We start from the raw sequence: 57,671 nt of genomic DNA, 5'->3' as shown, positions 1-57,671 counted from the left end.
GGTGTGGACAGTGGGAACCGCTCCAAGCTGACTCGCAGGTTCCAGGATGCCAAAGCAACGGTGCTTCTGGGCACAAGCAGCTTCTGGGAGGGTGTAGATATCCCGGGAGAGGCGCTAACCTGTCTCGCTATTGTGCGACTGCCTTTCCAGCCACCGAATCATCCGTTGGTGGAAGCCAAGAGTGAGTTGCTTCAGGAGCAGAAGAAAAATCCGTTCATGAAACTATCCGTGCCACAAGCGGTCATTCGTTTCAAGCAGGGATTTGGCCGATTGGTGCGTACAGCAAAGGACCGAGGAATTGTCATTGTTTATGATACACGGGTGATTGAGGCGTATTATGGTAAGTTCTTTTTATATTCATTACCTGGTCCCAAAATGGAGCATATGCTCACGGAGCAGATGGTTCCACGAATTACCGAGTGGTTGGAGAAACCTGCTAATGAACAAGAATAATGGTTGTTTTGTTCGTTATATCATTGCATGACACTATCGTTTGGCGTTAAACTTTATTAGATATTTCCGTATCGGATTAAAGCAGTTACAACTAAGAACTTATAACCTAAATTAAAGGGAGCATTCTGTATAAAATGTCACGTTTATCTTAAAGTTTTTACAGAATGCTCATCTTTTCATCTATTATTTTATCGTGGCCTTGGTAAGGGGGAGCTAGAATGAAATCGGATAAAATCTCGGAAGCCGTGGTACGACGTCTGCCTGTATACTTGCGTTATTTGAGCGAGTTGCATCAGCGTGAGGTAGCTACTGTTTCTTCTCAAGAGCTTGGACAGAGGCTGGATCTGAATCCGGCCCAAATTCGTAAAGATCTGGCTTACTTCGGTGATTTTGGTCGTAAAGGGATCGGGTATGATGTATCCTATTTGATCGAGAAAATTCGTCACATTCTCAAAATCGATCAGCAAATTAATGTAGCTCTTGTAGGCGCGGGTAACCTCGGACAGGCTTTGTCCAACTACAATGCATATCTGAAAGATAACATGAAGATTGTTGCTGTGTTTGATGCATATGGACCGAAGATTGGTAGTCAAATCAACAGTTTGACGGTAAAACCAATGAATGAATTGACGGAAGCGGTTAAAACGGATAACATCCGCATCGGAATTATCACGGTACCGGATACGGAAGCCCAAAATGTAGCGGATCAGCTGATTGAATCCGGAATCGAAGCGATCCTTAATTTTGCACCAACCATTCTAAAAACACCGCCACATATCCGCATTCACCATGCTGATTTTACAACGGATCTGCTTAGTTTGGCCTATTACTTGGAGACTGGAAAGGACGACGAGGAAGATGACAACAAATAGATGGGTAATCCACAACGGCAAATTTGCCGTTAATGAAGGCGCAACCTGGAACGTGGTTCAAGGATACATGGTTGTCGAGAATGACAAGATTGTGCATATTGGTGAGACATTGCCGGATGGAGACAACAACTGTACCAAAGTGGATGGAAAAGGATTGTTCTTCCTGCCGGGTCTGATCAATACGCATGGTCATGCAGCGATGTCATTGCTTAGAGGGCACGGAGATGATCTTGCGTTGCAAGTATGGTTGCAGGAAAAAATGTGGCCGATGGAAGCGAAAATGACTTCAGAAGACGTATACTGGGGAACTTCGCTATCCGTGCTTGAAATGTTGAAAGGCGGAACCACAGCGTTCCTGGACATGTATGATCACATGGATCAAGTTGCCAAAGTGGTGGAACAATCCGGCGTTAGAGCAGCACTGGCACGTGGTGTAATCGGGCTGTGCTCGGAAGAAGAGCAATTGCGGAAGCTGGAGGAGTCGGCTGCGTTTGCACGTGAGTGGAACGGACAGGCAGATGGTCGCATTACAACTGTAATCTCGCCACATGCACCATATACATGCCCTCCTGACTACATAGAGAAGCTTGTACAGGTCGCGAATGACCTAAACCTTCCCCTTCATACACATATGTCGGAAACGCTTCGTGAAGTCGAGCAGAACGTGGCCGATTATGGACTGCGTCCTGTGGCACATCTGGAGAAACTGGGCTTTTTCTCCCGTCCATCCCTGGTTGCACATGCGGTGCATCTGAATGACGAAGAGATTGAGATTCTGGCCCGTCATGATGTGGCTGTATCCCATAACCCGGGTAGTAACCTGAAACTTGCTTCCGGTGTTGCGCGGGTACCTGCATTGCTGAAAGCAGGAGTTACCGTGTCACTCGGAACAGACGGACCGGCAAGCAATAACAACCTGGATATGTTCGAGGAAATGAGACTGGCTGCATTGATCCATAAAGGTGTATCTGGTGACCCGACGGCAGTGCCAGCAGGCGAAGCGTTACTACTTGGAACGTCATACGGTGCCAAATCAATCTTCTTGAACAATACCGGAGCGCTTCAGGTCGGCATGAAGGCAGATTTTATCGCCCTGGACATTGAACAGGCACACTTCTATCCACATACAGACCTGATCTCACATACGATCTACTCGGCTTCTGCCAAAGATGTGGAGCACGTATGGGTGGATGGAAAACAAGTGGTGAAGCACGGCGAATGTCTGACGCTGGATGAAGAGCGCATTTTGCGTGAGTCTCAATTGGCATTTGATGGTCTGCTTGCTCGTTAATTGCAGGACAGAGCATCATAGGGAAAGGAAGTTCGGCTTTTGAAGAAAAAAAAGAAGTGGATATGGATTTCGCTGCTTGCACTGGTTCTGATTCTGTTTGGACTTCAGCGTTATTACGTCCATGTCACGCAGGATCAGCGCAAGGAAGAAGCGCTCGCCATACAGGCAGCACAGGAGCAACTGGGCATTACATCCTATGATGAATTGCGAAAGTACATTTGGGGAGATAAAGAAGGCTCTGACAACATCTACTGGACCCTGATTGGCAAAAACAAGGATAACCAGGATGTTATGGTCTGGGTTAAATTCGATGCAAACAATCAACCTGCTACAGGAGCAAACGCTGTACACAGTGAGCTGCTGCAGAATGGCATGTCCGAAGCGCAGATCCGCAATCGCTTTAGTTCTGAGGTTCCTGCTGGTGAGATTAAACGAATCATGCCCGGAGTTGTGAATGGAATATATGTGTGGCAAGTGTATTATAAAGACGGTACGCATAACCACTATCGCTTTTATCGTTTTAGAAATGGAGAACAGGTGGACCTGGTCTACACACTCCCGAACAGCTAGAACAAATAGATTGACATAGAGAATTAAAGAAATGAAAGAACCGGCAGACGGATATCCGCTGAACCGGTTCTTTGTGTTGCCTGTAAACAGTTTTGATTTAAATAGTTAAAATTAATAATTTATTCATATTTTCGCCTTCGAAATTGTATATACGATGTGATATACTCAGATATGTACTCAAAGTTACATTCAAAACAAATAAACCTGTCGAAAATATCGCAGGAGTCAATGTGCTCATATTCGTATATACCAATAAGCCAGTAGGTTAGGCCAAAATCTGGGAGGGGTAATTCACTTGAAGCTAAAAGTATTGCCTATTGCTTTAACTGCCGTCATTTCAGCCGTTGTGTTGTTTGGAGGTTGGTTTGTGTATCGTCAGGTGGCTGTACAGAGTCCCATTGAAAAGATGGTTACCCAGTACGATGGAGTCAATGACGTTCAATTAACTATTAACCGCAATGACGTACAATTGAAACTGGATCTGCAACCTGATGTTGATTTGGGCAGACTGGTCCAATATATTCACAAAGAAGGACAGACGTTAATTGGAACACGTTCACTAAAGTTGGATGTTGTGGATCATTCCAGTGAAGCACTGGAGAGTTGGTGGGGAGATGCGATGTTTACTGTAGCTCAGGCGATGGAGAACAAGCAGTACACCGAGATTACACCAATGTTGTCAAAGATGGCGACGAATGGAATTAAGGTAAATACAGCGATGGATGACAACAATGTATATGTCAGTCTCAGAGACGGAGATGCCAGCAAGTTTATTATTCTGCCGCGTGTGCCCGGTCAGATAGGAGTGTGGCCTAATGCCTAAGTGGACAAAAGAAGTTGCCATCGGATTTTTTCCCGTATTGATTATTTTCCTTGCTTTTACTGGTGTTAATATTGTTCCGATTCTGATTGCGGCATTACTTGTCGGAGGTTTGCTGTTCATGATGCAAATGCGTGGCGGGATTACAGTAGGCGCTGCACAGGAACGTAAACGGAAGAAAAAAGGACCTTCCAAGCTTACTTTTGAAGAAATTGGCGGACAGGATAGTGCCAAGCAGGAATTGCGTGAAGCGCTTGACTTTCTCATCAAACATGAAGAAATCCGCAAGTTCGGGATTCGCCCTTTAAAAGGGATCTTGCTGACAGGCCCTCCAGGGACAGGGAAAACGCTGATGGCCAAAGCTGCTGCCCATTACACAGATTCCGTCTTTGTAGCAGCTTCGGGTAGTGAGTTCGTGGAAATGTATGTTGGTGTGGGTGCCAGCAGAATTCGGGATTTGTTCAAGGATGCGAGAACCCGTGCCACCAAGGAAAATAAGGAAAATGCCATTATCTTTATCGATGAAATCGATGTCATCGGGGGTAAACGTGAAGGCGGTCAGCAGCGTGAATATGATCAGACCTTGAATCAGCTCCTGACAGAAATGGACGGAATCTATTCTTCCGATACACCAAGAATTCTGGTTATTGCTGCAACGAACCGCAAAGAAATGCTGGATAGCGCCCTGACGCGTCCGGGACGTTTTGACCGTCATATTCAAGTGGATTTGCCTGACAAGAAGGGCAGAAAGCATATTCTGGAACTGCATGCTGTGAATAAACCTCTGATGAAGGAAGTGAATTTGGAGAAGACAGCCGAGGAATCGTATGGTTTTTCTGGTGCACAGCTCGAAAGTGTTATGAATGAAGCAGCAATATACGCCATGCGGGACGGACTGTTAAACATCGAACAGCGGCACTTGTCTCTGGCTATTGATAAAGTCATGATGGGTGAGAAGACAGATCGTGAGTCCAGTGTGGAAGAGAAGAAAAGGGTCGCCATCCATGAATTGGGACATGCCATTATGGCTGAACTCGTGCGTCCAGGCAGTGTTAGTCAGGTGGCGCTCAGTCCACGTGGACAGGCGCTGGGATATGTACGTCATAACCCACAACAAGAACAGTTCCTCTATACGAAGCGCTTTCTGGAAGAGCAGATCATGATTGCACTCGGAGGAGCAGCTGCAGAGGAAATGTACTACGGTGGACGTTCTACAGGGTCACGCAATGACTTTGAACAGGCGACCAATGTCGTACAGACCATGATGGCTTCGGGGCTGACTTCACTCGGGATTGTGAACATGGATATGGTAACAACTGAGGAACTGATGAGAGAGAATAAATTAATTCTGCAAGAACTGATGGAACAGACAAAGCGCTTGCTTGAAGAACAACGGACAATTTTCGACAATTCACTCGACATCTTGATTCGTGAGGAAGTTTTGTCTGGCGAACAATTTCGTTGTCAATTTCGTGACAGTGCCCTTTTACCAGCATAATTTATTTATGCTGGTTATTTTTTTTTACATTTCACTCGTGCTAAGATATTATTATATGTTGGGTCGAAATTTGTAATTTTCGGCGAACAGGGTACAATAGAGAAATAGAGAACCGAAAGGATGGAGCAGAACCATGTTTTTCAAAAAAATAGGAGTTGTCGGCGGCGGTACGATGGGGCAAGGTATTTCCCAAATGCTCGCAGCCAAAGGACTTGATGTGCTTCTCGTGGAGCATACAACACAAAAGCTGGATCATGCATATGACATGATCGAGACCAATCTGGATAAACAACTGGAGAAATGGGCGATTACCAAAGCGGAGAAGAAATTGATTCTTTCCCGTATTACCAAGGTAGCTCATTTAGCTGAACTTGGAACTTGCGACATGGTCATTGAGACAATTTCAGAAGATCTGGATGCGAAAAAAACAGTATTCAGCCAACTGGACCAAGTTTGCCCAAGCAATGTCATTCTGGCAAGTAATACATCCACGCTGAGTTTGACCGAGCTTGCAAGCTCGACCAAATACCCAGAGCGTGTTATTGGTATGCACTTTATTCACCCGGTATCCCGGGTTGATCTTGTAGAGATTATTCGTGGACTGAAAACTTCGGATACAACATTCGAAGAGACTAGACGTTTTGTTGAAGAAGTGGCGGACAAAAAAGGAGTTATGATCTATGAATCACCTGGATTCGTAACTTCCCGTTTGATCTGCCTGCTGATTAACGAAGCGTTGCATGTATTGCAAGAAGGTGTTGCATCTGCTGAAGATATCGATGATGCAATGCGTATCGGATACAACTTCCAACATGGACCACTCGAAATGGCTGACCGTTTCGGATTGGATTCTGTTGAAGCTGCACTCGAAAGAATGTTCCGTGAATTCGGAGAGTTGAAATATCGTCCTTCTACAGTCCTGAAGAAAATGGTGCGAGCAGGACACCTGGGTGCCAAAACAGGTGAAGGATTCTTCAAGTACGACAAGGATGGTGACCGACTGTGAAAGTACTCGTAATTAATGCGGGGAGTTCCTCGCTCAAATATCAACTGTATAATATGACGGACGAATCTGTTCTGGCTAAAGGTCTGGTAGAGCGGATCGGAATGGATTCCTCCATTCTGACACACAAACCGACAGGCCGTGAGGATGTTACAGAAGTTAGCGAGATTCTGGAGCATACAACAGCGATCCGTAAAGTCATTGATATTTTGACTCACAAAGAAAATGGTGTACTGGATTCTGTAAGTGAAATTCAAGCTGTTGGACACCGGGTTGTTCACGGTGGGGAAGCATTTAAAGAATCTGCACTGGTAGATGATGCTGCTAAAGCTGAAATTCGTCGTTTGTTCGACTTGGCTCCACTTCATAACCCTGCAGCAATGATGGGTATTCGTGCGGCTGAAGCCAATATGCCTGGTGTGCCACAGGTTATGGTCTTTGATACAGCGTTCCATCAGACGATGCCTGAAAAAGCTTATCTGTATGCTATTCCGCGTGTACTTTACAAAAAATATAAAGTACGTCGCTACGGCGCACATGGTACTTCCCATGATTTCGTAAGCAAGGCTGCTGCTGAGTATCTGGATCGTCCAGTGGAGGATCTGAAAATCATCACTTGTCACGTGGGTAACGGGGGTAGTGTAACAGCAGTTAAAGGTGGCGTATCCGTGGATACTTCGATGGGTATGACTCCGCTTGAAGGACTGATGATGGGAACTCGTTCTGGTGACCTTGACCCAGCCATCGTACCTTATGTCATGAACAAGGAAGAACTGAGCGTAAGCGAAGTGAACTCCATGTTGAACAAACATAGTGGATTGCTTGCGATCTCCGGAATCAGCAGTGACATGCGTGAGATTACGGAAGGTATGGAGAATGGCGATGCTAATTCTACGCTTGCTTTTGAAATGTACGAATACCGTCTGCGTAAATACATCGGATCATATGCAGCTGCAATGAACGGTGTAGACGTGATCGTCTTTACAGCTGGTGTAGGTGAGAACTCCGTTGTTCTTCGCCAAAAAGTATGTGAGCAGCTCACTTATCTGGGTGTTGAACTGGATGAAGCGTTGAATGCCATTCGTTCTGGCGAACCACGCCGGATCACAACAGCGTATTCCAAAGTGGAAGTTCTCGTTGTGCCAACAAACGAAGAATTGGTAATTGCACGTGATACACATCGAATCGTATTGAATTCTCAGTAATCTAACTGTAAAGTAAATATAGAATGACAAGGAAGTGCAGAGGACAGGCATAAGCCTGCCCGCTGCATTTTCAAATTCAGGAACCAAGGGGAGATATGGGCATGAATACGAATTGTGTAATTCGTAATGTGAACGAGCATGTGGGCCAAACCGTAACAATCGGTGCCTGGATTAACAACAAACGTTCCAGCGGTAAAATTCAGTTTTTGCAGCTACGTGATGGAACCGGATATATCCAAGGGGTTGTTGTAAAAAGTGAAGTTAGTGAAGAGATCTGGAACAATGCCAAGAGTCTGACACAAGAAAGCTCTTTGTATGTTACAGGTATTATTCGTGAGGAACCTCGCAGTGCGTCCGGTTACGAGATGACTGTTACAGGGGTTGAGATCATTCACCTGACTGAAAACTATCCCATTACACCTAAAGAGCACGGTGTTGATTTCTTGATGGATCATCGTCATCTGTGGCTTCGTTCTACGAAGCAACGTGCGGTTATGGTGATTCGTGCAGAGATTATTCGCGCTGTTCAGCAGTTCTTTGATGGTAACGGATTCACACAAGTTGATCCTCCGATTTTGACACCATCGTCTGCGGAAGGAACAACGAACCTGTTCCACATCAAATACTTTGATGAAGATGCTTATCTTACACAAAGTGGTCAATTATATATGGAAGCCGCAGCCATGGCGCTGGGTAAGGTATATTCCTTCGGTCCAACATTCCGCGCAGAGAAGTCCAAAACACGTCGTCACTTGATTGAGTTCTGGATGATTGAGCCGGAAATGGCATTTGTAGATCACGAGGAAAGTCTGCGCGTACAAGAGAAATTTATCGCTCATGTCGTTCAATCCGTGGTGAAAAACTGCCGTGCAGAACTGGAATCTATCGGTCGTGACGTATCCAAACTCGAAGGCATGGTAGCGCCATTCCCACGAATTACGTATGATGAAGCAATTGAATTCCTGCATGGACAAGGCTTTGATATTCCTTGGGGAGAAGACTTTGGTGCACCGCACGAAACAGCAATTGCTGAGAAGTACAATACGCCTGTCTTTATCACGCATTATCCTGCTGGAATCAAGGCATTTTACATGAAACCAGATCCGAATCGTCCAGAAGTTGTTCTCTGTGCGGATATGATTGCACCAGAAGGTTATGGAGAGATTATTGGCGGTTCTCAGCGTATTGATGATCCGGAATTGATGCAACAACGTTTTGAGGAGCACAATCTCTCGGATGAAGCTTACCAATGGTATCTGGATTTGCGTAAATACGGATCGGTTCCTCACTCCGGTTTCGGTCTGGGATTGGAGCGGACGGTAGCATGGATCTGTGGATTGGATCATGTTCGTGAAACAATTGCATTCCCACGTATGCTCTATCGTCTGTACCCTTAATGCTTAACCGAGGAGCGTCTATGGAAGACACCACATCCAAAGCTTGGTTGGATGGAGCAGCTTATGGCATGACTTCGGGTACAGCCCATCTGCCGTATGCCTTGTTACGTTTTTATCACCAGCTTGGCCTATCAGATGCAGAAGTGCTTCTTCTGATTCAACTGCTAGGGTTCCGTCAGGCAGAGTTCAATGAGTTTCCCACGCTTGAAGAGCTTGCGGCGCGCATGGGACTTGCAACTGAAGGCATTGCAAGAATGTTGCAACGTCTGATGAGGGATGGGTATATTGCTATTGACGAGCACCGTGACGAAGAACGGGACATCCAGTACGAGCGATATGATTTACATGGATTATATGCCAAGCTTGCAGCGTGCACTGCCGAAGAAGTAGCCGCATTCCGTGCGGAGCAGCAGAGCAGCAATACAGCACGTCAAGATTCGAACAGTGTTCAAAAAGAAGAGGAAGAACGGAACATGTTCTCCATTTTTGAAAAAGAATTCGGACGTCCTCTCTCCCCAATGGAGTGTGAGACGATATCCAGCTGGTTGGATCAGGACCGTTATCAAGAGGAATTGATTCTAATGGCTCTGAAGGAAGCGGTTTTTGCAGGCAAAGTACATTTCCGGTATATCGATCGAATACTGCTTGAGTGGAGTCGTAATCGTGTCAAGACCGTTCAAGACGCAAAGGCGTACACGCAGCGGTTTCGTAATGGTGGACGTTAATTCAAGTGTAGACAGGACAAGAAACAGGCCAGAAGTCATTCTGTGCCTGTTTTTTTGGGGTTATAGATTGGATGAGTTATCAGTAACATCAACCTTTCAGGCAATGATTTCACTTTGTTTTACAAAAAAATTGATGGATTACGCAGGGGTTAACACACAAGCTGTCGTCTATTGTATTGGAGAGGAGGGGAGAGTTATTGATGAAGCGCGCGTAATCGAACAAATCCGTCAAGGAGATACATCCCAGATGCGTACTCTGATTGATAAGTATAGCCAGCACGTATACCATGTGTCCTATTCCGTACTCAGGAACGATCAGGAAGCACAGGATGCAGCTCAGGAGGCGTTCATACAGATGTATAAGTCTCTCCCCGACTACCGTTCTGAAGGTTTCAAAACGTGGTTAACCCGAATTGCCTTTCACAAAGCGATTGATGCCAAACGCAAGCTGGGCAGACGAACTGCTGAGGATCTGGGTGGAGAAGAAAAAATAATAAACATGCCCGGACGGGATGAAGACGTTCTTACCCGTCTCGTTCGTGAAGAGCGTCAGGATAAACTTCGCGAACGAATTAATCAGTTGCCTGCTCAGCATCGTGACATTATCACTGCGTATTATCTAAGCGAAAAAAATTATGAGCAGATTGCCAGTGATGCACAGGTGGCCGTGAAAACCGTGGAATCCCGCTTGTATCGTGCCCGGCAGTGGATTCGTAAACATTGGAAGGAGGATGAATGGCGTGAGTAAACAGGAGAAGTATACCGCTGAGCAATGGACGGATTATATTGAAGGCCATATAAGTGAAACTCAAGCGAACCAAATGGAACAGCTTCTGATGAAAGACCCGGATGCGATGGACAGTTATCTGGAAGCACTCGGCATCCATGAGGAACTGCCTCCGCTACATGACCCGACAGGGTTTGCGGATTCAGTCATGCATCGGATTGAGGGTATTCAATCCTCCAAGGTACAACGTAAATCCCGTGCTGGACGAAACCGACGCTGGCTTGAACATAAAGTGTTCCATTACGCGGTAGCGGCCTGTTTGACATTGATCTTCCTCTCGTCTGGACTTTTTGACAAGGTAGCACCCTATCACAAGTTCCAGGAAGGCGACCACAGAGGGTCTTTTACGGAGAAATGGACGGAGGCAGCCACATCATGGCTGGATAACTTCAAGCCCAAACCATAAATAGTTTCGCATTGCCTGAAAAGAAAGGATGACGACTGTGCACTCAGATCGTAACAAATTACTCGCATTTCTATTAAACCTGATACCCGGTCTTGGTTTTATGTATTGGGGTCGAGCCGCAAGAGCCGTGATCTATCCATTGCTTTTCTTCGGAACAGCTGTTGGCTCATTCATGATAGCAATGGTCTTTAATGAACAAGATTTAATGATTATCGGTGCACTTTTTGCCGCTTTCTTCTGGGGAATCAGCATGCTGGACATCATCATTGTGCTCCTCCGTGCGCCTTCTGCCCGCGATGCTCATTACAGGGGATACGGAGCACATTACGGACCACAACATCCAGGAGCAGCCTATCAGGGAGTACACATGGGTCAGCAAGGGCCTATGGAGCAGATGAATGAAGAGGAGCTGCATCAGCATCCTGGTGGTGAATATGGTCATCATGAGGGTGCCTATGGTCAACCCATGTATCGAAAAGGCAGTGAGGGTGAACGATTCTTCACCATTTTGCTCTCATTTGTTCCGGGATTGGGCCACCTTCATCTGGGATTGTTGCATCGCGGATTGTCGTTTCTGATGGCGTTCTTTGGTTCATTTGCCATGATGGTTTTTGTGGCTTCGATCACCAATGAATCGGTATTCTTGATGTTCCTACTCATTCTGCCTGTAATATGGGTATACTGCATGTTTGATGCGGTGCAGCATGTCCATCGTAAGCAGGCTGGTGAGGTGTTGCAGGATCGCACATTATTCGAGGAATTGGAAATGGGCAGAGTAGCGGGACGACGTAGCAAAGTGCTTGCGACGCTGCTATCCGCTTTTCCAGGTGCGGGTCATCTCTATCTGGGATTGCAAAAAAGAGGCATGCAATTAATGTTCCTGTTCCTTGCAAGCATCTATGTGCTGGACCTGCTTCATTTATCGGTGTTCCTGTTCATGATTCCGTTGATCTGGTTCTACAGCTTCTTTGACGGGCTACAGTGCTCCAGTCGCTATGGACGCGAGCCTTTGGTTGATCAACCGATCTTCAAGGATTGGGCCCGCCATCAGCGTCTGATAGGATTCGGAATTGCAGCGCTGGGTCTGTATTATCTCGCGATCCGACTTGTCATTCCACAGCTGAATGAGCTGTTCCCAAATGCCTTTATGACGTATGAGATCCGTTCCTATTTGAACACCGTCATCGTATCCTTGCTGCTCATTTTTGGTGGCTTGAAGCTGCTGTTTGGCAAGCAGCGGGGAGCAGCCACGAATCATGCGCTTCATCGGAATGACGAAGAAGCAGAGAGCCTCTTTTTATTCAAGGATCGGGATGATCGACTGTAATGTACTATCCAAGTTGAATGAAAGATTATTTACACTACACTTCGATGACAGAACAACCTTCCAATCGCTGTTATCCCCAAACAAAGAAACACGCCGAGGCTATCTATACCAGCCTGTGGCGTGTTTTTGGTTGTGCCGCTTTGATTTGTAATAAATGATTGCTATTTCATAGCACCCTTCAGCAGAAGTTGACGGTACATCACTTCGAATAGGAATTCGAAAGCTTCCAGATGGCGTTTTGCTTCAAAAGCATCTTTGCCCCACGCATATATGCCGTGATTACGAAGCAAGATTCCTGGCACTTTGGCATCAAGAACATCCGGGACCAATTCAGCAATGGAAGGAATGTCTGCAAAGTTAGGCAGAACAGGTACACGAATCTCCGCATTTTCTTCCCAGATGTTAAAAGCCTTAATTAGTTCGATGCCCTGAATCGGCACTTGACCATCTGCGCCAAAGAATTCGCTAATCAGGTTGTTAAACACGGTATGCACGTGGAATACAGCACCGCAGCCGGTCAAACGATAGATTTCACAGTGAATCAACGTCTCGGCACTGGGTTTCAACGTAGTTGTCTCAATGGCTTTGCCGTGTTTGTCCACAAAAAGGAAGTCTTCCGGTGTGCGCAGAGATTTGTCCTTGCCTGAGGCAGTAACCGCAAAATAAAATTGCTCCGGGTCAAAATCTCCTACACGCATCGACAGATTGCCACTTGTTCCAGGGAACCAGTTACGACTGGCGAACAACGCTTTAATATCAGCCAGTTCTTCAAGGACCTGACGTTTGTGTTCCAATGTAATCTTTTCAAAGCCCATCGTTTACAGCACTCCTTGTGTTTGCTTCTGTTTCATATCTTCGATGATATCGTAAAAGGTAGCGAATGGCACATGGTCCACACCAAGTTCAATACATTTGTCCGTCAAAATGGAGCGGGAATAGACGAGATCGGCGATCTTGGCACCTTCAAAATCCGTCAAACTGTCTCCAATAAGAATTCGATTATACTGTTCTTCCGGGAAGGTACGAATCACGGTTATTTTACACATACCGCACCCATTCTCACAAGGAGGTTGGCAGGGATTCGGCCATTCAATCCGAATGGTTTCACCAGAGAAGTCAGCTCCGTTGCAATAGACATGATCCTTAGGGATATCGAATGGCGCGAGTAAGGGTTCGATAAAGAAGTCCATACCACCGCTGGTCACATTAAATTCGATACCTTCGCTGCGAACATAGTCAAGAAACTCGCTGAATCCTTCACGAATGCCCGCTTGTCCAAGCACAAATTCCACAATCTCATCTTTTTGCGATGCAGGCAACAGAGCGAACATGGCTCCAACACCTTCACGCAGCGAGATGTTCTGCTCAATCGTATCTTTCATAATCGCTTCAATGCCCTCAGGCTTGAAATGTTTCATGATCGCTACGATGTTGTCCGAGAGGGTAATCGTACCATCAAAGTCACAGAAAATGACTGTTTTCTTATCACTTCTCATCGTTCGCCACCCCACAGATCCAGTGCGCTTTTGAGCTCCGGATGCTCAGTTGCATATTGCGCAAGTGGTATGGAGCGCTGAGCTGCCTCAATGGCTTGCAGGAATGCCCGTCCGCCTGCCTCAGTGCCCATTGGATGCCCATGAATACCGCCGCCAGCATTAACGATGACATCTGTGCCAAAGTCGCGCAAAATAAGCGGTACAAGGCCTGGATGGATGCCTGCTGAAGGTACTGGCATACTGGTTCTCACCGGCAGATCAGATGACAACAGCTGCTCGGTGATCGCCATATTTTCTTCCTTCGGCATCGTAACCGATCCATATGGAGAAGGGAAGAGCACCAGATCGGCACCCGCAAGACGCATCAACTGGCCAAGTACAACCGAAGCCGAGATACCGTAATGTGGTGAAGGATACAACGCACCTGCAAGAGCAGGGTGAGCCATAATCGGCACATTAATATCAGGATCACTGCTGAGTTCATGCAGGACATCATAACCGTAAGACAATACGTTGAATAACAATGCATTCGCTCCTGCGCCAATGGCACGTTCAGCCTGCTGCTTCAGACGAGACGTAGGTCCTGTGAGATTGGTTGCATACAGAAGTTTCTTGCCTGTCTCCTGGCGTGCCTGTTCGGCAGCTTTCATACAGACTTCAACTCTTTTTTCGATAGGTGTCAATTTATTCTCGAACAGAATTTCATCGTCCTTGATCAGATCAACGCCACCAAGTGCCTGACGAATAAATTGTTCACGCAGTTCATCTGCGTCCAGTCCAATCACCGATTTGAAGATACTCATTAACAGTGGACGGTCATGTACACCAAGCAGATCACGAACACCATTGAGTCCAAATTTGGGTCCTGGAAATGCACGGAGGAATCCATCCGAGAAACCAAGCTTTGTCAATTTGATCCGTCCATCCATTGAGATCTTGCCAAAGACCGTCACGAGCAGGGCAGGGATATCACGGCTGAAGTTCACATCCGGATATCCGATGGTAATATCGGCGTAACGCTCACCCGCAGCCATGCCTTCAGCTTCATGTACTTCTACGCTGATGACTTCACCGAGATGCTTCTGCATCGCTTCACGCTGGGCTTGTGGCAACTCCGTCCAGCTACCCACGGTCATGCCAATCGCGATGGACTGAGCCTTCTTGCGGAAGTCTGCATGATCATCATGCAGACGATATGTGGCTGTGCACATGTTATTCATTTTAAATCCCCTTCCAAAGCAGCTCCCATCTCCCGTGAGCGCTCTGCACAGCGGTTGACGGCTGCGATTACATTTTCAAAGAAATCTCCTTCGTCCAGCGTCTTCAATGCTGCCTGCGTTGCCCCTCCCGGGGATGTTACATCACTACGAAGCTTCATCGGTTCCAAACCGGTTTGTTGTACCATACGGGACGCGCCCAGCACCGTCTGGACAGTGAGATCACGAGATTGCTGGCTGGATAAGCCACCACGAATACCTGCGGCAATCATGGCCTCCATTAAATAGTATACATAAGCAGGGCCGCTTCCGGAAATCCCTGTGAGCACTTCGAGTTTATCTTCAGGCACGATGGTCACGATACCAACCGCTTCAAACATGGTCATCACCGTACTGCGCTGCTCATCCGTAATCTCCGCAGAGAAGGCAAGCCCGGTTGCACCAAGTCCAATGGTACTGGATGTATTCGGCATGGTTCTGGCAATTGGCTGTTTACGACCAAGCAAGGACTGCATCGTGCGGATTGATAATCCGGCAATGACAGACACGATCAGTTGATCAGGTGATAACAATGGACCGAGTTCGCGCAGCGCTGCGGCAGCATCTTTCGGTTTCATACACAGTACAATGACCGGAGTGGAGGCAAGATGATCCAGAGATTGTGAGGCTGTTCCGGTGTGTACTGCATAACGGGTACTGAGCTCCTCCTGACGTTTCTGGTTGCTGCGGTTCAGCATCGTAATATCCTGAGGACGAACGACTAGGCGGGAGATCAGTCCGCGCACGATGGCCTCAGCCATCGCACCTGCTCCGTGGAAAGTAATCTTTTGTTGTAGTAACGTCTGTTGCTCTTGACTCATATTTATCGTTCCTCCTATATAACTGGTGCTGAAATATTATTGACGAATCTGTCCATTGCCGGTAATCCGATATTTGGTTGATGTGAGTGCTGGCAGTCCCATCGGTCCGCGTGCATGCAGTTTCTGAGTACTGATCCCGATCTCGGCTCCATAGCCGAATTCGTATCCGTCAGTGAAGCGCGTGGATGCATTGTGATAAACGGCTGCTGCATCCACATCATGCATGAAGCGTTCTGCATGGGCTGTATCCCGGGTTACGATACATTCGGAATGTTTGGTTCCGTAATGGGCGATATGCTGCATCGCTTCGTCCAAGTTCTCGACCACACGGATATTCAAAATATAATCGTTATACTCGGTCGCATAATCTTCCTCGGTTGCCTCAACGGCGGAAGGGACAAGACGGCGCACCGTGTCGCAACCTTTCAAGATCACATTGGCCTCACGGAATTGCTCGGCAAGATCAGGCAGATGCTCTTCCGCATAAGCGGCATGCAGCAGTAACGTTTCCATGGAATTACATACCGATGGACGTTGTGCCTTCGCATTAATGGCAATTTCGGCTGCCATGACCGGATCAGCTGATTCATCCACATAGGTATGACAGATGCCTGCCCCGGTTTCAATAACAGGTACGGTTGCATTGGCAACCACATTACGAATGAGGGAGGCTCCGCCGCGTGGAATGATGACGTCCAGCAGTCCGTTCAATTTGAGCATTTCATCCACGGAAGCACGGTCTGCATCCTCAACCAGTTGCAGAGCATCCGCAGGCATGTCTGTCGTTGCCAGTGCCTGATGCAGCACATCCACAATTTTGCGGTTAGAGGAGAGGGCAGAGGAACCGCCGCGCAGAAGCACTGCATTACCTGTTTTGAGACATAGTCCGGCTGCATCCACGGTTACATTAGGACGAGCTTCGTAGATAATACCAATGAGTCCAATTGGCACTCTTGATTTTTCAACATGCAGTCCGTTTGGACGGGTGAATGTCTCCAATACTTCCCCGACTGGATCAGGCAGATCTGCAATCTGACGTAATCCCTCAGCAATGCCAGCAATGCGCTCCTTATTAAGTGCGAGTCGATCCAGCATCGATTCCGGTGTGCCTTGTTCTCTGCCGCGTTCCAGATCTTCGGCATTTGCTGTAATGATGGAATCCGTCTCGGTAATCAATGCATCTGCCATGACACGCAGGGCGTTATTTTTCTGTTCTGTATTCAATCGGTTCAGTTGTGGAACCGTGGCTTGAGCTTTGCTGGCTTTTTCTCTCACTTCACTCATCATAATTCCTCCTCATATATAAAATTGAGTATTTCAACCACTATATAACTTCATGTTTATTTTAATGTAATCCATTCGTCTCTATGAATAACCTCAAGTCTGTGGATACTGGCGAGTTGTTTCATCACTTCGCCACTGGGAAGTCCGGCAATGAGTCGAAGCTGGTCATCATCATAATTGACAATACCGCGACCAAGCAGGGTTTCATCCATTCCGATGACCTCTACAACGTCTCCTGCATGAAACGTTCCCAGTACCCGCTTGACTCCTACAGGCAGAAGACTATGCCCCCCATGGACAAGGGCCTCTTCGGCACCGTCATCCACAACGACGGTTCCCAGTGGAGTAGACATGAAGCCCAGCCACTGCTTTTTACGGGATAGGGAAGCGAGTCGTGTCTCAAAGTAAGTGCCTTTGCCCGTGCCATCAACCGCCTGCTGCATATCTCCAGGTTCTTTCACACTTCCTACAAATACGGGTACGCCTCCACGTGTAGCAACCTTGGCTGCATCAACTTTGGATCGCATTCCGCCTGTGCCAACCGATGATCCTGCGCCTCCGGCAAAAGCGTAGATCTCAGCCGTTATTTCGGGGATACGGTCGTAACGTATGGCAGACGGATCTTTACGCGGGTCAGCGGTGTACAATCCATTGGTATCCGTAAGTATGATCAGATGTTGTGCCTTCACCAGGTTCGCAACCAATGCGGACAACAGATCGTTATCACCAAACTTCAATTCGTCCACCGATACGGTATCATTCTCATTGAAAATCGGAATCACTCGCTGTTTGAGCAGCTCCTCCACGGTCATGCCTGCATTCCCCATACGTTTACGACTGTGAAAGTCTGTACGCGTTAACAGAATTTGTGCCGTAGTAACGCGGTGCGCTGCAAAAGCCTGTTGATATGCCTGCATCAATAATGCCTGCCCAACGGCCGCTGCAGCTTGTTTCTCATGCAACTGTTTAGGCCGCTGAGGGTAACCGATCTCCCGGAATCCGGCAGCTACCGCTCCAGAGGTGACCAGAAGTACTTCATGACCCTGATCAGCCAATGCTGCAATTTCTCCGGCAAAAAAAGTGATCGCACTGCGATCCAGACCGCCTTCTTCCGTGGTAAGCGAGCTGCTTCCAATCTTAACTACAATACGTGAAGTCATGGTTTCACTTCCTTAAACATGATTAATTAGTGCTTCTGGAGCAGGCTTTAGCGGGTACAAAAAAAACTCCCGCCCTTTAGTTAAAAAGGACGAAAGTTTGTTACTTCCGCGGTACCACCTTTATTGATGATCAGATCATCCGGCTTCATGCCCTGTAACAGAAGGCACTGTCCTGTACGTAACAGGCCGCTCAGGGGTAGGTTTCAGAGAAGTGCCGCGGTAAATTCTTTCAGCAGGGTGGAATTTACTCTCTGGGCGCGACTGATATTCTCTTACTGGTCCCGTCATCACGTTTCGTTCAATATTTCTTATAACATACCATGGAAACTTGGCATATGCAAAGGGGTTATGGTCCTGTAAATTACTTGAATAAGTTCAGCTTGCCAATCCGTTCCACAGCTTCGCGTAATCGGTTTTCATCACTTAGCAGTCCTGCGCGCACATAGCCTTCACCATGCGAACCAAAACCAATACCTGGAGCTACGGCCACCTTGGCTTCCCGCAGTAACAAGTCTGCAAATGAAGCAGAGGTATAACCTGCCGGTACAGGTAACCAGCTGAAGAATGAACCTGCCGGTTTAGAAGCTTGCCAGCCAATCGAGGTAAGAGCGTCATAAAACGCATTACGACGAGATTCGTAACGTGAAACCAGCGAAGTGACACATTCCTGAGATCCAGTAAGTGCTTCCGTTGCCGCAGCTTGAATCCCACCGAAAAGACTGACATAGATATGATCCTGAAGCAGATTAATTTTAGAGACAATCTCTGCATTACCTAGCGCGAATCCAACGCGCCATCCAGCCATATTGTACGTTTTGGATAACGTATAGAACTCAATACCCACCTCTTTGGCACCGGGAGCTTGTAGGAAACTTACTGGACGATGCCCGTCGAAACCAATCGCCCCGTACGCAAAGTCGCTGGCAACGACGATTTGATTTCGAATGGCAAATTCAACTGTATCTTCGTAGAACGAAAGAGGTGCCGTTGCCGAAGTTGGATTGTTGGGATAGTTAAGGAACATCAACTTGGCCTTCTCCCGATCTTCGGCTGTAACAGCTTCATAATCCGGCAGGAATGCATTGGACTCCAGCAAAGGCATAAATGACATGTTTGCTTTGGCGAGTGCAACACCGGACCAGTAATCCGGGTAGCCTGGATCGGGAACGAGAACGGTGTCACCGGGGTTAAGCAGGACCTGAGGTAACTGAACCAGTCCTGTTTTGCCCCCGAACAGAATGGCTACTTCAGTCTCGGGATCCAGATCAACGTTGTAATCTTCCTTATAACGTTTGGCGACAGCTTCCTTCAGGAAAGAGTACCCTCTAAAAGGGGAGTATTTATGGTAGAGAGGATTTTCAGCCGACTCTTGCAGTGTTTTCACAATATGGGGTGGTGTAGGTGTATCCGGGTTCCCCTGACCCAGATTGATCACATCATGTCCACTTGCGATTTCACGATTTACATTTTGAACAAGGGTAGCAAAAAATTGGGTTGGTAGCTGTGTCATTACATCAGAAGTTGGTATCGTAAAGGCTGAACGAGCAGTTGTTTGGTCTGAATGGGTCATTATATTTATCACTCCGGTTATTAAATATGCCAATAGTTCTCATTAATTTATCACGCCAATCCCGAGCTGTATAGAGGGAAATCCACTTGATTAGACAGTACATAGGAGCAAAGTACGGAGGATTGTACAAAACTGAAAGTGACCATATCATTTTGTCCATTGAGCTCAGAGAAGCCTTGTTTTATGATAATATCCGATAATGATAATCAATATCATTAAATTATATTGCCAATGCACATGATACAGGGGGAGAAATAGCAATGAAAAAGGGCATATGAAATACGGCAGTACTATTTACGATTACATGGTTATCCATTCTGCTACTGGCTTGTGGAAATCAGGCTACAACACCTGCTGCTGGCGCAGAGGATTCCAAAACAGCCACAGAAACCACAGAGACCACGACTGCGGCGGAAGAGACCAATGAGGGGGAGACCCGGGTATTCAAAGATTGGACTGGGCATGAGGTAGAGGTCCCTGTAAATCCGAAGCGAGTCATCTATCATGGAGAAGTTACCGGGGATTTGCTCGCACTTGGTGTTGTTCCTGTAGGCATACTTCGTCAGGATGGAACTGTATACGATGATCAGGTTGCTCAGGCAGAGGATGTAGGATTTCCGATCAGTGTAGAAAAGGCGCTAGCCTTGAATCCCGATCTGATCATTTTCTCGAACAGTGATGAGGCACAATACGATCAGATCTCAAAAGTTGCACCTACGGTTACATTTGATTCGTTTGGATCAATAGAAGATCGTATGCGTATCCTTGGTGACCTGTTGAACAAAAAGCAAGAAGCCGAGGATTGGATTACGAATCATCAAAAAGCAACAGAAGAGATGTGGAAGCAACTTCATGAGAACGGATTGAAAGAAGGGGAGACTGCTTCGGTATTCACCATGTATCCCGGAAATCGTCTGTTTGTCATGGCGGGTGCAGGATTGCCACAGTTGTTATATGGAAAAGACGGGCTGAAGCCAACTGCGGAAATTCAGAAAATATTGGATCAAGACATGGGATTTGCAGAGATTTCGACTGAGAAATTATCTGAAATTGCCGGTGATCGGATATTTATTCTGGATCCTGTAACCGACGATGCAAAACAATCCACCAAAGAATTACTGGATAGTTCAATCTGGAATAATCTGCCTGCTGTAAAAGAAGGAAACGTGTATCGATTTGATATCGTAAAAGCTTCAAGTGATGCCCTTTCCAGGGAGTGGCTGCTACAAGAGCTGCCAAAACAGATGATCCAATAATTGATGATAAGTTCGTAAGGCGCAATTAACATCTTTGAGTAATGCAGATTTAAAAGTAAAAGGAGCCTTCAACCTTTCGTTGAGCGCTCTTTTTTTGCTGATTAAAGTCATAGCTGGATTATTGACTATCACTCGCTTATAATCAGACCATACAGAATTATTGATAATCATTCTCATTTTAGAAAAACGAGGTGAACCGACATGCAGGCTTTGGATGCCGATGGGGGAGCGTTGTTCTTCTCAGCATTCATGTTTCGGCTGGATCATCTGGTACGAAGAATTGAGCTGCCTGAACAGGTGATGCTGGAAGTTGCTTGCGAGAAACATGCGTTCCTGATCTGCGAGGAAGGGGAGGGGCGTTTATATATTGGAGATGAACAGTATCCGTTTACTACGGGATGTGTTTATCCGCTTTCTCCGGGAGAGGGCTACCAGATTGAACATCGCAATGACTCGGAATTGAAATATTTCGTGATGAACTTTGATGTTATTCATGTGTTGACGGGTGATCCGGAGCTCTATACTCGCCCCGTATTTGTGCATAGAAACCAATTGAATGGCTATCCATATGCTCCGTTAAGTGGGCTGTTGGAACAGATGTATATCATTCGGAACTATAAAACAGACGCCGAATACAGTCATCTGAATGCACAGTTCCAAAAATGGATGGAGATGATCATTACCCGGTACACTTCTCCAAAGACGGAGCAGAGTATGGAAGCAAGGCTACACAGTACAATTCAGTATGTGGACGACCACTATGCTGAAGAAATCACTGTACAGAAACTGGCACGTATTGCGGAGATCAGGCCTGTGCAGTATACGACTCTGTTCAGACAACTCACAGGCCACAAGCCACTCGATTATGTAAATCATGTACGTATTAAACGTGCCAAGGAATGGCTTCGCAAATCGGATGAACCACTTCGGGATATTGCGAGTCGGGTGGGATTTAAGGATGAGTATTATTTCAGCAGGCGTTTTCGCCAAATGACCGGATTATCTCCTCGCCAATATGACAGATCTATTCGGCAGCAGACGTTGGTACAAGATTGGTTGGGGCATGATGTGAATATTCCAGTAAACCCGGAGCGAATTATGTATTACGGAGATTCGGCTGGCGATCTGCTGATGCTGGGCATTCAGATATTGGGAGATCAGACCTATGACGCGGTTGCGCCGGTTAATGTGGAAGCAGCTGTTCAAATGAAGCCAGATTTGATTATTTTTGATAGTAACAACGAACAGCAATATGAACAACTTTCCCGTATTGCACCAACACTCGCATACAATTCACATGCCATGTTGGAAGAGCGAATGCGCAGATTGGGCAATTGGTTTGGCAGACAACCTCAGGCTGAACAATGGCTAACCTCCTATGCGGAGCGTACTGAACATATGTGGGCGAAGATCCATACAGCAATTGAAGCCGGGGAAACGGCATCTGTATTTACATACCACCGGGGTGCACGATTGTTTGTTATGGGCAATATCGGGCTTGCGCCACGACTATATCATCCCATGGGTTTCAGGCCAGTTACCAAAGTGAAGGAAGCACTGGCGGCGGGCAGAGCCTATAAGGAAATTTCGGCTGAAGCAGTGCAACAGTACGCCGGGGATCATGTATTTGTTATGCTGCCTGAGGAAGTCGTGGCAAGACAGGCTACAGAGATGCTGATGAAAAGCCCCAGTTGGAGTGCCCTTCCGGCTGTGCAGAATGGACGGGTGTATCCTGTGGAAGAGTCGACCTGGAATGTGGGTGATGCGCTAACGAGTGATCGATTGCTGACCCTGCTGCCTGAATTGTTGTGTGCAAGTTCATAACAAAAACAGGCTTGCAGTCCTCAGGAGGATCAAGCTATGATAGCAGGTATTACGGTTCAGAGGAGTGCTTGTCATGACAGAAAAACAACAGGGAGAAATGCGTGTAGCCCTGATTCAGGGTGATATTCAGCTCGGAGACCCTGAGGCTAATCATAAACATATGCAGTCGTTGCTTGAACGTGCGGTAGAACAATATCCGGATCTGGGGCTGGCTGTGCTACCTGAGATGTGGAATACCGGATACGCGTTGACGCAAATTCATGAACTCGCTGACCCGGAAGGCCAGAAATCTCGGGAATGGCTGTCTGCTTTTGCTCAGAAACATCAAATTTCCATCGTTGGCGGTTCAATTGCCGAGAAACGGGATGGTCAAATATACAATACAATGTACGCGTATGATCGTGATGGAAAACAGATCACACGATACGATAAATTACATTTGTTCCGTCTGATGGACGAGGAGAAATATTTAAAGCCTGGAGCGGAGCCTGAAATCTTTGAATTACAAAACGGTCTTACAGCGGGTGCTTCAATCTGTTATGATATCCGCTTCCCGGAACTTGCCCGGACACTGGCTTTAAATGGTGCCAAGGCGTTGATTGTACCGGCTGAATGGCCGAAGCCCCGCCTGCACCACTGGCGTACGTTGCTTACGGCAAGAGCGATTGAGAATCAGATGTATGTGATCGCTTGTAACCGTGTGGGTAAAGGGGGAGAGACCGAGTTTTTCGGGCATTCCCTGATCATTGATCCTTGGGGTGAGATTGTCGCAGAAGGTGGCGAAGAGGAAGAGATCGTGACCGGAATTATTCGCCCTTCCTTGGTGGATGAGGTTCGCGGGCGTATTCCCGTATTTGAAGACCGGCGACCTGGTATTTATTTTGGCGAATAATAATAATTGAAATAAAATTCTTCATAAAAGTGTTTATTCTTCCATGACGCGGGTAATGATAACTATCCCGTTACCAAGGAGATGATCAATCAATGGACAACCATGTGAAAGATACGCTCAGGAGACTGGAACAGGATAACACAAGGGAAGATCACTTAAGGGCATTCTTAGAGAATGGAGCAGGAGGCTTATCACCCCCTGATTCAACTGTTCAGGACGAAGGCCGTGTAATGAATCAGCAAAACAGGCTGACAAGCGATCGTAATTTGCGAAAATAAACCGCCAGACATGAAATTTTCTTATGTATGTTTCTACGTTAACATTATAAATTTGCATTAAAGTTTAACAACTTAATAAGCAACATTGTACTCTAACCAGTTACTGTGATTGCGATGTAAGAACTTTATCCTGCGGATGCGGGAAACGAATATATGACAAAAGCTTGGCCCATAAGGGTCAAGCTTTTGTTTGGGTTCAATGTGAAATGTCCTCATACCCATAGGAGTAATTTTCTTAGTCTCCCTTTGACAATTCGGCCACAGTTTGTTGAAACGTATGGATGAATGCTTCGGCTGCCTTCGACAGTACTCTGCCTTGACGATAAGCCACAACAAGTGTTCTGCTAGGAGTTGGCTCAGCAAGCGGGACGTACACAGGCACGAATTCACTGCGCGGCGCACGGGCAATAAAGCGTGGAACCAGTGTAATGCCCATACCAGTGGCGACCAGCGACTGAACAGTTTCAATATTGGTGCTCTCAAACACAACTTGGGGATCAAAACCGGCCTGCTCACAGAGATCAAATGTAAGTTTGCGGAACCCTTGTCCTTTTTTCAATACAACAAAGGGTTCATTCCGAAGCTCTTCAATTCGCACAGGAAGCGGATTCTCCGGATCTGCCCTGCGTGCCAGAGGGTGATTCGGGGGAACCGCCAGATCAATCCGTTCTTCGCCAATGGTTACATAAGACAAGCTTGGTTCTTGTAAAGGAAGAGATAACAGACTTAGATCAGCTTTGCCGCTTGCTGTCAATTTCTCAAGCGTAAGCCCAGAGTCTTCCAACAAGGTGACTTCAATCTCGGGATACGCTTGTTGGAATGCAGGAAGCACATGTGGGAGAAGATGTGAACCCGTGATTGGCATGCTGCCCACAACGACTTTGCCTTTGCGAAGCTGGGAGATGTCTGACATTTCCTGACGTAATAACTCCATGGCATCTACGATCTTCTGAGCTTGCTCAACAAACGTTACACCGGCATGGGTTAACTCTACGGTACTTGTATTACGCTGAAAAAGGAGTACACCCAATTCTTTTTCCAATTTGGATAATTGCTGGCTTAATGAAGGTTGGGCAATATGCAGCTTCTCTGCTGCGCGGGAGAAATTGCGTTCGGCTGCAATTTGCAGCGTATATTGAAGTTGTCTGAATTCCATCGTCATTGGTCATTCCTTTCGTTATGCCACCATTATATCACTACAGATGAAGAAATCATTCTCTTTGGCGGAACTACGGTAAACTTGAATATCAGGAGGGGCTTGTTTATTTTGTATAAAAAGCATTGACAGAGAAGCAACGGAAACGTAGTATAAGACTTATATGATAATGATAATTGTTATCAATTGAAACCTCTGCGATGAGCAGTGGTTTATTTGTCTTTCTCTTATTATAGGTTAAACCTATTACATCTATAGATATTATATCTTGGAACAATGAAGGACAGGGTGATATATTTATGTCATTCAAGAGCTTCACTTTTTAAAGGAAACACGAGGCTCTTCCAAGGACCGAACTTATAATGAGGTGAAAATGATGAGTAAAAAAACGATGTTTGAGAAAATTTGGGAAAATCACGTGATTCATCAAGAAGAAGGCAAACCAAGCATTCTGTATATCGATCTGCATCTGGTGCACGAAGTAACTTCTCCGCAGGCATTTGAAGGTCTTCGTCTCAGTGGACGTAAAGTTCGTCGCCCTGAGTTGACATTTGCAACAATGGACCACAACGTTCCAACGAAAGACCGTTTTAACATTACAGATCCAATCTCCAAACAACAAATTGATACACTTTCGCAAAACTGCCGTGATTTCGGCGTGAAATTGTATGATTTGGACACGGTTGATCAAGGCGTTGTGCACGTTATGGGACCTGAACTGGGTCTGACTCACCCGGGTAAAACGATTGTATGTGGTGACAGTCATACGTCCACACACGGTGCGTTCGGCGCACTGGCATTCGGAATCGGAACAAGTGAAGTTGAGCACGTTATGGCAACACAATGTTTGCAACAAGCAAAAGCCAAAACGATGGAAGTTCGTTTTGTCGGCAAACGTAACCCGGGTGTAACCGCGAAGGATATGATCCTCGCCGTTATCGCCAAATACGGTACAGACTTTGCAACAGGTTATGTTATTGAGTACACTGGCGAATCCATCCGTGAGTTGAGCATGGAAGAGCGTATGACGGTCTGCAACATGTCCATCGAAGGTGGAGCAAGAGCAGGATTGATTGCTCCGGATGAAACAACATTTGAATATCTGCGTGGACGTGAATACGTACCAGCGGGTGCGAAGTTCGATGAAGCTGTAGCAGGCTGGAAGCAGCTTGTAACCGATGAAGGTGCGGAGTTCGACCATGTGGTTGAAATCGATGTGGAAACATTGATTCCGCAAGTAACTTGGGGAACAAGCCCTGGCATGGGAACCGACATTTCCTCGAAAGTTCCTGTTCCGGCTGAATTGCCTACAGAAAACGAACGCAAAGCGGCTGAAAAAGCGCTTGAATATATGGGACTTGAACCGGGAACACCAATCGCCGAGATTCCAATTGATTATGTATTTATCGGTTCTTGCACCAATGGTCGGATCGAAGATCTGCGTGCAGCAGCACAAGTGGCTAAAGGACACACGGTATCCAGTCAGGTTACAGCAATTGTTGTACCAGGTTCAGGACGAGTTAAAATCCAAGCAGAACAAGAAGGTTTGGATAAAATCTTTACGGAAGCCGGATTTGAATGGCGTGATGCGGGATGCAGTATGTGTCTGGCGATGAACCCGGATGTATTGAAGCCAGGCCAACGTTGTGCTTCGACGTCCAACCGTAACTTTGAAGGACGCCAAGGACGCGGAGGACGTACGCATCTGGTATCTCCGGCAATGGCAGCAGCAGCAGCGGTTAAGGGTCACTTTGTTGACGTACGGGACTGGAACTTCAAAACGGAAGCAGCGATCTAAGCTATAACAGACAGAAGGGAGAACGTTTAATATGGAAGAATTCAAAACATTACAAGGCATCGTTGCACCGGTAGACCGGGTCAATGTCGATACAGACGCAATCATTCCGAAACAGTTTCTGAAACGGATTGAACGTACCGGATTTGGACAATTTTTGTTCTACGAATGGCGTTTCGATGAAGAGGGCAACAATAATGCTTCCTTCGAAATGAACAAACCTCGTTATGAAGGGGCATCCATACTGATCTCACGCGCCAATTTTGGCTGTGGATCTTCCCGTGAGCATGCGCCATGGGCAATTATGGACTATGGATTCCGTTGTGTCATCGCTCCATCTTTTGCAGATATCTTCTATAATAACTGCTTTAAGAACGGAATCTTGCCAATCAAGTTGTCAGAAGCGCAAGTTGAAGACTTGTTCCAACGTACAGCGACACATGAAGGCTATGAGATGAATGTAAATCTGGAAAATAAAACGATTACTGATGCATACGGACTGCATATCGATTTTGATCTGGATGAACACCGTCGTCAATTCCTGTTGCAAGGATTGGATGATATCGGTCTGACTCTTCAACATGATGATGAAATCGCTGCTTACGAACAACGCCACGCGGCAAAACTGTTCGGTTAATCGTTAAGTATTGTATAACAGAAAGCTTCTGCTTCGCCAAAGGGACCATGTTCCCATCGGTGAGACAGAAGCTTTTTGTAATTTCAGAAGCCTGATACGAAATCGATACACATTTGTGTAAAAGAAATTATGTTCTTAAATGTGATCTGCTTTTTTATCTTGTTTCCGACTAAATATGACAACGTTGTAACCGGATGATCAGACAATATCTGATAAACTGATTAGTAGATTATGGAAGGTTACATATTGTTATTGATGTTACGCTGCAGAGAATCAGGTCGGATGTTCAAAAGACAAAAAGAATGGTGGATGAGGTATGAAAAAATGGTCGGCAGCAGTCGTTTTTCTTCTGTTCCTGTGTTTACTCCCAGTCATGGCCCATGCAGACACCACTCCCTCGATTGTACTCGACGGTGTAACCATTAACCAGCAGACGGGAGCACCTGCCGAAAATATCGGAAAGACAGTCATGGTTCCGATTCGAATTGTATCCGAGAATCTGGGTTATAAGGTGAAGTGGCAAAAAGCAACCCAGTCAGTCCAGGTTCAAAAAGGAAACAGCATGATTCTAATGACTGCTGGTAAAGATGCAGCTACAGTGAATGGAAACGTGGTGAACTTGGATTCACCTCCACTGATCAAACAGGGAACGACCCTTGTTCCGTTACGCTTTGTCGGGGAAGGCATGGGTCTGCGTGTTGGCTGGGACAATGGAACCAAGACAGTAAGCCTATTTAGTATTCCTCCTGTAGTCGAAACGGAAGGTGACAGTGACCCTGTCGAGGCACCTGTCCCGGATGGTTTGACAGAGCTTCAAGGCATCAGCTTCAGCGGAGATCGCTTGATTGTAGCAACAAACGGTAATATTAGCCCCAAAGTATCCAGTATTGGTGGGCCAGACCGAATTATTGTTGATCTGCCTTCAGCGAAATTCTCTCAGGAATTCATTCAGGGACAAGCCTCTAACCGGGATGGCAGTGGACAGATTCCCGTTACGGATTCATCAATAGTTTCCAAAGTCCGGTATGCCATGTTCAGTAAATCGCCTTCTACCGTGCGTGTCGTTCTGGACCTGAATCAGACGGCTACAGCCAAATGGTCTGTTGGAGATAACAATGTCTTGCTCGTTGACCTGATCGCCACGAGTGGAGGACCGTCAAGTCAACCGGCAGTACCTGCGAATGATGGTAAAACGATTGTGGTCATTGATCCGGGACATGGTGGTCGCCAATCGGGTGCAGTGAGTTTGTCAGGAGCTTATGAGAAGGATTTCAATCTGTCTGTAGGGCTGAAGGTACAGGCCATCCTTCAACAATACATCAATATTCAAACGGTCATTACACGCCAGGATGATACAGAACTTTCGCTCAAACAGCGTGTGGATATTGCTGAATTGAATCAGGCAGATGTTTTTGTGTCCATTCATGGAAACAAATACACTACACCGGTACCAAACGGCATTGAAACGCTCTACAGTCGTAAAGAAAGCAAGACTTTGGCTGACACTCTTCACAAATATGTGTTACCGGTAACAGGACTCAAGGATCGTGGGGTTAAAACGGCTAGTCTGCATGTGACGCGTGAAACAACCATGCCTGCTGTATTACTTGAACTTGGTTTCTTAAGTAACCCTACAGATGAAGCAGTCATGCTCACGGAAGAATACCAGGACAAATGTGCACAGGCAATTGCGGACGGAATTGTTGAATTTTTGGGATTATAAATTGGATTGTGCGCAATTATGAAGGTTAGGGTATTACGTTGTTTAGAGATGTATGCATGATAAATAAGGAAAAAAGAAGACATTAAAATGTAAAAAAAGCTTGATCTGACAACGTTTTTTTTCTGTTATGTTGGAATATATTCGCAACTTTTGAGAGCGAAGGGCGTCTAATAGGTGTCTGGTAATGCCCAAGCGGTCAGTCGGAGTTGGAAAATGACAACATGCGGCAAAAAAATATGAGAATGGTAGGGGTGAAGGATGAAGAAGTTCGGTTTTTTGGTACTGTTATTTGTCTTTGGGCTCGTATTCCCGGGCTATAGTCACGCAGCAACAGACACGAAAATTATCCTAGACGGAAAAGAAATCGTACAGCCATCGGATACAAAAGCGGAAATTATCAACAGCAAGGTGATGGTTCCGATCCGGGTTGTGTCTGAAAATCTTGGGTATAGCGTGGAGTGGAAGCAGCAAACGCAAACGGTGACTATTAGCAAAGACAACACTGCCATGCAGATGATTGTTGGACAGAAGACGGCAACGGTGAACGGCAGTAACGTAAACCTGGATGCCCCGCCACTCGTGAAAAATGGTACTACGCTCGTGCCTCTCCGATTTATTGGTGAGGAAATGGGTCTTAAGGTGGGTTGGAACAATACCACGAAGACGGTAACATTAGTTACCCAGAATTCAGGTTCCGGAAACGGGACAACCACACCTCCGAACTCTGGCAATGAAGGCGGAGGATCGGATCAGGAAGGTCTTGTACTGGTGAACGGCATCAGCTTCAGCGACAACCGCTTCATGATTGCAACAAGCGGAAGTACGAAGCCGAACGTCTTCACGATGACAGGACCAGATCGAATCGTTATAGACTTGCCGAATACCGCATTTGCTGATTCGTTCAGTGAAGGACAGGCTCTAGACAGCAACCAGAATGGACAACTCGTCGTTAGCGGCTATCCGGATGTGTCGAAGATTCGTTACTCGTTATACAGCAACAGCCCATCTACAATTCGTTTTGTAATCGATCTGTCCAGTTCAAAAGGGTACAGTGTGCAAAATGATTCCGGACTGGTTATGATTAACCTCGACAATCAAAGTGGTACACCTGCTCCTCCAGTTGGTAATAATGGCAAAAAAGTTGTCGTTATTGATGCAGGTCACGGAGATCAGGATCCTGGGGCAATCGGTGTAACTGGTAAACGTGAAAAAGACTTCAATCTGGCAATGGCTCTGAAAGTGGAAGCCTTGTTGAAAAAAGAATCCAAAATTGACGTTGTGTTAACGCGCAGCGATGATACATTTTTGGCATTGAAAGAACGTGTGAAGATTGCACAAGACATAAAAGCGGATATCTTCATCTCCATTCATGCTAACAGTGGCCCTACTGCTGCGAACGGTGTAGAGACATTCTATACACGCTCCAACAGTAAAGCACTTGCTACAGTGATGCACAAGTATCTTTTACAGTCTTCCGGACTAAAAGATCGTGGAGTGAAAACGGCAAGTCTCCATGTGACCCGTGAAACGACAATGCCAGCAGTTCTGCTGGAAGGTGGATTCCTTAGCAATAAGAGCGACGAAGCAGCCCTGTTCACGGAGAGTTTTCAGAACAGTGTTGCCAAAGGGATTGTTGCAGGAGTCAAGGAGTATCTGGGAATTCAATAAGGGACAAGCCCTTATGTTGAGGAGGCGGAGTTAGAATGAACAAGAAAATATGGATTGCAGCCTTGCTGGTAACGGTTATGGCAGTTGCTGCTGGATGTGGAAGCAAGCCAACAGCTGCTCCGAATCAGACGCAAGGCGCAGGAACTGAAAACAATGTGACCGAGGTTGAAGGCGAAACAATTACCGAACCGGTAACTGCTGAGCCTGAAGAGAATACAACGCCTACAGAATCCACGGAAGGCAGCTCGGAGGGAACGACTACAACTACTCCGCCTAGCGGAACGTCTACTGAAACACCAGCAACTTACGAAAGTAATGAAAAGAAAACGATCACTGTATTCTATACGGATGAGGAAGAACTGGAGTTGCACAAAGCTTCGGCAGAGATTTCATACGCATCGGATGATGCCAAATATAAGGCTGCCTTTGAATCACTGCAGCAGAGCAAAGACAGCAAACTTGTTCCGCTGTGGTCTAAAGAAATTGAATTGAAGTCTGTTCAGTTCAAGGATGGAGCTCTTACGCTGGATATTCATATGCCAGATACGGCACGTCTTGGAGCAGGTGGAGAATCGTATGCGCTGGATGCTCTAAAACAAACGTTCTTCCAGTTTGATGAAGTGAAATCACTTGATTTACTGGTGGATGGTCAGCAGACCGAGAGTCTGATGGGCCATGTGGATCTTGAACATCCAATGACAAGATCCGAATAGGCTGTACAGCATGCTGTTGTACCGTGAATCCACGGAATATGGGGCGTTTTACATGAGAGAGGGGAATCATAGGTGACTTTTAAATATAACAATCCATCACACTCTAAAAAAGTAGTATCAGCCGTGCTTGCAGGCATGATGGCCCTTAGCGCCGGCGGAGCTGCCATGGCAGCAGAATCAACAGAAACGGGGCAGGGTCAGACTGCTGCGGTAACGAATACGGCTGCACCAACTGGTTTGTTCAGTGACATCAAGGTCGGATACTGGGCCGAGAAACATGTGTACAAACTGGCATATCAAGGCATTCTTCTCGGTAACAACGGCCTGTTCCGTCCAGGAGACGCGGTAACACAGCAAGAAGCTGTAACGATGGCAATCCGTTTTATGAATCAAGAGGGCCAGTTGAATACCGACACGGCTGCGGCATTACCGACAAACATGGAAGTGGGAAATTATTTCAAGCCATATGTTGCGTTGGCACTTCAACTGGGACTGATTGACAAAACGGAAGAATCAACGGTGGATGTATCCAAGACCTCCTGGGGACAAAAGCCTGCTTCACGGGAATGGATTACGAAATTGTTAATCCGTTCATTGGACAAGGATGCTGAAGCAAAGGCACAAAACAATCAATCTACCGGATTTGCTGATAATGCAAGTATCTCCGAAAGTGGTAAAGGTTATGTCAATCTGGCTGTTAGCCTGGATCTGGCCAAAGGTGTTGAAGGCAATAAATTCAATCCAACCGGTTCCGTAACCCGTGCTCAACTCGCTACCTTCTTCAGTCGTGGTGAATCGTTAACGGATACAACGTACCCGAACACATCCACGGGTTATGTGACAGGATTGAAAGAGGGGCAGATCACGCTGGTTGTGGACGGCAAAGCCGTTAACTTCGCAGTGAACAGCAGTACGCCTTACTTTACGAAAGACAGTGAGACTCGTGCTTCCGCCACAGATGTGAAACTATATACGAAAGTTATGGTTGTAGGTTCGGCAGGTGGGGCTTCCTATGTGGAAGTTGTTGATGCTACACCGCAGGTGGAAAGTGTTGAAGGAACATTTGCACGTTCATTGTCTGGTAATAAGATTGGTATCTTTGTGGGCGAGAATTACGAAACGTACAGTTATGATGAGGCAACTGCATTCATCGATCAGAATGGTAATGCAATCAAACTGTCCGATATTACGGCAGATAGTGTCATCGAAGTACAGCGTGAGACGTTCTCGGCTGACAAAAAAACAGTCGCAATCCGTGTGAAATCCGGCATTGTTAACAAGAGTGACAATGGCGTAATTGCTGAAGTATCCACTTCTGGAAAAACGATCAAACTTGTCAATGCAGCGGGTGCTACCGAACAGTTTGCATACAATGACAATCTGCTTATCACATATCAAAACCGTATCATGTCAGTGGCTGATCTCAAAGCTGGCAGCGCCGTGAAATACACCGTAAAGGACAGTGTTCTGCAAACGATCACATTGTCTCAAGGTGTGGAGCAATCTGTGCGTGCAACATTGGTTGAGATCGGTGGCAACCAATCCACGTTAACGTTCAAACGTGAAGGGGGCTCCCTTGAGGCGAAATTGCTGACTGAAAAGCCGGAAGTTATTATTAATGGTATTCAGGATGCGACGCTAAATGATCTAATTACAGATGCAACGAACGGAGATCAGGTGGAACTGTCATTGAACTCTGACGACCAGATAACGCGTATTCAGGTCATTGGACGCCAGATGGAGCCTATGAACGGAGTAACGGTTGTGTCTTACAATAGTAAAACAAAGGTGCTTACCGTGTTGGACAACAACAAAAAACCGTTTGTATTTACATTGGATGAGAAAACCAAACTGGATTACAATACGACCAAACCTACACTGGCTGGTCTGGAGTCACTCTTAAATGATGGGCGCAAATTGGATCTGACATATGTGGGAACACGTGCATTGTCCGTTAAAGTGATTTACAAGTATGAAGGTACGATCAGCAACATTGATACTTCTGGCAAGAAAATCAGTGTCTTGTCTGGTAATCAGACGATTACAGTGCCTTATAATACCGCACCTACAGTTGAGATGTATAATAAATCCGGCGCAAGTCTGGGAGATTTGAAAATTGGTGACAAAGTGACCGTAACGCTTGGAGCCAATCAGGATGTCGTACAAAAGATTGCACTGAACACTGTAGCTCAATTCGAAGTGGTTGCCTTGGAAGCAAATAGTCGTATTCGAGTAAAATCCGATCTGTTGACAAGTCAGTTTTACGTGGATCAAGCGGTACTGACAGGAGAGAGTGGTCAGACGATCACGCCTTCACAGCTGACAGCAGGCAACCTGATTAATGTAACGTTTGAAGGAGCTACGCCAAAAGCGGTTCAAGTCGTGAAGCGTACGCTGGCTGAGGTTACAGCAGTGGATGCTTCATCCGTAACGCTCAAGCAGTTTAACGGCCAGACTGAAACCGTGCCTGTTAGCGGTTCTGTTAAAGTCGTAAAATCTGGCTCTACGTTAACTTCGCTGACTAGTCTTACGGTCGGTGATCGTGTGGAAATGACAAAAGATACGGATAATTCAACACGCTTCAGAGTACTAACTGTCATGAGCAAACAATTCTGGTCTTATGATGGTGTGGGTAACCAGATTTTGGTTAAACGGGAAACGACAGCAGACACAAACTATCGTTTTGCACTCGGATCAAGTGTATTTGTTCACCAGGGTGACAATACTTTAAGCGTGCAATCTCTCAGAGATAATGATAATATTGTATTGTATCTCCTGAACAATGTGATTCTGGAGATTCAAAAACAGTAATCGTTTCTTTTCGAGGATCAAAAGAATGACCGTCTTGATACGGGATCTTTCCCGCATCAAGACGTTTTTTTTGCAAGCTTTTTGAGATCCCCGCAAAGTACTTGGATGAAGCTTCGAAGTAAGGCTCCGCAGAGTGGGGTCATTTTGTGGGAGGTAGCTCTTCATGAATGCAGCGACGGTTAGACATATACTCGAAACTATGGAAGCAATGTTTCCTGATGCACATTGCGAATTAAATCACAGCAATGCATTTGAATTGACGGTAGCTGTCCTTTTGTCTGCCCAGTGCACGGATGAAACGGTGAACAAGGTAACCGCAGATTTGTTCCAGAAGTACAGAAGCCCAGCAGATTATCTGGCGGTTCCTCTCGAAGAGTTGGAACAGGATATTCGGCGAATCGGTTTGTACCGGAACAAGGCCAAGCATATTCAGAACATGTGCCGAATTTTAATAGAGCAGTATGGCGGTGATGTACCGCAGGAACATGATCAGCTTGTGACGCTACCAGGTGTCGGGCGGAAAACCGCGAATGTAGTTGTTTCCAATGCGTTTGGAGTACCGGCAATTGCGGTAGATACTCATGTTGAACGTGTATCCAAGCGGCTGGCGCTTGCAGGTTGGGATGACTCCGTACTTGAAGTCGAAAAGAAACTAATGAAGCGCGTACCCCGGGATGAGTGGACTTTAACTCACCACCGGTTTATATTTTTTGGACGCTACCATTGCAAGGCACAGAACCCTGCGTGTCATATCTGTCCATTGCTGGACATATGCAGGGAAGGGAAAAAACGTATGAAAACGTCCCAAATCAGGAAAGATAAGGAACGTGTCATCACCCGAAAACGAAAAATAAATTAATGAGCAGAAAAGGATGAATAATCATGAAATGCATTTCCGTGTACACTGACAATTTTGAGGCCTTCTCCGATATCTTTGAACAAATCGTTGAACAGGAAATGGCTGAAAATGAAGAAAAAGAAGTAGAAGGCATCACAGTAAGCCACTCTGGCGATGTGCCTGAACATTATCTGGAGCGTATGTCCGTTAAACCAGAAGTTGTTGTTATGAGAGACAAAGGCAGAGACATTACAATTCTGCAACATGGACAAGTATTTGAAATCTTGCTGCCTTCCATGGAGAACGCAGTTTCATAAGAAGTGATTACACTATTTACAGATAAAACCGACTTGTTCGGTTTTATTTTTTTTAGATTAAAGATTTATACGATCATTTATGTATATTCAATTCCAACCGTTCAAATTCAAACTTGATAATGTTAAAATAAACGTTGTAAAAGAGATAGACGTTGAAATGGATGTCAAATTAGAGGAGCCAGGGGGAAGGCCAGTCATGTCCAGAACAGATTACCCAAAAGAAATGGCCAAACCTCTGCTTCCGCTGCGTGAAGCGATGGAGCAGACAGGGGACCATACGGCTGTACAGGCTATAACGGATTTAATCAGCAAGGCGGAAATGAAACATCTGACGATTGCGTTCTGTGGTCATTTCTCTGCAGGCAAATCGAGTCTCATCAACAGTTTATGCGGTAAGCGGGTGCTGCCTTCAAGTCCCGTGCCAACAAGTGCAAATGTGGTATCCATACGTAATGGTAAGCCAAGAGCGCTTATTTATACTACTCCAAACGTAAGCGCTGACAATGGAGCAGGAACACTTGAAGTTTCTCCAGAGGAGTTGGAGGCGTATTGCAAAAATGGTGGAGCTTACAGCTCAATTGAGGTATGGGATGATATTCCTCTGCTGAAAGATGATGCTGTCCTGCTGGATACACCAGGTGTGGATTCAACAGATCGCGGACATAGTCTCGCGACCCATTCCGCGCTCCATCTGGCCGATGTGGTCTTCTATGTCATGGACTATAACCATGTTCAGTCCGAGACAAACCTTTCATTTGCCAAGAGTCTGTCAGATTGGGGCAAACCGTTGTTTTTGATCGTAAACCAGATCGACAAGCATCGGGAGCGTGAGCTCTCTTTTGACCAATATACCGAAGGTGTGGAAGCTATATTTGCGGCCTGGGAAGTCAGATATGACGGACTGTTGTTTACTTCCCTCCGTGACAAGCAGCATCGCTACAACCAGTGGGATATGCTTCCGCAACTCATTGGACACATGATGCAAGAGAAGGAAACGTTAATTACGCACAGTTTGGCAAGTTCGGCCCGTCATGTAACGGAGCAACACCTGACGAGAGAAGCGGAGAAACGTGAAGACGATGAAAATTCCCTGCTGGATGAGATTGGTGGCAAGGAAGGAATTGAACGCTTGGAACGAGAGCTGGAGCTTCTCGATCAACAAGCGGCAGACATTCGTACCGGACCTTCGCGAGTGCGTGAGAAATTCAGGGCAGAGCTGGAACCTCTTCTGGCAAATGCAAATCTTACACCTGCGGATATTCGTGCGTCGGCTGCTGCCTATTTGGAGAGCCGCAAACCGGGCTTCCGGGTGGGTTTGTTGTTCTCGGGTGGCAAAACCGAGCAGGAGAAACAACGCCGTGCTTCTGAGTTGGTAAGACTGTTACAGGATCAGGCTTCCGGACAAGTCGAGGTACATATTCGCACAATGCTTAGACAGCTGGGTGAATCCCATCAGGTATGGGGAACGGAGTGGGAGCAGGCGCTCAATAAAGAGCTGCCTGTTGTAGATGAAGCACTACTGGAGATGAAACGTAGTGCCAGTGCAGAGGTATCTCCAGAGTATGTGATTCAGTTCAGTAAAGATGTGCGGGGCGAGATTGAGGCCCGTTATCGCAGGTCGGCCATGATGCTGGCCGACCGCATGCTTGAAGCGCTGGGCGCGCGAGGCGAAGCCGCGCTCCAGACGCTGGACGCCAGCCGCGCAGCGCTGCTGGCGCAATCCGCAGCGGCGGCGCGCTACACGGCGCTCCAACGTAGCGCCGCCGCTGAGGCAGCAGGGCTGCGCAGCCTGCTGCCCCATGCGGGCCCCCTCCCCTCCGGGCTATTGCCGGAGGGGAAGGGCCCGCACGTGCCCGCGGTGCCTGGACCGGGCGAAGCACCCGGTCCGCATGCGGGCACGTCAACGTCTGTGGCTGCGCAGCCACAGACGCCAGAGGCACCGCCGCCGCAGCGCGCAGCCGCAGCGGCAGGGCCAACGGCGGCTGGCGCTGAACGCCGCCGACGCCTGGACGCAGCAGCGGCACGGCTCGAAGCCGCTGCTGCGCTGGTGGAGCCGTACCCCGCCATGGGGTCGGCGGTACGGGATCTGCGTGCACGCGCGGCTTCGCTTGCGGGCGGCACGTTCACACTGGCGCTGTTCGGAGCATTCAGCGCCGGCAAATCCTCCTTCGCCAATGCGTTGCTGGGCGAAGCCGTACTCCCCGTCTCGCCGCATCCAACAACAGCGGCGATTAACCGGATCATGGCACCTGCCGGGGGCGCGGAGCATGGAACAGCCCGGGTCCGCATGAAGACCCGGGATGCCTTCCAGGAAGACCTCGCCTATTCCTTCCGTCTGCTTGGACTGGGTGAGCCGGGAACCGAGTGGCAGAAGCGAGTACGTTCCCTCTCGCCACAGGATGTACATCCTGCAGGGCGCCCGCATTACAGCTTTTTGCAGGCGGCAGCAGCCGGTTGGGAAGAAACAGCGGACCAGTTAGGTCAGGATGTGCTGGTGGATCTGGACGGGTATCGTAACTTTGTTGCAAACGAGAAAAAGTCCTGTTTTGTAGACAGTATTGATCTGTACTACAGTTGCGATGTAACTGAACAAGGCATTGTATTGGTAGACACACCAGGAGCGGACTCCGTGAATGCTCGTCATACGGGTGTAACCTTCAATTATATGAAAAATGCGGATGCCCTCATTTTTGTAACGTATTACAACCATGCGTTCTCACAAGGAGATCGCCAGTTCCTGAATCAGTTGGGACGTGTCAAGGATAGTTCTGCCATGGATCAGATGTTCTTTGTTGTGAATGCCAGTGACCTGTCTTCCTCTGAAGAAGAACTGGAGCAGGTTCTCGATCATGTGAGCACCCAACTGCGCAGTAATGGAATTCGGGCACCACGACTCTTCCCGGTATCCAGCATAATGGCGATGGAAGGTAAGATGGCAGGTGATTCGAAGCTGCTTGAGCAATCCGGTTTTATTCGTTTTGAGGAAGAGTTTAACCAATTTGCAGGCAGAGAATTAGCCGATCTTGCCGTCGGTGGCGCTTCCGAAGAGATGGTACGTGTCATTCAGCGGTTGAAAAAACGCGCGGAGGATGCGGCACAGGGGGAGGAAGTATTGCAGCAGCGGCGGAATGAACTGGAGACCATTCTGGGACAGTCACGCCAGCGCATACAGCAACTTGCAGCACGATCCATGAAGGAAGAGTTGTCACAGGAAACAGCAGAGCTGCTCTTCCATGTGCGGCAGCGCCTTGCCTACCGCCTGGGCCTATTCATGGCAGAAGCCTTCCATCCATCCGTACTTCGGGAGGATCGGGGCAATCTGAAGACGGCTTTTGCAGCCTGTGGACGTGAACTGTTGCGTATGATTGCCATTGAACTGGAGCAGGAACTGCTCGCTACCACCCTCAGACTTGAACAGGCAGGTCAGACTTGGCTAATGAAGCAAGTTACGGATTGTATAGATGAGGTGAGACAGTTATCAGGGGGCGTGGATGTGTCACTGCCACTGAACGAAAGCTGGAGTACACCTGTGCTTGAAGAAGTTCGTCTGGAAGAACCGTCTGGATGGAAAAGCTATTTGAATCATTTCCGCAATCCAAAACAGTTCTTCGAAGGGGATGGGCGTCAGCGGTTACAGGAGGCACTTGATCCGGTCCTCAAACAAATGATTATTGAAGTTCTTCCTGCTGCACAAGACAAACTGATTCAGTTTTATGACAACCAGATCTGTCAATCATTGCAACACCAATCCCGACAGTTGGAAGAACGTCTGGATGAGGCGGTGAGCGGAATTCAAGATACGCTGGAGAGCGGAATTCCGGCCGAGCAATGGACCAGCTTGTCTGTACAATTGGAACAGATTGAACGTAGTTAAAATCAAGGCATAACGCGTATTCTCTGGAAGTCTTTGTAAAACAAAATGAATGACTCAGCAACACATTGAAAATGTTACGCAAACCAATCCAAAAAGGCCCCTGCCGAAAAGGCATACAGGGAGCCTTTTTTTGGTACGAACAACCTGAAATAAAGAGAATATTCAAACATTTGATTGAAAGGTGGGTATTTACCTTCGTTAATGCGTCAATAAGCTGAAAGCAGGCAGAATATGGTCTGTTATTCGCTTTGCCGCGAATGGGGTACGGTGATAAACTTCATAAATGTTCATAGTATTTTTGAACGACATAAGAGGAGGAGAAACATGGATGTTCTTAGGCAACTGCAAACCTTTTTTTGGGAAAAGCGAACGTATTTATTTGTATCAATCTTGTTCCTCGCCTTAGCGACCGCACTTGGGTTGGTGTATCCGTACATGCTGAGGATACTGATTGATGATGTTATTGTTCCGCGCACTTTTGAAGACGTTCCCATAATTGCCTTGACTGTGTTAGGTGTAGTGATTTTGAAAGCGGGAATGCAGTTTTTACATGGCTTTTTTGGTGGACGCTTGGGTAACTTTCTGGCGTACAGACTTCGTAACGCATGTTATGAAAAGCTTCAATTTTTATCCTTCCGTTATTATGATACGGCCAAGACAGGTGATCTGATGTCCCGCCTCACGGGAGATTTGGAAGCCATCCGTAACTTTATCGGATTTGGTTTCGCCCAGATTCTCAACATGGTTTTGATGGTCGTATTCGGCGCAATCATGATGATGACCATGAGTTGGCAGCTTACGCTGTTCACACTCATATGCATCCCATTACTTGCCTTCGTTGCGCTGAGATTCGAATCCAAAATTCACCCTGCGTTTCAGGAGATGCGGCTGGCGCTCAGTTCACTGACGACAGCAGTACAGGAGAATATCACTGGCGTACGTACGGTAAAATCCTTTGCACGTGAGCCTTATGAAGTGGAGAAATTCTCCACACGCAATGAACGTTACAAGACAAATCAGATTCATGCCGCAACATTGTGGAGTCGCTATTTTCCGATCATGGAGATTCTTGCTTCGGTGAGCATCGTGCTGTTGCTGGTGATTGGTGGAAGAATGGTTATACAGAAGACGCTGACACTCGGTGAACTCGTTGCCTTTTTCAGTTTGATCTGGTACATAATCGGTCCAATGTGGAATCTGGGGTTCCATATCAACAACTATACGCAATCCAAAGCTTCAGGTGAACGGGTGCTCGAACTGCTTAATACGCCAGTGGATGTGGAAGAAACGCAAGATCCGGTCATAGTCGAGGCAGACCAAGTGAACGGCCATGTGACATTTGATTCCGTCACCTTTGCCTACGGCAACAAAATGCCAGCGGTAACCGATATTAATTTTGATGCTGCACCCGGTTCTGTAATCGGTTTCCTCGGTGGGACAGGGTCAGGTAAATCAACCATCATTCAGCTTCTGATGCGTGCATATAACGTCAACTCGGGTACGATCAAGCTGGATGGCAAAAACATCAAAGATATAGGCATTCGCAGTTTGAGGAGTCAGATCGCTTCTGTTTTCCAGGAAACATTCCTGTTCTCATCCAGTATTCGCAATAATATTTCCTACGGACTTAAGAATGTCACCATGGATGAGATTATCCGTGCAGCCAAGCTGGCCAAGGCTCATGACTTCATTATGGAGTTCCCGGACGGATATGACACGGTGGTTGGTGAACGCGGCATGGGATTATCAGGTGGACAGAAACAGCGGATTGCGATCGCAAGGGCTTTGCTGAAAAATCCGAAAATCCTGGTACTTGATGATGCAACCAGCGCCGTGGACATGGAGACGGAACATGAGATTCAATCCGGTTTCCAGGAAGTAATGCGCGGCAGAACGACATTTATTATTGCACACCGGATTTCATCTCTGCGGCACGCAGACGAGATCCTGGTACTGGATGAAGGTCGCGTGGTACAACGCGGTAAACATACCGAACTCATTGAAGTGCCTGGACCATACCAGGATGTTTATAAAATTCAATATGCAGATTATATTGCCCGCGGTAAGCGGGAGGCTGGGGAGCAGGTGAATTCATGAGTGCCGAAACGATAGCCGACAGGCGCGAGGCCAAAAGTGCCTCTGAGAAGAAACTGAATGAACGATTTGTGTATCAGGATGATGAAATTATTGAAAAACCGTTTAACTGGAAAGAATTTGGACGTTTATTTGCCTACATGAAACCTTATGCGAAACAACTGTTGCCACTCGTTATTCTAATGATGATTCTGGGTACCATTACGAAATTATCCGTACCTTTTCTGATCAGTCTGGCGATTGACCGGGCCATCGCACCCGCAACAGGGTTGCCAAGCATGACGATGCTTTATCTTATTGCAGGCTCCATATTTTTGTTGTATCTCATTCAGTGGGCTGCCAACACGTACCGGATCAAACTGACCAACATTATCGGACAGCGTGTTATTTATGATCTTCGCTCGGATCTGTTCAAGCATATCCAGAAGCTGTCCTTTAACTTTTTTGACAAAAGACCAGCGGGTTCCGTACTGGTGCGTGTTACGAATGATATTAACTCCCTACAGGATCTTTTCACCAACGGTGCAGTTAACGTCATGATCGACTGTGTGCAACTGCTCGGGATCATTGTGATCTTGCTGTTGATTAACTGGAAACTGGGTCTCGCCGTAATCATTACGGTGCCAATCATGTTTATCATCTCAACCAAGCTGCGGGTGCTAATCCGTCGTGCCTGGCAGGATGTACGCATGAAGAACTCCCGGATTAACTCTCACTTGAATGAATCCATTCAGGGGATTCGCGTGACTCAGGCTTATACACAGGAAAAAGAGAACATGAAGTATTTTGACAACATGAATCTGTCCAGCAAAAAGTCATGGGATAAAGCGTCAGCGATGAACCAGGGCTTCGGACCACTGATCGAGATTACCGGCGGATTCGGTACATTAATCCTCTTCTGGTTTGGTGCCTATCTGATTCAGGATGGTCAGTTGACCGTGGGATTACTCGTTGCTTTTGCCAACTATGTCGGCAACTTCTGGGACCCGATCAACCGTCTGGGTCAGATGTACAATCAGCTATTGGTTGCCATGGCATCATCGGAGCGTATCTTCGAATTCATGGATGAAAAGCCAAGTATCGCAGATAAACCGGATGCCAAGCCACTTCCTTCTATTAAGGGAGATATCGCGTTCGAAAATGTGGTGTTCGAATACGAGAAGGGCAGACAGGCGCTCAAAGGTATCAGCTTCTCGGCGGCTGCAGGTCAATCGATTGCACTTGTTGGTCATACGGGCTCAGGTAAAAGTACGATCATCAATCTGATCAGTCGTTTCTATGATATATCCGGCGGACGTCTCACCATTGACGGACAGGACGTTAGGGATGTAACAGTAGAGAGTTTACGCAGCCAAATCAGCATTGTCTTGCAGGATACCTTCATCTTCTCGGGTACGATTCGTGACAATATTCGATTTGGACGACTGGATGCAACGAATGAAGAGGTGGAGGATGCGGCCAAAGCAGTCAATGCACATGAGTTCATCATGAAGCTGCCTGGTGGATATGATACCGAAGTAGAGGAACGCGGAAACGTATTATCCATGGGACAGCGACAATTGTTATCCTTTGCCCGTGCACTCCTTGCAGATCCGCGCATATTGATTCTGGATGAAGCTACAGCCAGTATCGATACGGAAACAGAGCTTAAAATCCAGGAAGCATTGAAGGTGCTGTTGCAGGGAAGAACGTCCTTTATGGTCGCTCACCGTCTCTCAACCATCCGGAATGCAGATAACATTATCGTCCTGGATCATGGTGAAATTAAAGAAGAAGGAAGCCATGAGCAGCTTATCGAAAAACAAGGCGTTTATAATGGATTAATAGAAGCTCAATACAGATTTTTATAATGAAACCTTTGGACGCCTTTGAAGCGTCTGAACACAGTTGAACTTATAACACTCTGGCGTTCTTTAGCCTGATCCTTCAATAATAAGTGCATCAATAAGTGCATCTTATTTATTGAAGCCAGGTTAGAGGATAGCCGGAGTGTTTTTTTTAATCGATAGTGTGGTATGTTATATTTTTGAAGAATGAAATCAATACAATCGTTCATGGCTGGAGGGGGATCAATGCAGATGGACAACGAAATACAAACAGAGCATTTTGATCACCTGGATCATATGAATTTCAGGCTCATTCACGTGAATCACACGAGTGGTTCTGCAACGGAGTGGCTTCTGAGGAAACACTTCATTGAAACATACATGTTATTATTTGTAGCCAGTGGCCAAGGTTGGTTAAAGATCGATGGGAGTTTCATCGAATTGAAGGCAGGGGGACTGTACATCGCTTTTCCAGGACAGCTGGTTGAGGCAAATGTGCATTCGTTGGATGAACGAGGTGTGTATCACATGAGTTTTGATGTCATATATGCATTGGAACAGGAGGGTGGAACAGCCCTTGAAATGATGAAACAACTGTTACGTAATGAAGTGAATGGCGAGGTCAGCTCATCTTCTCCTGTGGCTGTTGGTGTGATCTGTCAGATGATTTACCACCACACATTGAAGAAGGATGGTTTGCAAAGGTACTATGGTCAGATTCGTTTTCAGGAACTGTTGTATACCCTGTTTTACGACGTGGCCTGTGCAGAAAAGACCGATCTGGCTTCACCAATCGAACATGTCAAAGCCTACATGGAGCAGAATTATTCGAAGAGATTAACCATTGAGGAATTAGCAAATGTGGCACGAATGAGCCCGCGACACTTCATGCGTTTATTCAAGAAAAGGTATGGTTACAGTCCTGTTGACTATTTAACGCTATACCGAATTAAACAAGCCCAGATCTTAATGAGAAATGATCACAGCTATCGACTCAAGGATGTGGCATCGTACGTGGGTTATCAGGATGAGACGTATTTCCGGCGTAAATTCAAGCAAATCTCCGGCATTCCACCAGCAGCATTTATACGTAATAGCAAACAAAAAATTGCTGCAATTCATTCTGTGAGCATTGGTATACTGCTTGCATTGCAGATCATTCCCTGTGCAGCGCCAGCAAGTCATCCATGGACTTACTATTATAGACGTAAATATGAAACGGACAAAGTTATGCCACTTGCAGAGAGTGAGACCAGCTTGCTGGAACAGCTTCGACTAGTTAAGCCTGATTATATTATTACGATGGGGACGGAGTCTGAGGATTTGCAAAGACAGCTTCATTCCATTGCTCCTGTGTGTGTTCTCCCGTGGGAAACAGGGGATTGGAGAGAACATTTGAGAGTTGTTGCAAGCTTTTTGGACAGGTCTGATATTGCAGAGGTATGGCTTCAAAGATATGAAGAGAAAGCAACGATTATAAAGGACCAGCTTGAGTTTTTCATACGAAAAGACAGATTAGTTGTACTCAAAGTTTATGGTGAAGCGTTGCAGCTGTTAGGTCCAAGGAGCATTGCTTCTGTTTTTTACGTTGATATGCAAATGGAGGGTCCCGAAGGAGTTGAGACTTATTGGGAACGGGGCACAGTGAGCATTAGGGAGTTGTCTATTCTCAACGTTGAAAGAATATTACTGATTGTGGGTGAGGATGAGACATCCAGGCAAACATGGTCTGCTGTGCGTAAGTCTGAAGAATGGCTTGCGTTGTTAGCTGTACAGAGTGGCAGAGTGGATATCCTTTTGTCGAGCGTCCTGCTGGACTACACTGCGTTTACCCATGAGCTTATGTTGGATGAAATATTAAAGTTGTGGCAAGATCGTCCATAGCAAAAAGTCTGAATAGTCAATATCATGCCTGAACATATTTTATTATACTACTCCTATATCTTAGTGATAATGATAATTATTATTGATTAGACATTGTCATATATTAATGACCTATAGGGGGTACATACAGAATGAGATTCAGATGGTTAACCGTAATATGCACAATGATGTTGATGCTCGTTATTTCCGCTTGTGGTGCAGCTGGCAAAGAAGCGTCTACTAGCGAGGGGCAAGAAGCAGGCACCGCCAATTCGTCAACAACACAAGCAAGTCAGGTGAAAAAAGTGAACACGGAAATGGGAGAAGTTGAAATCCCGGTAAATCCACAAAAAATAGTTGGTCTGTCCGTTGTATATCCAGAATTTTTATATTCACTTGGCATCGTACCGATTGCTGTACAGAACTACCATGAAGATTATCCTTCTTACTTGCAAGAGCCATTCGCAAACACGATGAAAATGGGAATAGGAAGAACGCCTAACTTTGAAGCCCTCATGGAGGCCGATCCGGATTTAATTATCGCTCCTGACTGGTGGTCCAAAAAGGATTATGATCAGCTTACTCTGATTGCACCTACCGTACTTTTGCCACAGCGTGATGATTGGCGCGATGAACTGCGGGATATTGCCAAAATTCTGGACAAAGAAGAGCAGGCAGAACAAGTTATTCAGGATTTGGTAGCAAAAGAGAAGGTAGCTGCTGACAAATTGCACAATCTGATTGGTGAGGAGACTGTTCTTTACATTAGAGTGATGGAAAAAGAAATCGTACTTCATGGGGAGAACCTTGACCGAGGAAACTTCGTCCACAAACGGTTGGGAATGAAGCCACTTCCTAATTTCCCGAAAGATCAAACGGCCATGTCTGTTTCCTTGGAAGTATTGCCTGAATACGATGCAGATCATCTGATTGTTCAGTTGGATGATGAGACAAATCCGGAAATCAAAAAGAAATTTGAAGATATGTTATCGACATCGTTATGGAAAAACCTGAAAGCTGTTAAACAGGACCATGTTTACATGGTGGGTGGCAAAGAATGGTTTAATCTGGGAATGTCTCCGCTTGCCGATGAATATGTTATTGACGATATCGTGACTGCTTTTGAAGAAAAAAATAAATAAAGCAAACGAGTAATGTTACATGTATCTCGATTTCATAACTAAATTAACAGGGTGTGTTTAAAATGAATGAAGAAGATATCTATGATATAACCATCATCGGAGGCGGCCCTGCTGGCATGTATGCGGCTTTTTATGCAGGGATGCGTGATATGAAAGTAAAGATCATTGAAGGTAAAGACCAGCTTGGTGGCTTTCTGCACACCTATGCAGAAAAGACAATTTGGGATGTAGGCGGTCTGCCGCCTATGAAATGTTCGAAGTTGATCGAGTGGCTTGTTCAGCAGGCAAATACGTTTAATCCAACGGTTGTATTGAATTGTAAAGTGGAGAGGTTCACTCGAATGGATAACGGAATATGGAATATGTATACCACTGGAGGAGAGATACATTATACGCGTACGATCATTGTTGCAGTAGGTCGAGGTATCGCAGAAATTCAAAAATTGGAGCTTCAGGAGCCGATTGAATGTGAGTATGAAAATCTTCATTACACCGTGCAAAATCCAGAACATTTTGCAGGGAAGCGTGTGCTCATTTCAGGAGGAGGCAACAGTGCAGTAGATTGGGCAATTGAACTTGCTCAACTTGCTTGCAGCGTAGTTGTTATCCACCGGAATAATGAGTTCCGCGCGATGGAACGAAATGTCAGTGAGATGAACGATATAACGGATGTGAGAACACCATACAGCATCACGCTGCTTCATAATAATGACAAGCGAATCCAGCAGGTTGTGATCACACATATGAAAACTCAGGACAACGTGGTGTTAGAAGTGGATGAAGTCGTCATTAGTCATGGATATAAAAGCAATTTAAGTGATCTTGCCAGTTGTGGCTTAGAAATGGACGATGGAATGGTTCTAATGAGCCACCATGCACAGACGAGTCTGCCGGGGGTTTTTGCAGCAGGAGACTGTGCAACGCACGAAAGCAAGGTCAGACTCATTGCCGGAGCCTTTAATGATGCGATCGTGGCAGTTAATAGTGCGAAACAATATATGACGCCAGACGCACCAAAGATGGCTTATGTTTCTTCCCATAATGAAATCTTCCGAGAAAAAAATCGACAAATCCCAAGTCTTTAAACTTGGGATTTGTTTGCGTAGTTCGATTTGTTGGAGTATTAAAGTCTGCTCTTTTAACATTTCCTTAATTTTGGGAGGAATGGAAGGAGTATCGAATCTGTGAGCGGTAATTGTAAAATTTGATCGAAAAAACACAAAAAATCTTGTAAAATTCACAAGAAAAATAGGGAGCACTCTTGCAATCTTTAACCAAAACCCCGAAAATAGAGAGACAGATATATAGAAGATTTCTCTTTGGGAGGATTGGAAAGAACATGTGGGGTGCTCCTTTTACGGCTCAAGCCAAAAAAATGCTGCTACTAGGCAGTGGAGAATTGGGAAAAGAGGTCGTTATTGAGGCTGGGCGACTGGGAGTAGAGACGATCGCTGTTGATCGTTATGAGAACGCACCTGCAATGCAGGTCGCACACCGGTCTTACTGCATCGACATGCTGGATGCCGAAGCTTTAAAACAGTTGATCCGTAAAGAAAAACCTCATTACATCGTACCTGAGATTGAAGCTATTGCAACAGAAGCTTTACTGGAGCTTGAGGAAGAGGGATTTTGTGTCGTACCTACTGCACGAGCTGCACGTCTAACGATGGATCGCGAAGGCATACGTCGGCTTGCAGCCGAACAATTGAAACTTCCTACAGCTGATTACCTTTTTGCGGACAACCTGGAACAACTTCAGGAAGCCGTACGCGAGCTCGGCACACCATGTGTCATTAAACCATTGATGAGTTCTTCCGGCAAAGGGCAGAGTGTATGCCGTACACCGGGCGACGTGGAGGATTGTTGGAACATTGCTCTTTCGGGGGCTCGTGGCAAATCCGTTCGTGTCATCGTGGAGAGCTTTGTACAATTTGACAGTGAGATTACATTACTTACCGTCAGGTCTGTATCAGGCACCGTATTCTGTCCTCCGATTGGCCATATTCAGAAGGATGGGGATTATGTCGAATCGTGGCAGCCTCATGCAATGACTCCTGAGCAATGGGAGCAGGCTTGTCAGATTGCCCAATCCGTCACGGATGAACTTGGCGGTTATGGACTGTTTGGAGTGGAATTATTCCTGACTCCGGAGGGTGTTGTGTTCAGCGAGGTATCTCCTCGTCCACATGACACAGGAATGGTTACAATGGTGACGCAAGACAGTTCCGAGTTTGCGCTGCATGTACGTGCAATTCTTGGTTTTCCGGTTACAGGTGTACATCTGTTGACACCGGGAGCTTCAGCAACGCTGAAGGCTAATGATGAAACATCTGACTTTACTATAGGCGGGATTGAAGAAGCACTGGCTCTTCCTCGTACTCAGATTCGTGTATTTGGCAAACCTGAGACCAAGGTAGGACGCCGAATGGCTGTAGCGCTAAGTGCTGGCCAAGATGTGGAAGAAGCTCGTAAAACAGCGGTAAAAGCCGCTAATATGCTGAAAGTGGAGGTAAATCATGTCCAATAATGTTGAGGCCCCTGTACTGATGATCCGAGAGTGTGAACTGCGAGATGCTGAAGCGGTAACGGGACTGATGCGAGAGGTCAGCTATCCGACAACAACTAATGTCATGAAAGAACGCATTGAATGTTTGGAAACCAATCCAAACGCATGCATGCTTGTTGCCGAAGTGGATGAACAAATTATTGGTGTGATTGGCTTGCAATGTGTGCAAAGTCATGCCTATCCAGAACCTGCCGCACAAATTACTTCCCTGATTGTAGGTCAAGAACATCGTGGTGGTGGGATTGGCCGTCGTCTGATGGCTCGTGCCGAAGATTGGAGCAGACAGCAAGGTGGTAAACAACTGTTTGTCACGGGTGCTAATCGTGAAGTGACTTCAACAACGTACTCTTTTTATGAGCACATTGGTTTTCAGAAGAGAGGCTATCGATTCAGTAAAGTTCTTCTATAGTATAAAAAAGGTTTCTTCTATTGCATGGAAATTCTCATGATATCCTGATCTGCACATTCTGGTGTGGTGAATGATAAATAGATGGTGAAGCGACATTCGACTAGCATGTTTAGTCCGAATGTCTTTTTTTATGGCTAAAAATGACAAAAAAGTTACTTTTCCATATTTTATAGGTTCACAATCTCCTATTGAATTGATATACTGCTAGAGTATTGATTACAAAGTTGTAATAACTAATCTTAAGGAGATGAATGAATTTGAAAAAGAAATGGATGAAAACTGTCGTAACGAGTAGTCTGACAGCCGTACTGGCCGTAGGGGTAATGCTTCCTGCTTCCGCGTCTGCTGCAGATTCAACATATAAGACTGTCACCACTTATAAAATTACAAGTACAGACAGCCTGAAAGCATATCTTGAGAAATGGCTCAAACAAAATGGGTACACCGTATCCGAAGGTCAAATTGTAGAGAAGCCTGCTACACAGCCTGATCAAACAACGAAACCTGCTGAGCCGACCACAAAACCAACTCAACCAACAACAAAACCGGCTGAGCCTACAACTAAGCCTGAGCAACCGACTAAACCAGCACAACCAGTTCAAGAAGAAAAACCGGCAACTACACCAGCTAAAGATCCTTCAAACACGGGTAACACAGGTAACAATACAAGTAATAATGGTAGCGAAAGCACACAATCTGACTTTGCTACGCAAGTTGTAAAGCTTGTGAACGCTGAGCGTGCCAAAGCAGGTCTGAACGCTTTGACTTCAGATGCACTTCTGGACAAAGTAGCTGTTGCTAAAGTAAAAGATATGAGTAACAATAACTATTTTGATCACCAGTCACCTACGTATGGTTCTCCGTTTGATATGATGAAACAATTCGGAGTAACTTACAGCTATGCAGGTGAGAACATTGCCAAAGGACAAAAAACACCTCAGGAAGTTGTAACAGCCTGGATGAATAGTGCAGGACACCGTGCCAATATCCTGAGCAAAAACTTTACGCATATTGGTGTAGGGTACTACAACGGATACTGGGCTCAAGAGTTTATCGGTAAATAAGCATTTATAATGAAGAAAGTATGAATTTTTTTTCCACAAGGTTATGCCAGCACACAGTTCAAATCTGTGTATGGTATAACCTTTTTTCCGTAAAATGACATAAGGAAAATGAATTCTGCAAATATGGCGCCAAAATTTGCAAATTAACGACAGAACATTTATGTTATTTAGGAATAGCATCATCAGGGCGTGTCTGAAAACTCCGAAGGAAGCGGATTTTCAGACACGCCTTAATGTAAAGTCATTATAAATTTATTAAGCACCCGGACTGGTGTACATGAGCGGAGATGTGATGATGAAAAAGAAAAAAAGCCTTGATTCAGCACCATGGATCTGGAGAACCGTCAGTACAGTATCCATCTTGGCAACTTTGCTGTTGCTATTTGGATTTGGGTACGCCATAAAAGACGTGATTTTCCCCGAGGGAGATTCAGCGTTAACTACAGGCCAAGAGGCAACTGCTCCATCTAAGGATATAGAAGGAGAACCGGCTGTAGTGGAAGAGGGCAAGATTCGGATGGCCGTCATCGGCGATTCCCTGGCAAGAGGTACGGGGGATGATGAAGGACTCGGTTTTGTGAGACGTGCAGGGAACCTGCTTAAAGATAAAGGATACGACGTTCAGGTTCTTAACAATCTGGGTGTAAACGGTTTGAGAACAGATGCTTTATTGGAAAAACTGGATGAGCAAGGCGTACGTTACGTACTACAGCAGTCCAATTTTATTTTACTCTCGATTGGCGCGAATGATTTGTTCCAGGGAGGGCAGGTTCTACAGGGGGAAGATCCGCCAACAGCAGAGCAACTGGCAGCGGCTTTACCGGAAACGTCGAAACGCCTTCAAGAGATTTTGAAGAAAGTAAAAGAAATCAATCCCGATGCACAGATTACGTACATAGGGTTGTACAATCCATTTGGTGATGTGAAGGAATTGGAGAAGCCAGGTAATGCAGTTGTTGCTGCTTGGAACGATGCTGCACTGGCTATTTTGAACAATGAGGACAAGATGACACTTGTCCCTACATTCGATTTATTTGAAAATCATCTGGGGGAGTATCTCTCGTCAGATCATTTTCATCCAAACGGACAAGGTTATGAGCAAATTGCAGTGCGGATCGCACAGGAATTTCAGACAGATACACCGGCAGAAGGGAGCGGGAATTAAATGGCAGAGCAGCAGTATGATTCAGTCTTGTCTGTTCAGCATCTGAAGAAGCGGATCGGACGCAAGTGGATCATTAAGGACGTTACATTTGACGTAAAACCTGGTGAAATCTTTGGATTTCTTGGTCCCAACGGTGCCGGAAAAACAACAACGATACGGATGCTGGTGGATCTGATCAAACCGACAGAAGGAAAAATTAAAGTCTGTGGTTATGATGTGAATCGGGATCCTGAGCGTGCCTTGAAGTATGTAGGCTCCATTGTTGAGAATCCGGAGGTGTATACATATCTGACAGGGTGGGAGAACCTGGAACATTTTGCTCGTATGCAACCTGGTGTGGACAACGAGCGTATTCAGGAAGTTGTGGATATTGTGCGTCTGGATCAGCGCATTCACGATAAAGTCAGAACATACTCATTGGGTATGCGTCAACGGCTCGGTATTGCACAAGCTTTACTTGGGCGACCGCGTCTGCTCATTCTGGATGAACCAACGAATGGCCTTGATCCAAAAGGCATTAAGGAACTTCGCATCTTTATTAAACAACTTGCGAGTGAAGGCATGGCTGTATTTGTCAGCAGTCACTTGTTAAGTGAGATTCAACTTCTCTGTGACAGAGTAGCCATTATCAGTGCTGGGCGTGTGCTTGCCGTTGGAGGCGTAAGTGAACTGATTGAAGATCATTCCAAGTTGGCTATATGGCATGTTTCACCACTGGAGCAAGGCAAAAAGATGTTACTGGATGCAGGGATTGCTCTGGTAAGTCGACCTTCGGATGTGATGGATGATACCATTGTTGCGAGCCTTGGTCCCAATGCTGTGGTTGCCGAGATGCATGAAGATCGAATCCCTGATCTGGTGCAGCAGATGGTTCAAGCTGGTGTACAGGTTGAAGGGGTACAGCGGATTCAGCCTACGCTCGAACAACTATTCTTAAAAATGACAGAAGGTGAATCCATTGAATAATATCATGCCGCTGATTCGCAATGAAACGATTAAGATGGTGAAGAAAAAACGGCTTTATATTATATTTATTGTACTTGCGGTCCTCGTACCGATGTTTACGTATGCCCAGATGAAATCTGCGGAGAATAATCGCGACAAGTTTGGTGGCGATTGGCGGCTTGAACTGCAACAGGCCATCACAGACAATCAAAATTCGCTCGGTAGCGATCGGGTACCTGAGGAGTACAAGAAATATAGAACAGTATATATCCAGCAGATGCAGTATTATCTCGAAAATGACATCAATCCCAAAGAACCGGGTGGTGTTACCTTTACACGGGAGTTCATGAACAACGCAGTTGGATTGTTTATTCCACTGTTAATCATGGCTATTGCTTCAGATCTTGTTTCCGGTGAACGTACGACAGGTACGATTAAAATGCTTTTAACGCGTCCGGTTAGACGCTGGAAAGTGCTTCTGAGTAAATTAATTACGCTGATTATGTTTGTATCAATCATAGTGGTATCAGCCTACATTATATGTTATGTCATATCGGGTGCGGTCTTTGGTTATAAAGGTTTCAACATGCCAATCTTCACAGGATTCAAGGTTGTGGGAACAGATGTCGATATGTCTGCAGTGCATGCTGTAGACCAGTGGTTGTATATGCTTATGCAGGCAGGACTGATCTGGTTTGTGAGTGTAATTGTGGCTATGCTTGCATTTATGGTATCCGTGCTTGTTCGAAGTACAGCTGCAAGTATCGTGATCATGATGGCCGCTCTGATTGCAGGCACAATCTTGACCAGTATGGCAGCATCCTGGCAGACAGCGAAGTATCTGTTCATGGTTAACCTGGAACTTCCTGATTATTTGTCAGGCGGATTACCTCCAATCGAGGGTATGAATTTAGGTTTTTCCCTTATTGTGCTTAGTGTTTGGGGCATTGCTTCACTCATTGTGTCATTCCTTGTCTTTACGAAACGGGATATCTTGAATTAAAATGGACAAGGATAAGAAAACATCTGTTTGCATTTTAGGCATTTTTTTAGTTGCAAGTTAAGAAGGGGGAGCATGAATGGTCGAGCAAATCGATATGTCGGCAGGTTCGACAGGCGGAGGACAGGGGTCTTCAGGCTACGACGCGGACGACATTCAAGTACTTGAAGGGTTGGTAGCGGTACGGAAACGGCCGGGGATGTACATCGGCAGCACCAGCACTTCGGGTCTACATCATTTGGTATGGGAAATTGTCGACAACGCTGTCGACGAACATCTCGCCAAATTCTGCTCCAAAATCGATATCACGCTGCATAAGGACGGTTCTATTACGGTTCAGGATAACGGAAGGGGAATTCCGACAGGTATACATAAAACAGGGATTCCTACTCCCCAGGTCGTGTTTACGATTTTGCACGCAGGCGGAAAGTTCGGTGGATCAGGATACAAAAAATCAGGCGGTTTGCACGGTGTAGGTGCGTCAGTTACAAACGCATTGTCCGAGTGGCTTGAAGTCGAGATTTTCCGTGATGGCAAGATTCATCGTCAGCGATTCGAGTATTGGAAGGACAAAAAAGGGATGGAACATGTCGGTGAACCGGTCTCCGGTCTCGAAGTGTTGGGCAATACCAATCGGACAGGTACGAAAGTTACTTTCAAACCGGATATTCGGGTGTTCCAGAACGGCATTCAATTTAATTATGATACATTGGCAGAACGTCTTCAGGAGATTGCTTTTCTGAATTCAGGTCTGAGAATTGTGCTCAAGGACGAACGTTCGGGCAATCAGGATGAATACATGTATGAAGGCGGAGCAAGCCAGTTTGTTGCTTTTCTTAACGAAAATAAAGATGTGCTGCATGATGTTATTCACTTCTATGCGGAGAAGGATGACATTGAAGTCGAAGTGGCAATCCAGTATAACGCGGGTTATACGGAAACACTGGCTTCGTTTGTGAACTCGATCCCTACTCGGGGCGGCGGTACTCATGAGACCGGATTCAGGGCTGCATATACCCGTGTAATGAATGATTACGCACGGCGTACCAGCATGATTAAGGAAAAAGACAAAAACCTCGAAGGTAATGATCTGCGTGAAGGTATGATGGCTGTCATCAGTGTCAAAATGTCAGATGTTGAGTTCGTAGGTCAGACAAAGGATCAGCTCGGCAGCGCTTCTGCTCGAAGTGCAGTGGATTCGGTCGTGTCCGAAAATATTCAAAGGTTCCTGGAAGAAAACCCGCAGGTAGCGCAAACGTTAATTCGCAAAGCGGTTCAAGCCTCCAGAGCCAGAGAAGCAGCTCGCAAAGCACGTGATGATATGCGTACAGGCAAGAAACGCAGTGAAAGTTCCAACCTGAACGGCAAGCTGACGCCGGCGCAATCCAAGGATTTTACCCGAAATGAGTTGTTTATTGTCGAAGGTGATTCCGCAGGTGGTTCTGCCAAACAGGGACGCGACTCGAAGATTCAGGCTATTTTGCCCCTCAAGGGAAAACCGCTCAATCCGGAAAAATCGAAGCTGGCGGACATTCTCAAAAATGAAGAATACCGTGCCATTACAGCGGCGATCGGGGCGGGCATAGGAACCGAATTTGCAGTTGAAGACAGCAATTATTCCAAAATTATCATTATGACCGATGCAGATACGGACGGCGCACATATTCAGGTGCTGTTGTTGACCTTCTTTTATCGTTATATGAAGCCTTTGATTGATGCAGGCAAAGTGTATATTGCTCAGCCGCCATTGTACAAACTTACTCGTAAGTCTGGTAAGCTCGCGAGTGTTCGATATGCATGGACGGATGAAGAACTGGCGAATTATATGAAGGAATTCGGTAATAATGTTGAACTTCAACGTTATAAAGGTCTTGGTGAGATGAATCCGGATCAACTGTGGGAGACAACAATGAATCCGGAAACTCGTGCAATGCTGAAGGTACAGATTGTTGATGCAGCAAAAGCAGAACGTCGTGTATCTACGCTCATGGGTGATAAGGTTGATCCGCGGAAACGCTGGATTGTAGAGAACGTCGACTTTACAGAGTACGAAGAATAGAAGGTGCTTGGAATGAGTCCATCAGAACAATTTATGCCGGCCTTTCTCGAAGAGGTCGTAGGGGACCGTTTCGGTCGCTACTCCAAATATATTATTCAAGATCGAGCCATTCCCGACGTACGGGATGGGTTGAAGCCAGTACAACGGCGTATTCTGTACGCCATGTACGATTCAGGTAATACGCCTGACAAGACTTACCGCAAGTCTGCCAAAACCGTTGGGGACGTAATGGGTAATTATCATCCACATGGTGACTCCTCCATCTATGAGGGCATGGTGCGGATGGCTCAGCCATGGAAAATGGGCCATATGCTTGTGGATGGTCATGGTAACTGGGGATCACAGGATGATGACCCGGCAGCGGCGATGCGGTATACGGAGGCCCGTTTGTCGCCCATCGCGATGGAGATGCTTCGCGATATCGAGAAACGGACGGTGCTGTTTAAGGATAATTTTGATAATACGGCCAAAGAACCGGTTGTATTGCCATCCCGTTATCCGAACTTGCTGGTTAATGGTGTCAGCGGTATCTCCTCAGGGTTTGCAACGGAGATTCCTCCACACAATTTGCGTGAAGTCATTGATGCTTCCATCGCTGTAATGGAGAAACCGTCGATTGAGCTGGACGAGATCATGATGTTCATGAAAGGTCCTGACTTTCCAACCGGCGGACTGATTATGGGTGGTGACGGCATTCTGGATGCCTATCGCACAGGTAAGGGACGGATCTATATCCGGTCCAAAACCGATATTGAAAACATGCGTGGTGGCAAGCAGCAGATCGTCATTACCGAAATTCCTTATCAAGTTGTGAAGTCTCGACTGGTTACAGCGATGGAGAACATTCGACTTGAGAAGAAGGTTGAAGGTATTGCCGAAGTGCGTGATGAGAGCGGACGTGAAGGACTACGGATCGTGGTTGAGCTGAAAAAAGAAGCGGACGCACAAGGTATTTTGGCTTATTTGCTGAAGAAAACCGACCTTCAGGTCACTTACAACTTCAATATGGTTGCGATTGTGAATAAAGCACCACAGCAAATGGGATTGAAATCAATCCTGGAGGCTTACATTGCCCACCAGCGGGAAGTTGTAACATTCCGTACCCGGTTTGAGCTGGAGAAAGCGGAAGACCGTGCACATGTGCTGGAGGGCTTGGTTAAAGCTCTGAACATCCTTGACGAGGTCATTGCAGCGATCAAAGCGTCAAAGAACCGGCAGGATGCTCAAAATAACCTGATGTGGATGTTTGGGTTCACGGAACGTCAAGCGGATTCCATCCTTACTTTGCAATTGTACCGTTTGACAAATCTGGAGATTAATTCTCTGGAGAAGGAACTCGGTGAACTGATGAAAAAGATTGCGCAATTACGATCCATTCTGGATAGTGACCGCAAGCTTATCGGAGTCATCCGCAAGGAATTGATGGAGATTCGTGAGAAATACGGTATAGACCGTCGTTCTGCGATTCAGGGTGAAGTGGAAGAACTTAAGGTTAATCTCGAAGTACTTGTGAACGCGGAAGATGTATTTGTTACGTTATCCAAGGAAGGATACGTGAAACGTACAGGCATGCAGTCCTTTACACGTTCTGGTGGTGAACGGAGCGGAAGTGGTGTAAAAGACGGCGATTATATTGCGCAGGTTCTGGAAGTCAATACGCTGGAGAATCTGCTTGTCTTTACGAGGAAAGGTCAGTACTTCCTGTTACCTGTTCATCAGGTACCTGAATTCAAGTGGAAAGATCCAGGCACAGCCATTGTGAATGTCATTCCCCTTGCGAAAGACGACCGCATTGCAAGTGTGCTTGCTGTGAAA

Annotated in this window: 46 protein-coding genes and 1 other annotated feature (2 of these 47 cut by a window edge); of the genes, 38 read left to right on the top strand and 8 right to left on the bottom strand. The window is 46.3% G+C overall.

Going from position 1 to position 57,671, the window contains the following annotated elements:
- The 13 genes from dinG to ABTV53_RS17400 all read left to right on the top strand — a co-directional run.
- Positions 1 to 453, top strand: partial view of an ATP-dependent DNA helicase DinG gene (dinG, locus tag ABTV53_RS17460; protein WP_433744721.1) — the 3' portion only. The gene continues 2,409 nt to the left of window position 1, outside the view; the window shows 453 of its 2,862 coding nt (coding positions 2,410-2,862); its start codon lies beyond the left edge, outside the window; the stop codon is at positions 451 to 453.
- Positions 454 to 671: 218 nt separating this feature from the next.
- Positions 672 to 1,325 (top strand): redox-sensing transcriptional repressor Rex, encoded by a 654-nt coding sequence (locus ABTV53_RS17455; protein ID WP_062835163.1) that lies wholly within the window; start codon positions 672 to 674, stop codon positions 1,323 to 1,325.
- A complete protein-coding gene (locus ABTV53_RS17450) occupies positions 1,312 to 2,616 on the top strand; it encodes an amidohydrolase (protein ID WP_433744718.1) in 1,305 nt (434 codons plus the stop codon). Before ABTV53_RS17455 ends, ABTV53_RS17450 begins: the two co-directional genes overlap by 14 nt.
- 39 nt (positions 2,617 to 2,655) lie before the next feature.
- Positions 2,656 to 3,186 carry a DUF5590 domain-containing protein gene (locus ABTV53_RS17445; RefSeq protein WP_433744715.1) on the top strand — a complete coding sequence of 177 codons (531 nt, stop codon included), beginning with the start codon at positions 2,656 to 2,658 and terminating at the stop codon, positions 3,184 to 3,186.
- 295 nt (positions 3,187 to 3,481) lie between these two features.
- Positions 3,482 to 4,009: a hypothetical protein gene (locus ABTV53_RS17440; protein WP_433744712.1), complete on the top strand. Its 528-nt coding sequence runs from the start codon at positions 3,482 to 3,484 to the stop codon at positions 4,007 to 4,009.
- The gene (locus tag ABTV53_RS17435) at positions 4,002 to 5,504 is read left to right on the top strand and encodes an AAA family ATPase (RefSeq protein ID WP_433744709.1); all 1,503 of its coding nucleotides are present in this window, start codon (positions 4,002 to 4,004) and stop codon (positions 5,502 to 5,504) included. Before ABTV53_RS17440 ends, ABTV53_RS17435 begins: the two co-directional genes overlap by 8 nt.
- 133 nt (positions 5,505 to 5,637) lie before the next feature.
- A complete protein-coding gene (locus tag ABTV53_RS17430; RefSeq protein WP_433744707.1) occupies positions 5,638 to 6,510 on the top strand; it encodes a 3-hydroxyacyl-CoA dehydrogenase family protein in 873 nt (290 codons plus the stop codon).
- Positions 6,507 to 7,712: an acetate/propionate family kinase gene (locus ABTV53_RS17425; protein WP_433744704.1), complete on the top strand. Its 1,206-nt coding sequence runs from the start codon at positions 6,507 to 6,509 to the stop codon at positions 7,710 to 7,712. The genes ABTV53_RS17430 and ABTV53_RS17425 overlap by 4 nt, the downstream gene beginning before the upstream one ends.
- A gap of 101 nt (positions 7,713 to 7,813) precedes the next feature.
- On the top strand, positions 7,814 to 9,109 hold the full coding sequence (asnS, locus tag ABTV53_RS17420) for an asparagine--tRNA ligase (RefSeq protein ID WP_433744701.1): 1,296 nt from the start codon (positions 7,814 to 7,816) through the stop codon (positions 9,107 to 9,109).
- 20 nt (positions 9,110 to 9,129) lie between these two features.
- A complete protein-coding gene (locus tag ABTV53_RS17415; protein ID WP_433744698.1) occupies positions 9,130 to 9,834 on the top strand; it encodes a DnaD domain protein in 705 nt (234 codons plus the stop codon).
- 247 nt (positions 9,835 to 10,081) lie between these two features.
- Positions 10,082 to 10,582: an RNA polymerase sigma factor gene (locus ABTV53_RS17410; RefSeq protein WP_433744695.1), complete on the top strand. Its 501-nt coding sequence runs from the start codon at positions 10,082 to 10,084 to the stop codon at positions 10,580 to 10,582.
- Positions 10,575 to 11,027, top strand: coding sequence for a hypothetical protein (locus ABTV53_RS17405; RefSeq protein WP_433744692.1), 453 nt, complete (start codon positions 10,575 to 10,577; stop codon positions 11,025 to 11,027). Before ABTV53_RS17410 ends, ABTV53_RS17405 begins: the two co-directional genes overlap by 8 nt.
- A 37-nt stretch (positions 11,028 to 11,064) precedes the next feature.
- A complete protein-coding gene (locus ABTV53_RS17400; RefSeq protein ID WP_433744689.1) occupies positions 11,065 to 12,354 on the top strand; it encodes a multi-tm2 domain protein in 1,290 nt (429 codons plus the stop codon).
- A gap of 161 nt (positions 12,355 to 12,515) precedes the next feature.
- Here the strand turns inward: ABTV53_RS17400 and ABTV53_RS17395 are convergent, their stop codons facing one another.
- The 7 genes from ABTV53_RS17395 to ABTV53_RS17365 all read right to left on the bottom strand — a co-directional run bounded on the left by ABTV53_RS17395 (position 12,516) and on the right by ABTV53_RS17365 (position 19,941).
- Positions 12,516 to 13,169, bottom strand: coding sequence for a methylthioribulose 1-phosphate dehydratase (locus ABTV53_RS17395; protein ID WP_433744687.1), 654 nt, complete (start codon positions 13,167 to 13,169; stop codon positions 12,516 to 12,518).
- A gap of 3 nt (positions 13,170 to 13,172) precedes the next feature.
- Positions 13,173 to 13,850 (bottom strand): 2-hydroxy-3-keto-5-methylthiopentenyl-1-phosphate phosphatase, encoded by a 678-nt coding sequence (locus tag ABTV53_RS17390; protein ID WP_433744685.1) that lies wholly within the window; start codon positions 13,848 to 13,850, stop codon positions 13,173 to 13,175.
- Positions 13,847 to 15,070: a 2,3-diketo-5-methylthiopentyl-1-phosphate enolase gene (locus ABTV53_RS17385; RefSeq protein ID WP_433744683.1), complete on the bottom strand. Its 1,224-nt coding sequence runs from the start codon at positions 15,068 to 15,070 to the stop codon at positions 13,847 to 13,849. Before ABTV53_RS17385 ends, ABTV53_RS17390 begins: the two co-directional genes overlap by 4 nt.
- Positions 15,067 to 15,927, bottom strand: coding sequence for a pyrroline-5-carboxylate reductase (gene proC / locus ABTV53_RS17380; RefSeq protein WP_036671976.1), 861 nt, complete (start codon positions 15,925 to 15,927; stop codon positions 15,067 to 15,069). The genes ABTV53_RS17385 and proC overlap by 4 nt, the downstream gene beginning before the upstream one ends.
- Positions 15,928 to 15,963: 36 nt before the next feature.
- Positions 15,964 to 17,211: a glutamate-5-semialdehyde dehydrogenase gene (locus ABTV53_RS17375; protein WP_433754257.1), complete on the bottom strand. Its 1,248-nt coding sequence runs from the start codon at positions 17,209 to 17,211 to the stop codon at positions 15,964 to 15,966.
- Positions 17,212 to 17,267: 56 nt separating this feature from the next.
- A complete protein-coding gene (proB, locus tag ABTV53_RS17370; RefSeq protein ID WP_433744679.1) occupies positions 17,268 to 18,371 on the bottom strand; it encodes a glutamate 5-kinase in 1,104 nt (367 codons plus the stop codon).
- Positions 18,372 to 18,453: 82 nt separating this feature from the next.
- Positions 18,454 to 18,668, bottom strand: a binding site (T-box leader).
- A gap of 64 nt (positions 18,669 to 18,732) precedes the next feature.
- Complete coding sequence (locus ABTV53_RS17365; RefSeq protein WP_421886796.1) at positions 18,733 to 19,941, bottom strand: pyridoxal phosphate-dependent aminotransferase; 1,209 nt, start codon at positions 19,939 to 19,941, stop codon at positions 18,733 to 18,735.
- A gap of 299 nt (positions 19,942 to 20,240) precedes the next feature.
- Here ABTV53_RS17365 and ABTV53_RS17360 point away from each other — a divergent pair, with 299 nt between their 5' ends.
- The 3 genes from ABTV53_RS17360 (at position 20,241) to ABTV53_RS17350 (ending at position 23,913) form a co-directional block, all read left to right on the top strand.
- Positions 20,241 to 21,197 (top strand): ABC transporter substrate-binding protein, encoded by a 957-nt coding sequence (locus ABTV53_RS17360; protein ID WP_433754255.1) that lies wholly within the window; start codon positions 20,241 to 20,243, stop codon positions 21,195 to 21,197.
- A gap of 201 nt (positions 21,198 to 21,398) precedes the next feature.
- Entirely contained in the window at positions 21,399 to 23,021 is a 1,623-nt protein-coding gene (locus ABTV53_RS17355) for an ABC transporter substrate-binding protein (RefSeq protein ID WP_433744676.1), read from the top strand.
- A gap of 73 nt (positions 23,022 to 23,094) precedes the next feature.
- Positions 23,095 to 23,913 carry a carbon-nitrogen family hydrolase gene (locus ABTV53_RS17350; RefSeq protein WP_421886806.1) on the top strand — a complete coding sequence of 273 codons (819 nt, stop codon included), beginning with the start codon at positions 23,095 to 23,097 and terminating at the stop codon, positions 23,911 to 23,913.
- Positions 23,914 to 24,426: 513 nt separating this feature from the next.
- Here the strand turns inward: ABTV53_RS17350 and ABTV53_RS17345 are convergent.
- Positions 24,427 to 25,347 carry a LysR family transcriptional regulator gene (locus tag ABTV53_RS17345; RefSeq protein ID WP_421886809.1) on the bottom strand — a complete coding sequence of 307 codons (921 nt, stop codon included), beginning with the start codon at positions 25,345 to 25,347 and terminating at the stop codon, positions 24,427 to 24,429.
- A gap of 376 nt (positions 25,348 to 25,723) precedes the next feature.
- On the opposite strand from ABTV53_RS17345, the gene leuC reads away from it, so the two are divergent.
- The 22 genes from leuC to gyrA all read left to right on the top strand — a co-directional run.
- Entirely contained in the window at positions 25,724 to 27,145 is a 1,422-nt protein-coding gene (gene leuC, locus ABTV53_RS17340; RefSeq protein ID WP_433754254.1) for a 3-isopropylmalate dehydratase large subunit, read from the top strand.
- Between the two features lie 31 nt (positions 27,146 to 27,176).
- Positions 27,177 to 27,779, top strand: coding sequence for a 3-isopropylmalate dehydratase small subunit (leuD, locus tag ABTV53_RS17335; protein ID WP_433744672.1), 603 nt, complete (start codon positions 27,177 to 27,179; stop codon positions 27,777 to 27,779).
- 316 nt (positions 27,780 to 28,095) lie between these two features.
- The gene (locus ABTV53_RS17330; protein WP_433744669.1) at positions 28,096 to 29,502 is read left to right on the top strand and encodes an N-acetylmuramoyl-L-alanine amidase; all 1,407 of its coding nucleotides are present in this window, start codon (positions 28,096 to 28,098) and stop codon (positions 29,500 to 29,502) included.
- A gap of 258 nt (positions 29,503 to 29,760) precedes the next feature.
- Positions 29,761 to 31,170, top strand: a complete 1,410-nt coding sequence (locus ABTV53_RS17325) for an N-acetylmuramoyl-L-alanine amidase (protein WP_433744666.1) — start codon at positions 29,761 to 29,763, stop codon at positions 31,168 to 31,170.
- 35 nt (positions 31,171 to 31,205) lie between these two features.
- On the top strand, positions 31,206 to 31,883 hold the full coding sequence (locus tag ABTV53_RS17320) for a GerMN domain-containing protein (protein ID WP_433744663.1): 678 nt from the start codon (positions 31,206 to 31,208) through the stop codon (positions 31,881 to 31,883).
- Positions 31,884 to 31,955: 72 nt separating this feature from the next.
- Positions 31,956 to 34,694: an S-layer homology domain-containing protein gene (locus ABTV53_RS17315; protein ID WP_433744660.1), complete on the top strand. Its 2,739-nt coding sequence runs from the start codon at positions 31,956 to 31,958 to the stop codon at positions 34,692 to 34,694.
- 163 nt (positions 34,695 to 34,857) lie between these two features.
- Positions 34,858 to 35,553, top strand: coding sequence for an endonuclease III (gene nth / locus ABTV53_RS17310; protein ID WP_253438436.1), 696 nt, complete (start codon positions 34,858 to 34,860; stop codon positions 35,551 to 35,553).
- A gap of 23 nt (positions 35,554 to 35,576) precedes the next feature.
- Positions 35,577 to 35,849 (top strand): hypothetical protein, encoded by a 273-nt coding sequence (locus tag ABTV53_RS17305; RefSeq protein WP_017687779.1) that lies wholly within the window; start codon positions 35,577 to 35,579, stop codon positions 35,847 to 35,849.
- 196 nt (positions 35,850 to 36,045) lie between these two features.
- Complete coding sequence (locus tag ABTV53_RS17300; protein WP_433744657.1) at positions 36,046 to 39,723, top strand: dynamin family protein; 3,678 nt, start codon at positions 36,046 to 36,048, stop codon at positions 39,721 to 39,723.
- A 324-nt stretch (positions 39,724 to 40,047) separates the two neighbouring features.
- Positions 40,048 to 41,820, top strand: coding sequence for an ABC transporter ATP-binding protein (locus tag ABTV53_RS17295; protein WP_433744654.1), 1,773 nt, complete (start codon positions 40,048 to 40,050; stop codon positions 41,818 to 41,820).
- On the top strand, positions 41,817 to 43,667 hold the full coding sequence (locus ABTV53_RS17290; RefSeq protein ID WP_433744651.1) for an ABC transporter ATP-binding protein: 1,851 nt from the start codon (positions 41,817 to 41,819) through the stop codon (positions 43,665 to 43,667). The genes ABTV53_RS17295 and ABTV53_RS17290 overlap by 4 nt, the downstream gene beginning before the upstream one ends.
- A 228-nt stretch (positions 43,668 to 43,895) precedes the next feature.
- Positions 43,896 to 45,527, top strand: a complete 1,632-nt coding sequence (locus ABTV53_RS17285) for an AraC family transcriptional regulator (RefSeq protein ID WP_433744649.1) — start codon at positions 43,896 to 43,898, stop codon at positions 45,525 to 45,527.
- 131 nt (positions 45,528 to 45,658) lie between these two features.
- Positions 45,659 to 46,648: an ABC transporter substrate-binding protein gene (locus ABTV53_RS17280; protein WP_433744646.1), complete on the top strand. Its 990-nt coding sequence runs from the start codon at positions 45,659 to 45,661 to the stop codon at positions 46,646 to 46,648.
- 62 nt (positions 46,649 to 46,710) lie between these two features.
- Positions 46,711 to 47,733 (top strand): NAD(P)/FAD-dependent oxidoreductase, encoded by a 1,023-nt coding sequence (locus ABTV53_RS17275; RefSeq protein WP_433744644.1) that lies wholly within the window; start codon positions 46,711 to 46,713, stop codon positions 47,731 to 47,733.
- Between the two features lie 254 nt (positions 47,734 to 47,987).
- On the top strand, positions 47,988 to 49,175 hold the full coding sequence (gene purT / locus ABTV53_RS17270; RefSeq protein WP_433744641.1) for a formate-dependent phosphoribosylglycinamide formyltransferase: 1,188 nt from the start codon (positions 47,988 to 47,990) through the stop codon (positions 49,173 to 49,175).
- Positions 49,165 to 49,623, top strand: a complete 459-nt coding sequence (locus ABTV53_RS17265) for a GNAT family N-acetyltransferase (protein ID WP_433744638.1) — start codon at positions 49,165 to 49,167, stop codon at positions 49,621 to 49,623. The genes purT and ABTV53_RS17265 overlap by 11 nt, the downstream gene beginning before the upstream one ends.
- A gap of 257 nt (positions 49,624 to 49,880) precedes the next feature.
- Positions 49,881 to 50,687, top strand: coding sequence for a CAP domain-containing protein (locus ABTV53_RS17260; protein ID WP_433744635.1), 807 nt, complete (start codon positions 49,881 to 49,883; stop codon positions 50,685 to 50,687).
- A gap of 295 nt (positions 50,688 to 50,982) precedes the next feature.
- Complete coding sequence (locus tag ABTV53_RS17255; protein ID WP_433754252.1) at positions 50,983 to 51,852, top strand: GDSL-type esterase/lipase family protein; 870 nt, start codon at positions 50,983 to 50,985, stop codon at positions 51,850 to 51,852.
- A complete protein-coding gene (locus ABTV53_RS17250) occupies positions 51,853 to 52,818 on the top strand; it encodes an ABC transporter ATP-binding protein (RefSeq protein WP_433744632.1) in 966 nt (321 codons plus the stop codon).
- Positions 52,811 to 53,800, top strand: coding sequence for an ABC transporter permease (locus ABTV53_RS17245; protein ID WP_433744629.1), 990 nt, complete (start codon positions 52,811 to 52,813; stop codon positions 53,798 to 53,800). Before ABTV53_RS17250 ends, ABTV53_RS17245 begins: the two co-directional genes overlap by 8 nt.
- 76 nt (positions 53,801 to 53,876) lie before the next feature.
- Positions 53,877 to 55,856, top strand: a complete 1,980-nt coding sequence (gene parE, locus ABTV53_RS17240; protein WP_433744626.1) for a DNA topoisomerase IV subunit B — start codon at positions 53,877 to 53,879, stop codon at positions 55,854 to 55,856.
- A gap of 12 nt (positions 55,857 to 55,868) precedes the next feature.
- Positions 55,869 to 57,671, top strand: partial view of a DNA gyrase subunit A gene (gene gyrA, locus ABTV53_RS17235; RefSeq protein ID WP_433744623.1) — the 5' portion only. The gene runs 660 nt beyond the window's last position; only the first 1,803 of its 2,463 coding nucleotides appear in the window; the start codon lies at positions 55,869 to 55,871; its stop codon lies beyond the right edge, outside the window.

The organism is Paenibacillus amylolyticus, assembly GCF_050990605.1.
Classification (GTDB): Bacteria; Bacillota; Bacilli; order Paenibacillales; family Paenibacillaceae; genus Paenibacillus; species Paenibacillus amylolyticus_H.
The sequence above is the reverse complement of the archived record's forward strand: the minus strand, read 5'-3'. Positions and strand labels throughout refer to the sequence as shown.

Bases quoted from the DNA above. Each gene is read 5' to 3' on its own strand.
- ABTV53_RS17455 (WP_062835163.1), top strand. From the start codon at position 672: ATGAAATCGGATAAAATCTCGGAAGCCGTGGTACGACGTCTGCCTGTA.
- ABTV53_RS17450 (WP_433744718.1), top strand. From the start codon at position 1,312: ATGACAACAAATAGATGGGTAATCCACAACGGCAAATTTGCCGTTAAT.
- ABTV53_RS17435 (WP_433744709.1), top strand. From the start codon at position 4,002: ATGCCTAAGTGGACAAAAGAAGTTGCCATCGGATTTTTTCCCGTATTG.
- ABTV53_RS17430 (WP_433744707.1), top strand. From the start codon at position 5,638: ATGTTTTTCAAAAAAATAGGAGTTGTCGGCGGCGGTACGATGGGGCAA.
- asnS (WP_433744701.1), top strand. From the start codon at position 7,814: ATGAATACGAATTGTGTAATTCGTAATGTGAACGAGCATGTGGGCCAA.
- ABTV53_RS17415 (WP_433744698.1), top strand. From the start codon at position 9,130: ATGGAAGACACCACATCCAAAGCTTGGTTGGATGGAGCAGCTTATGGC.
- ABTV53_RS17410 (WP_433744695.1), top strand. From the start codon at position 10,082: ATGCGTACTCTGATTGATAAGTATAGCCAGCACGTATACCATGTGTCC.
- ABTV53_RS17395 (WP_433744687.1), bottom strand. From the start codon at position 13,169: ATGGGCTTTGAAAAGATTACATTGGAACACAAACGTCAGGTCCTTGAA.
- ABTV53_RS17390 (WP_433744685.1), bottom strand. From the start codon at position 13,850: ATGAGAAGTGATAAGAAAACAGTCATTTTCTGTGACTTTGATGGTACG.
- ABTV53_RS17385 (WP_433744683.1), bottom strand. From the start codon at position 15,070: ATGAATAACATGTGCACAGCCACATATCGTCTGCATGATGATCATGCA.
- proC (WP_036671976.1), bottom strand. From the start codon at position 15,927: ATGAGTCAAGAGCAACAGACGTTACTACAACAAAAGATTACTTTCCAC.
- ABTV53_RS17375 (WP_433754257.1), bottom strand. From the start codon at position 17,211: ATGAGTGAAGTGAGAGAAAAAGCCAGCAAAGCTCAAGCCACGGTTCCA.
- proB (WP_433744679.1), bottom strand. From the start codon at position 18,371: ATGACTTCACGTATTGTAGTTAAGATTGGAAGCAGCTCGCTTACCACG.
- ABTV53_RS17365 (WP_421886796.1), bottom strand. From the start codon at position 19,941: ATGACCCATTCAGACCAAACAACTGCTCGTTCAGCCTTTACGATACCA.
- ABTV53_RS17355 (WP_433744676.1), top strand. From the start codon at position 21,399: ATGCAGGCTTTGGATGCCGATGGGGGAGCGTTGTTCTTCTCAGCATTC.
- ABTV53_RS17350 (WP_421886806.1), top strand. From the start codon at position 23,095: ATGACAGAAAAACAACAGGGAGAAATGCGTGTAGCCCTGATTCAGGGT.
- ABTV53_RS17345 (WP_421886809.1), bottom strand. From the start codon at position 25,347: ATGGAATTCAGACAACTTCAATATACGCTGCAAATTGCAGCCGAACGC.
- leuC (WP_433754254.1), top strand. From the start codon at position 25,724: ATGAGTAAAAAAACGATGTTTGAGAAAATTTGGGAAAATCACGTGATT.
- leuD (WP_433744672.1), top strand. From the start codon at position 27,177: ATGGAAGAATTCAAAACATTACAAGGCATCGTTGCACCGGTAGACCGG.
- ABTV53_RS17330 (WP_433744669.1), top strand. From the start codon at position 28,096: ATGAAAAAATGGTCGGCAGCAGTCGTTTTTCTTCTGTTCCTGTGTTTA.
- ABTV53_RS17325 (WP_433744666.1), top strand. From the start codon at position 29,761: ATGAAGAAGTTCGGTTTTTTGGTACTGTTATTTGTCTTTGGGCTCGTA.
- ABTV53_RS17320 (WP_433744663.1), top strand. From the start codon at position 31,206: ATGAACAAGAAAATATGGATTGCAGCCTTGCTGGTAACGGTTATGGCA.
- nth (WP_253438436.1), top strand. From the start codon at position 34,858: ATGAATGCAGCGACGGTTAGACATATACTCGAAACTATGGAAGCAATG.
- ABTV53_RS17305 (WP_017687779.1), top strand. From the start codon at position 35,577: ATGAAATGCATTTCCGTGTACACTGACAATTTTGAGGCCTTCTCCGAT.
- ABTV53_RS17300 (WP_433744657.1), top strand. From the start codon at position 36,046: ATGTCCAGAACAGATTACCCAAAAGAAATGGCCAAACCTCTGCTTCCG.
- ABTV53_RS17295 (WP_433744654.1), top strand. From the start codon at position 40,048: ATGGATGTTCTTAGGCAACTGCAAACCTTTTTTTGGGAAAAGCGAACG.
- ABTV53_RS17290 (WP_433744651.1), top strand. From the start codon at position 41,817: ATGAGTGCCGAAACGATAGCCGACAGGCGCGAGGCCAAAAGTGCCTCT.
- ABTV53_RS17285 (WP_433744649.1), top strand. From the start codon at position 43,896: ATGGACAACGAAATACAAACAGAGCATTTTGATCACCTGGATCATATG.
- ABTV53_RS17280 (WP_433744646.1), top strand. From the start codon at position 45,659: ATGAGATTCAGATGGTTAACCGTAATATGCACAATGATGTTGATGCTC.
- ABTV53_RS17275 (WP_433744644.1), top strand. From the start codon at position 46,711: ATGAATGAAGAAGATATCTATGATATAACCATCATCGGAGGCGGCCCT.
- purT (WP_433744641.1), top strand. From the start codon at position 47,988: ATGTGGGGTGCTCCTTTTACGGCTCAAGCCAAAAAAATGCTGCTACTA.
- ABTV53_RS17265 (WP_433744638.1), top strand. From the start codon at position 49,165: ATGTCCAATAATGTTGAGGCCCCTGTACTGATGATCCGAGAGTGTGAA.
- ABTV53_RS17255 (WP_433754252.1), top strand. From the start codon at position 50,983: ATGAAAAAGAAAAAAAGCCTTGATTCAGCACCATGGATCTGGAGAACC.
- ABTV53_RS17250 (WP_433744632.1), top strand. From the start codon at position 51,853: ATGGCAGAGCAGCAGTATGATTCAGTCTTGTCTGTTCAGCATCTGAAG.
- parE (WP_433744626.1), top strand. From the start codon at position 53,877: ATGGTCGAGCAAATCGATATGTCGGCAGGTTCGACAGGCGGAGGACAG.